This window comes from Sinomicrobium halophytocola (genome assembly GCF_052983395.1).
Window position 1 is genome coordinate 57672 of the sequence record NZ_JBRKIT010000043.1, and the last position, 57671, is coordinate 115342.

Consider the following 57671-nt stretch of genomic DNA (forward strand, 5'->3'; position numbering starts at 1 on the left):
CGCTCGGAATGGATCTTTGAATTTAAAGCTATAGGTTTTGGTAAGAGATGGGATGTTCTTATGTTACTAGGTTCTTGGGTTAAGTAATTCAGGCCACGTGGGATAAACTTACTTTGGAAGCCAAAGCTAAATATTTTAACCGTTTAGAGATCAGTAAAGAAGTTCCTCTCTTAATTCTGATAATACTTGTAGTTCTCTCTCGTAACAATATCAATAGGCATATACTGTTCGCGGGGCAGGGTATGTTGGTGTACCAGGACATCGTACAGTGCCATGACCCCCCTGTACCCCTGTTCCTGAGGTTTCTGACAGATCAGGAAATCGACCGTTCCCTTTTGCAGGTAACGGATATTCTCCCTGAGAAAATCATATCCTATCAGGGTAATATCCTGTCTTCCGGTCTCTTCCAGAAAACGGGCCACGGAAGAAACGCGTGAGTTAGTGACAAAAATAACATCGACAGAATTACCGGAGAGTCTTTGTGTAAGTTCATTTTTAATAGACGAATAATCGGTTTTTCGGATATCTGTTTTAAAAAGTGTAATCCCTTTATCCGTAGCTTGGAAACAAGCTCTTAGCCCTTCCTCCTTACGAAGCAGGTGGTGATGCAGGTCCATTTCTTTTGAAATATTTACTACGAGCACCCTTTGTCCTTCTTTCAGCATATAATGCATTAAATGGCCGGCAAGATAGCCGCTTTGAAAAAGGTCCGGGCCAATATAGCAAAGGTTGTTCTGCCCTTCTATATCGGAGTTAATGAAAACGAAGGGGATTACAGCTTCTTCGCATTGCCGGATGAAAGCAATAGATTCTTCTTCAAACATAGGGGCCAGTATTACCCCCTGATATTCCCCGTTCAGAATTTCCTCTGATTGCCGTACAAAGGAGGTTTTTTCATTCTGATTAAAAAAATAAAGGTCTACCGTAACCCCGAAATCCTTTATTTCACCGGCGGCCTGCTTTACACCGTTTAGGGGGGCATCCCAATATTCTGTTTCTTCGGAAATTTCAGGAATTAATACCGCAAATGCCAATGTTTTCCTCGAGGCCAGCCGGCGTGCCATGATATTGGGTTTATAATCCAGTTCGCGGACTATTTCCAGTATGCGCTCCTTGGTCTTCGCCGAAACACCGGAACGGTTGTTCAGTACCCTGTCTACCGTAGCAGTAGATACATTGGCCCTCCTGGCGATCTCTTTGACACCCACCAGTTGTTTTTCCTTGTCGTTTTCCATAAACAACAAAAATATTAAAAATTATATTGGAGTTCCTTCCCGATATAGTTAATCCTAGACAGAAATACAGGTGGATGTTGTAATGATTGCAAGTGACAGGTAATAAACTTGCTATCTGTAATTTATAATACCCTCCTCACAATTCCTCCAGGGGCTTCCTGCGGCTCTCTCCCAATTGCTTAAAATGCGAAGGGGTAAGCCCTGTAATTTTCTTAAATTGCCTGCTAAGGTGGGCCACACTGGAATAGTGTAACTGGAACGCAATTTCACTCAACGACAACTCGTCATAAACCAGGAGCTCCTTTACCCTCTCGATCTTCTGGGCGATAAAATATTTCTCGATGGTGGTTCCTTCGATCTGGGTAAACAAATTACTCAGGTACGTATAATCATGGTGCAATTCCCGGCTGAGGTAGTCGGACAGGTTTGTTTTCGGATATTCCTTTTCCTGTCCGTGTACCAGTTCTATGATGTGGCTTTTTACTTTTTCTATCAACCTGCTTTTCTTGTCATCGATAAGCGTGAAACCATAGGGCTGTAAAGCTTTTTCCACTTCCTCTTTATCCTTCCCCGAAATTTCCCCGGAAAATTCCACTTCTCCGAGTTCCACCGATAAAGGTTGTAATCCCAGCTTTTCCAGTTCTGCCCGTACAATCATTTTGCACCGGCTGCAGACCATATTTTTAATATGAAGTTTCATGGTTTTATAAGATACCAGATATTAGAAATGAGACGTGAGATTATAGCGATGTATCTCAACCATAAGTAAGTCGTCTCATTTCTAATATCCGGTATCTCAAATCTGTTTTCTAGTTAAGCCTCGCTTTTACCTCTCCGCATTTCAGCATTTTGTCCCCGAAATACGGGTTGCGTATTTCTTCTTCGGAAGACAGCCAGTGTGCTCCTTCAAAATCGAATGCCATGGGACAATATTGTTTATACACCGTACCCGAAGCTATCTGCCCGTCTATCACAGAAGTAAAGGCTTCCGAAAGTCCGTAAAAAGCCTTGCGTTGTTTTTCCACATCGTCCGTACCTTCGATTTCTTTGGCAAAATCAGTTGCCTTTTCGGCATTCTCCACTTCCGAAAGGGCTTTTATCAGCATTCCGGCACCGTTCTTCGCTTCTTTGGCATCAGTATGTACCAAAGCGGTTTTTACATGGATGTAATGGCCATAAGCATTTCCTATTTTATCATTCTTAAAAGTAAGATTTCCAGCCATTTCCTTATGGTGCATATTCTCTTCATGCCCCGAATGATCTTCGTGTTTTTCCTCTACGGTCTTTACGGTTTCCTTTTTTTCCTGTTTGCAGGAATACATCCCTGTTACGGTAGCCAGGGCCAGCATTGCTATTACTAATCTGTTTTTCATTGGTATGTAATTTAACGTTATTCTGTTTTTATTTGATCTCACTTGTTACTTCCCCGCATTTCAGCATTTTATCCCCGAAATACGGATTGCGTATTTCTTTCGACAGACTTAACCAGTCGGCTCCTTTATCCGAATCTGCCATAGGGCAGTGTTGTACGTATAAAGTTACGGAAAACGGCCCGAACATATTCGCCATCCGGATAATGTTGTCGGATAGCGGTTTAAAATACGTCCGCATTCCTTCTATATCCGCCGCTCCGATCATACGTTCCACATATCTGTTCATTTCTTTCTGAAGATCCATCCAGCGTTCGTGTGATGTTCCTTTAAAAAGTGACATATCCACGGAGGCGATCGAGGACCGTACGGATTCTAGGGCCTGTTTTGTCGCTGCCCGGTCTCCACCGACCAGCACGTCTTTGAGCGCCAGGTATGCTTCTGTTACTTTTTCCAAAGCGGCTTTGGCTTCTTCGGAAATCTCTGTTTTTACAGGAGCGTTCCGGGGTTCTGTAGTGCCGGGGACAGCCATTTCGGAATTTCCGTGATGATGTCCGGCACTGTTATTTCCTCCTTCCGGATTCATCATGCTCGGTTTTCCGGCCAGTTGTGCTGCCGCGTCTACGGTAAAAGTACCGTTAACCACGATTTCATCGCTTTCCTGCAATCCCGCTTTTACGGTATAGGCATTTCCAAGGGACGGTCCCAGGGTGACTTCACGCAGTTTAAACCCGGGCTTGTTCCCGGCTCCTTCCCTGGTGTAAACAACGGAACGCTCCCCGGTCCACAAAACCGCGGTCTTCGGTATGGTGATCTCTTCCCCAGATGCCGAACCGGGCATTACCCGTATTTCCCCAGAAGCAAACATTTCGGGTTTCAGTCTCCCGTCCTTATTGGACACCTCCACCCGGGCAGTAGCTACCCTGGTCTGTGCATTGATCAACGGGTCTATAAAAGAAATAACTCCTTCAAATGTCTCTCCGGGTAGAGAGGCTACGGTATAGTTCACTTTACTTCCTTCCTTTATCCACACCATTTCGCTTTCATAAACATCGAAAAGCATCCATACCGCAGAAAGGTCGGCTATTTCATAAAGAGATGTTCCCCGCTCCACATAGTCTCCGAGTTCTACTTTCTTTTCCGTAACAATACCGTTTACATCAGCTCCTATGGGAAAGCGCTGTATCGGGCTTTGGTTACTCAGTACCCTGTCTATCTGTGCCTCCCCTATCTTCCAGTTGCGCAGTTTCTGTTTTGCGGCTTCAAACAGTTCGGGCTGAGCATTCCGAATAGTGTAAGCCTGCAGCAATTCCTCCTGGGCGGTTACCAGGTCCGGCGAATATACAACGGCCAGGGACTGCCCTCTTCTTACACTTTCCCCGGTAAAGTTTACGGTAAGCTGTTCTATCCTTCCGGGTATATGTGTGGTTTGCGCATATACTTTACGCTCGTCCGGCACTACTTTTCCGTTGAGGCGGATTACCTTTTCCGTGGCCTGTCTTCCTACGGTCATCGTACGGATATTGGCCAGTTTCACCGCGTTTTCGCTCATTTCCACGACTGCGGGGTCCCCGCCGGAAGCATTGTCTTCCAATGGCACCAGGTCCATGCCACATATCGGACATTTCCCGGGTTCGTTCTGCCTGATCTGGGGGTGCATGGAACAAGTCCATGTTTCGGCAACACTACTTTCTTTTCCGTGCACATGATTATCCTTCGTTTCCCCGCTTCCGCCAAACACCAGCCAGCCCAGCAGGAAACCGAAAAGAAGGATTCCTGTCATGATCCAGATATTTTTATTTTTTGTTTTCATCTGTTTATTTATTTCTGGGAGGGTCATATCCTCCCGTTTAAGCCGCACAGCCGTGCGGCATTACAGGTTATCTTATTAATAAATAATCTTTTTTTGCCTGTGCTACAAAATGGTCTTTTTCAGCTGTGGTCTTTGCAGTCTGATATAACAATTTTTCCTGCTGCACCCGGAGTATCTCTTCAAAATCGCTTCCTGAATTACTGTAAGCCGATAACAGTAGTTTTATGACCTGACCGGTACTTTCCAGTTGTTTATCGTACAATGTCATACGTTGCTCTGCCTTTTTCAGATCGTATTTTGCCATTTCATACCCGGCCCGTAGCTGGTTTTTCACCGCGACTTTCTGATGTTGTGCAGATTCCGCCAGGAATTCCGCTTCCTTTACCTTTGCCTTATACTTCTTTCTGAAGATAGGCAAACTCACGGAAAGCATGGGCATAATCACATCCTGCCCGTTATTCCGTGGGTTCATTTCCGTCTGTTTGCTGATTATAGAATAATCTACCCCGAGGCCCAGCATGGGTAATCCCTGTTTTACGGCAGCCCTTTTCTGCGCCCCGAACGAAGCGGTACGTTTATCCAGTTGCAGCATTTTCGGATGTGCGGAAAACAGGCTGTCTGCTTCCGCATATTCTTCCGGCATATCATCTTCGCCGGAAGGAAGTGCTTCCGGAAATACCACTTCATTATCGTAACCGACATTCAGCAGGGCGTTAAAACGGTATTTTATGGCTTCCTTTTTATCCTTTAGCAGGGATATTTCTGTTTCTGTTTCGTTTCGTTTCATATCTACACGGACCACGTCTACCATTGCTGCCTTACCATTCCTGAATTTAGACAATGCCAGTTCCCTGAAAGTGTTCAGCACTTCCATATTTTCTTCCTGGAACCGGATCGTCTTTTCCAGTTCATACATTTCGGCATATACTGTTTTCACTTCCAGGAAAAGTTCTTCCCTGACATCCAGGTATTGCTGAAATCCCGCTTCCGCCATCAGGGTTGCCGCATCTTCCTGTGCTTTCAACGTTCCAAACCAAGGGAACATCTGCATCAATGAAAATTTGGCTTCCTGCCTGCCCAGGCGGGTCTCTATCATTTTTCCGAAAGCGCTCATCGTCAGTGTAGGGTCCGGCAGACTACTCACCTGCGGGGCCTTCTGCATGACCGCTTCAAATTCGGCGTAGGAAGCCTTGATCTTCGGATTATTTTCCGCAGCCGTTTGCAGGTAATCTTCAAGGGACTGTGCCGTCACTTTTACGGACAGCAATACACAGCATAATATCAAGATCATCTTTCCCATCTCTATAATGTTTTAGTGTTCGTTTCCGATATTTCTTTTTTCACCACGGTTTCCCTCCAGTATGCCTGTAATACGGGGACCACAAACATGGTCATTATCTGAATGAACATTCCCCCTACGGTAGGTATAGCCATAGGCACCATAATATCCGCCCCTTTCCCCGTAGAGGTCAGTACTGGTAACAAGGCAATAATGGTCACCGCCGTGGTCATCATGGCGGGACGCACCCGTTTCAGTCCGGCTTCGAGCACAGCTGCTCTTACTTCCGGGACAGTTTTCGGTTGTTTTTCTTCAAAGACCTGGTGAATGTAGGTCCCCATAATCACCCCGTCATCGGTAGCGATCCCGAACAAGGCTATAAAACCTACCCAGACCGCTACACTGAGATTTATGGTGTGCATCTGGAACAGGTCGCGCATATTCACCCCGGCTATGGCAAAATCCATAAACCAACCCTGTCCGTAGAGCCACAGCATGATAAATCCTCCTGCAAAGGCCACAAAGACCCCGGAAAAGTGAATGGTAGAAGCAATGACGGTACGGAATTGAAAGTACAGCAGTAAAAAGATGAGCACAAGGCTCAGGGGAATTACGATAGCTAATCTCTTTACGGCTCGTACCTGGTTTTCGTAATTCCCGGAAAACTTGTAGCTAACGCCTTTAGGAACCTGTAATTCCCCGGAAGCTATTTTTTCTTCGATAAACTGCCGGGCATCGTTCACTACATCCACCTCCGCATAGTTCTCTTTCTTATCAAAAAGCACATAACCGGTAAGAAAGGTTTCTTCACTTTTTATCATCTGGGGGCCACGGAGGTATTCCATTTTAGTCAGTTCTCCCAGGGGGATTTGTGCCCCGGAAGGAGTCGGTACCAGTATCTTTTTTATCTTTTCCGGTGTGTCGCGAAGTTCCCTCGGGTACCTTACTCTTACCGGAAAGCGTTCCCTTCCTTCTACTGTAGTAGTAACCTGCATGCCTCCTATGGCAGTCTCTATGACCTGCTGCAGTTGTTCTATACTAAGTCCGTACCGTGCTATGGCGTTACGGTCTATGTGCAATTGTAAATAGGGTTTCCCCACGATGCGATCGGCAAAAACGGCTTCCTGTTTTACAGAAGGTACCTGTTTAAGAAGATTTTCCAGTTGTATACCGAAATCCTGTATGGTTTCCAGGTCCGGTCCGTACACCTTGATCCCCATAGGGGCCCGCATACCGGTTTGCAACATCACCAGGCGGGTTTCTATAGGTTGTAGTTTAGGCGCGGAAGTCACTCCGGGGATCCTGGTAACCTTTACGATCTCATTCCAGATATCATCCGGAGATCTGACCGAGCTTCTCCAGTTCCGGAAAAATGATCCGTCACTGTCTTTTACCAGGTCCTTATCCGAAAAACCTCTTTCCAGCACCTCATCGTTGGTAAGGGTATCTCCCGACTTTAAGATAAACCTCCCTTCGCTATCCGTTTTATAGGCCTGTTGCCTTCCTTTTTCGTTTGTACTGTACTCCGGTTTGTAATTAATTATATTTTCATACATGGAAATTGGCGCAGGGTCAAGGGCGCTCTCTGCCCTCCCCAGCTTTCCTACGGCCATATCCACTTCCGGTATCCGGGCAACGGCCATATCCAATTGCTGCACCACACGCCTGTTCTCTTCTATTCCCGCATGGGGCATGGAAGTGGGCATCAGCAGAAAGCTACCTTCGTCCAGTGACGGCATAAACTCTTTCCCCGTTCCCGGAAAGGTGTGGGCCAGTCCGCTCCATACCGTTGTGGTACGGACATTCCACCCGATATTATCCAGCCCGCGGGCCACAAAACCGAACATCTTCGGAAAGCCTATCCATATCATCAAACCTAAAAATATGGTGAATAAGGGAACCAGGAGGAATTTGCCTTTGTGTACCAGGCACCATTTTAAAACAGGCTCGTAATAACGTACCACTGCCAGTAATACAGTCAGAATTAATGCCAGCAGTACGATAACAAAAAGATAATTGGTGACAAGACTGTTCTGGTGGCCCAGGGGTACCCATTCTTCCGCAAGGAAAAACAGGGTCACTGCCAGTACTATGAAAAGTGTGATCTCCGAAGAATACTTACCTAAAAAGCCGGGACTGCGATGTTCCAGCAGTTTTATAATTCCGATAACTACCAGTGCAAGCGGAAGCCACATCTTAAAGATAAGCGCGAGCAATATTCCTCCCGTTACCAGGGAAATATTCCATATCGTTGTCATTTTCTTTTTCCCCGATCCGGGTGAGAACACAAAATACGACAGGGTTGGCAGCACGATAATTCCCAGGACAAAGGAAGCTGCCAGGGCGAAGGTTTTGGTAAAAGCCAGCGGCCGGAACAATTTACCTTCGGCATGTTCCATAAAAAATACCGGGAGGAAACTCACTACAGTTGTGGCCAATGCCGTAGTTATGGCCGGGGCTACCTCTATGGTTGCTTTATAAATGACCTCCAAAAGCATCTTTCCTCTCGCTCCTTTGTTCTCTTTAAATTCCAGATGCCGGATCATATTCTCCACAAACACGATCCCCACATCCACCATAACACCTATAGCTATGGCAATACCGGAAAGGGCAACTACATTGGCATCAACCCCTGCATAGCGCATCACCACAAAAGTCATCAATACCGCTATCGGAAGCAGGCTTGAAATAAGTACCGAAGCCCTCAGGTTCAGCACCAGTACGATAACTACGATAATACTGATAAGTATTTCATGGGAAAGTGCTCTTTCCAGGGTGCCGATAGTCTCGTGAATAAGCTGCGTACGATCGTAAAAAGGTACAATAGTCAGTTGGCTTTCGGTGCCGTCGGCCAGTGTCTTTTTAGGCAGACCGGAAGCGATTTCGCTAATCCTGTCTTTTACATTATCAATAACTTCCAGCGGATTGGAACCATAACGGGCCACGACAACGCCTCCCACCACTTCGGCCCCTTCTTTATCCAGCAGGCCTCTCCGCGTGGCAGGGCCCAGGGTGACTTTTCCTATGTCCTTAATAAGTATAGGTTTGTTGGCATTGACAGCAACCACAGTCTCTTCCAGGTCCTCGACGGATTTGATATATCCCAGGCCGCGGACAAGGTATTCCACCTGGTTCACTTCTATAGTCTTGGCCCCTGTATCGCGGTTGGAATTCTTCACGGCCATCATGACCTGGCCTATTCCGATATTATAGGCCTTGAGGGCATCGGGATTGACATCTACCTGGTATTCCTGCACATAGCCGCCGATAGAAGCTACCTCGGAAACCCCGGAGACAGCGTTCAGTCCGTATTTTACGTAGAAATCCTGTATGGTTCGCAGTTCATGAAGATCCCATCCCCCGGTAACATTGCCGTCCGGATCACGTCCTTCCAGCGTGTACCAGAATACCTGCCCAAGTCCGGTAGCATCGGGGCCAAGAGTTGGCTGTACATCTTCCGGAAGCAGATTGGCCGGCAGAGAATTCAATTTTTCCAGTATCCTGGAACGCGACCAGTAAAATTCGACATCTTCATCAAAGATGATATATATACTGGAGAACCCAAACATGGAAGTACTCCGTACCGATTTAACTCCCGGAACTCCCAGCAAAGAAGTAGTAAGCGGGTAGGTGATCTGGTCTTCCACATCCTGTGGGGACCTGCCCTGCCAGTTGGTAAAGACAATCTGCTGGTTCTCTCCTATATCCGGAATGGCATCTACCGGAACGGGGTCTTTGGGTAAAAACCCGGTGTCCCAGTCGAAAGGTGCAGTTACCAGTCCCCAACCCGTAAAGAGAAGCAGCAAAAGGACCGTTACCAGCCGGTTATGCAAAAAATAACGAATAATATTATTTAACATCGGATCTTGCTTTTAGTGATATAAAATAATCGGGGCAAAACCAGGATCATGGAGCGAACTAAGCATACCGCTTCCATGCGAGGATTTCGCCAATACGTATTACATCGCTAAAAACTAAATAAGGAAAGTATCGTTCAGGACCTGTATATCTCGTGAGACGAGTGGCGGAGAATAGTCCCGGAAGGGAACTATATTTTCTTCCAGCCCTTCGAAAAGATTGAGGTAAGTATATACAAAAGTTTTCAGGAATACCACCTGCTGGTGTAATTCCTTGTCCACAACTTTCTGAAGAGTGTCCTGTCCCTGGATCAATATGGTCTCGTCGGAACAACAGGAAGTTTTGGTAACCGTACACAGATAGCCATCATCCTGCTTCACTTCCATTCCACAGCTGTCGGCACTGGAAAAAAGTGCTGTATCCACCAGGAAACTGCCACAAAAGTGCTTTTCCACGGTAAAGGAGACTGTGGAAAGCAACACCAGGAAGGCGAGCAAAAAAGATGTTATTTTCAGAAAAAACTTTTTCATCCAGATCACAAAGGTAGAAAATATTTTGTTTTAACAATTTATTTTTGAAATTGTTAACATGCTTAACTGGTTTCGGCCACCCACGCTAACTGTTTTTTAGGTTTCAGACCCAAAGATTTAGGTTTGGGACCTAAAATTTTGAGTATTAATATTAAATATTCAGGTTGGTTAATATCCTGTTTGGATAAAATAATCTCCCTTTGGAACAAAACAAAGATATTTTTAGCAAAAAAAGCTGAAATTTTAACCGGAAAACCTAAAAATTTAGCCTTGGAAGCTAAATTTTCGGGTGTAGGAACCAAAACTTTCATTATTCCTATCAAAAACTTCTATTTTTCAGCTAAAAACATACTTATTTTATTCTAACACATCTTCATTTCACCTAAAAGGAACTACTATACTTTTTTTGAAAAAGTTCTCATATAAATGTCTTTAAAGGTTAGGCAGAAAATCTTCAAATATGAAGTAACTTTGCGGCAAAATCGTATTTCCATGACTTTTGAAGAACTGAGACCACAGGTAGAAACTATTTTACAACGGGACACCGCAATAGATGCCCGGCTTACCGGGGTATGTAAACTCTTAAAGAAAAATATCCCGTATTATGACTGGGTGGGTTTTTATTTTAAGAATGGCGACAAAGATGAATTAAAACTCCGCGCTTTCGCCGGGGAGCCTACGGATCATGTTATTATTCCTTTCGGAAAGGGGATATGCGGCCAGGTAGCGGTTTCTAACCAGAATTTTGTAGTCGCTGATGTAAAGGCTCAGGACAATTACATCGCGTGCAGCATTTATGTAAAGGCCGAGATCGTAATTCCGCTGTTTGTCAACGGTGAAAATATCGGGCAGATCGATATCGATTCACATACGGCCGATCCGTTTACGGAAGAAGATGAACGGTTCCTGGAATTTGTAAACGCCAGGGTTTCGGATATATTGAAGTAAAAGCACCGAAACCAAAATAAAAGCCCCCGAAAAACGAGGGCATTTACCGGGTATATTCCTTCAGTTTCTTATTCCGTATCCCACCACACACGGATATTCCAGGTATTTCCACCCATATTGGAGATGGCAGTACTTAGATTATCCGGGTTTGTCGTACTTTCTGAACTCGGGTAAATTTGCCTTACCGGGATCATTCCGTTAGCAAAATTTCCATTGTAATTTACCGGGGTTAGTTCAGGATACCCGGTTCTCTTCCAGTTGTTCCACGCTTCGGTATAGTTATTCAAGAGTCCGGTTGTAGCCCAGATTTGTTCGTTAATCATTCTCAAGGCATTCTCTTCGCTGCCGGTATCGAGTGGATTATTAGCTGCATAATCGGCCATATCGCCGGAAGAAATTTGTGTTCCTCCAAATTTATTGATAGCTACCATAGCTCCCGTTACCCCGTTTTCATAGTATTCCGCTGCCGTTTGCGCGGTATTATAGCCACCTCGTATGGCCGCCTCGGCCAGTAAAAGCTGGATTTCGGCGTAGGTCAGCACAAATACAGGCGCATCCCTGTCCCTGTATATGGCCGTAGGGCGGGAGTAATTTCCTATAGGGGTAGCATCATCTCCGGAACCTGTTCCCCCGGGGTAATCAGGTTCCGTAGAAATATCGGTACTTCCCCCGTTCAGGTCATAGCCATTGGGCATGCCTAATTGAGAATCCGGGTCGTTGTCTCCCACAACACTACCGTTTTGGTTAGCCGATAAACCTGCTGGCGGTACCTCGGCAACAACAGCCAATCTCGGATCGTCCATAGCCTGCATATAATCTATCAGAACTTCAGACCATCTCACCTGGTATATATCTGCCGCGGTGAGAAGGGCATTGGCATTGCTGTTGGCAAAACCATTGGTATTATCGGAAGGGAGGACAGCTTCGTCGTCAGCAGATTCAAACACGCCTCCTGCTAGGGCCTTGTTGGCATATTCTACAGATAATTCCGGGTTGACGTCCACCATTCTCATCGCCAGTTTGAGCATAAGGGAATAACCGAATTTCCGCCATTGATCCAGGTCTCCTCCGTAAAGCACATCGCTGGTAATCTCATCCCGGGAATCATCCAGTGCCAGAATAGCAGCATCGAGATCTTCCAACATGGCGGGGTACAGATCTTCCTGCCTGTCGTAAACCGGTCTGGTATTTCCTTCTTCTGCCTGTCCAGCTTCGGAATACGGGATATCTCCGTATACATCGGAAACGTATGACAGGCTTAAGACTTTCACAATATCGCCGAGAGCGTACAAATTGGGCATCTCTTTTTCTTCGGCCAGCTTCTGCATTTCAAAAACACGCGATGTCACCTCATAACCGGCATTCCACGCACTTTGTATATAGGTTGTAGTACTTCCGGAGATTGCATATTTATCGCCATTGGTGTAATAATTGGCCCCACCGGTAGAAGTAGAAGCCATGATCTGTATCCACATACTTTGAAAGAGTATGGGCCCCGAGTATCCGGTAGTCATATTCCCGTAATCGTATAACTCTCTCGGAAGTAACAGATTCGGGTCAAACAATTCTTCATCGGCATTATTCGGATCGGTATTCAACTCTGCAAAATCGCTGTCGCAGGCCGTTGAAACCAGGAGAAATGCTGCTGACAGTATGCTTATATATTTCTTCATGATTAATTCAATTTAAAATTAATGTTCACGCCGAATGATCTTGTCGACGGCAAACTTGTTCCTTCAATCCCGCTATAATCGATCGTAGAGCCGAAATTGGCCTCAGGGTCTATATTATCTGCTTTCCGCATCAGGAAAAAGAGGTTTCTCGCTACCAATGAAATATCTACTCCTTTTAAAACCGGCATTTTTTCAAATAATTCATCCGGGAGGGTATATCCTATGGATAACTGCCGGAATTTGATAAAATCTCCATCTACTATACTGGTTCTGGTCACATTCTGCGCCAGCGCCTGATAGTAGTTCTCAGCCGATGCCGTAACGCCATTGGTCGTTATTCCATTCTCCCTTCCTATTAATGTGTTTTTGTGTAACCCCCTGTACTGGGAGTAGTATTCCGTGGCAGATAATACTTTATTTCCGTAGTTAAAGTCAATGAGGAAAGACAGTGTGAAATTCTTATATCGGAATTCGTTATTCCAGCCTCCGTAGAATGTGGGCAGTACGGTACCCCAGGTTTTGAGGTCTCCTCTTACCGGCAAACCGGACTCATTTACCACTATATTTCCGTTATCGTCATAAGCATAATCATAAGCCATGATCTGAGGCCCGGCTTTACCTACTACATAAGCGGTTACCGCATCTCCCAAAGTGGCCCGGTTTTGTCCCAGGTTGATAGGGTTATTATCTTCATCGGTTTGCAACACCTCATTCTTAACTGAGGTGAAATTGAACGAACTCCTCCATGAAAAATTATCGCTCCTGATCGGCGTTCCGGACACGAGGAATTCCAGTCCTCTGTTTTGCGTAGACCCTGTTCCTACCCAACCACTGTTAAAACCTGAGGCAATACTGGTATTCGTAGCTATAATCTCATCCTTTGTCTTCTTGTCGAAATAAGCCACGTCGAATGACAGTCTGTTATTAAAGAAACTGAGTTCCAGTCCGAATTCCACTTCGCTTGTGCTGAAAGGTTTTAAATCGGTATTAGGCAATTCTAAGGGCGACTCTCCGGTGGGTACTCCGCTGTACGTATTTCCGGAAGTGTAATAGAACCGGTTTTGATAAGCCTCGGTGGGCTCACCACTGGTTACTGCATAAGAAGCCCTGAGTTTACCGAAAGTAAGACTTTCCGTATTTAAAAGATCACTAAAAATAAAAGCCCCTGTTACCGATGGGGAAAACAAATTATTATCGGACCCGCCCGGCGAGGATAAAGTAGAATACACATCATAACGCCCCGTGGTAGTTAAGGTAAGAAAGTCTTTATAACCCAGGCCTACAGAGTAGTAAGCAGAGTGTACTTCTCTTTCGTTAAAGATGTATTCCCTATTGTAAGTTCTAAGGTTTGTAGGCGAATATAAAAAGGGTATAACAAACTGCGACCCGTTTAGGATCACGGACTCGTACTTGTTCTTTCTCAAACTGGCACCTGCAAGGGCGTCCAACTCTATATCCTCGGTAAGATCTACCGTAGCGCCAAACATACCGTCTACATTTAATTCCGACCTTTCCGATTGTCCCCTGGCAATTAAAGCACCTTCCAGATCCGGGGTATATGCCAGCCCCGTAGGTTCTACGTTAAAGACTTTATCATTCGACACATCGTTACCTACCCGCAGCATGGCGTAGATTCGGGATGTAAAATTATATTTTGCGCTCAACATGGATATGAGACGCCTCCTGTTTATATCGTTTATTCCCCGCTCTGTTATAAAATAGGGATTAGTCACGTAATTGTCGTCGCTAAATACGGTTTCTGCACCCGTTTCAGGATCATAGCCTGGAGCGAATATCGTTTGATCTACATTAGGCGCGAGAAATATAAAATTATTGGGGTTTCTCGGGCCATCGCTCAAATAAGGAGCATTGTCCGTCCGCTGATCTATATAATTCACCATAGCCGATACATTGAGCTTATCGGTTATATTCTGATCGACGTTGAGTGTAATCGTATTCCTTTTTAAATCGCTGTTAGGGACAATGGCTTTTGAGGTCAGGTTAGACATGGATAAGCGAAAAGTCCCCGATTCTGTTCCTTTGGAGACCGATACACTATTGGTGATATTGGATCCGGTTCTGTAAAAGTCCAGATAGCTGTTTTTGGCCGGAACATAATTGTACTGTTGCCCGTCATAACCGATAACGTCACCACCATCCATACGCTCTCCCCAGGCAAACCTGTTTGTTCCCTGTGCATTAGATGCTGTGGTTGGTCTTACCCCTCCGGTACCCTGACCGTATATGTTCTGAAAATCGGTAAGGTCTACAGCTTCCTCAACCATAGCGTTCATTGTATAATTGAGTGCCCAATCATCTCCTTTTTTTCCTTTTTTAGTGGTGATCAAGATCACACCATTGGAAGCTCTGGAACCGTATAGAGCCGAAGCCGACTGTCCTTTGAGCACGGTCATCTTCTCTATATCGTCCGGGTTTAGGTTCCCTATACCATCTCCCATATCGGCACCTCCCCACTGGCCTGAGGCTCCTCTTTGGGTATTGTCCATGGGAATACCGTCGATTACATACAACGGAGACCCCGTTCCGCTGACGCTGGGCAACCCCCTTAAGGTAATATTAGCCGTTCCGCCCGGACCGCTGTTCGTCCCTTTGACTACCAAACCCGCAACACGACCGCTTAAGGAGTTGGCCACATTGGTCTCTCTGGCTACTGCGAGGTCTTCACTCTCCACTTCTGTAACCGAATAGGCCAGTTTCCGTTTCTCCTTATTAATCCCGAGGGCCGTAACTACTACTTCACCTAGTTTCTCTGCGCTCTCTTCGAGCTTCACATCAATTGTAGTTTGCCCTGCAACAGGTATTTCCTGGCTGGCATATCCCATAACAGAAAACACCAACACGCCGTCTTCCGGCACATTATCCAAGGTATAATTACCGTCAAAATCGGTAGAGGTTCCATTATCCGTTCCCTTCAGAACCACATTGGCTCCCGGCAACGGCAAGCCATCTTGTGCACTGATGACAGTACCCGTTACTGTAATGCCTTGTGCTCTGGCAACCTGCACCGAAAACAAGAACAAAAACAGTACAACTGTTAATAAATTCTTTCTCATACAATAAATATTAAGATTAATTCACATTAGCTAAAGACGCTATTAACATTAGCCTTTATAAAAGTTATATTAAAGTTAATGTTTATCAAAAAAATTCGACCAATAACGATTGTGCATAGCTGAAAAACAAAAGAGCCCTAATAAGTCCAAAACATCTTTTGTTTCAGTTGATTGGCTCCTTTTTCTTCATTTCCTCCGCAGTTCGGAATATAGCCGGCGAGCTCGTTGTATTCTTTACGAGCTTCAGATCTTAAATCCTAGATGGAACAATGGTTATCAGCACCGGGAAATATCCAAAGAAAAAATATGGGGCAGCCTGATATCGGCGCGCATACGGCCGCATCCGTTTACAGAAGAAGATAGACGGTTCCTGGAATTTGTGAATGAAAGGGTTACGAAAATGCCTGGATAAGTACTGTTTCTACTACGCTCAAACGAGCACCGGTAGGGGGCAACTCAGATCCAAACTAACAACTAATCAACTAAAGGACTAAATCACTATTTCAAATCCCCCGTTTTTTCATTTCCTCAACGATATTATAGGCTGCAGGGCAGATAGCCGTGTTATTTAAGGTGAGATTGGTGATCTGGTGGAATTTTTTCCGGTCGGTATGCGGGTATTCACGGCATGCTTTGGGACGTACGTCGTAAATAGAACAATAATTATTATGGCCGAGAAAAGTGCAGGGAACACTTTGTAATACGTAATCGTTGTCTTCATCGATACGAAGATAAGTGTCCGTAAACTGTTGTGGTTTCATTTTCAAATGTTTCGCTATGCGTTCTATATCGGCATTGGTAAACAGCGGGCCGGTGGTTTTACAGCAGTTCGCGCATTTCAGGCAATCGGTCCGTTCAAACTCGGCATTGTGCAGTTCCTGCATTACATAGTCCAGGTCCTTCGGCGGTTTCTTTTTGAGCCTGGCGAAGTATTTCTTGTTCTCCTTATGTTTATCTTTGGCGAGTTGTGGCAGCCGTTTCAGAAAATCGTCCATGATGCAAAATTAATGTTTCATATCGGGTTTTGAAATGTAAATGATTTTTTTGGGAATTGCAATTACGAAGTAAGGGGGCACTCATTGCAAACGAGCGCCAGTGATTTAATAAACATAGATTGTTTAACATCTTATGAAGGAGGAAAAACATAAAGCAGAAGGTCCGGATATTATCGGAACGGCCTTACGGGATTACCAGCAGGGAAATTACACGGAAGATATTATCACCGAGACTTCCATTTCGGAAGAAGACGAGTTACCGCTTCCCTACCTGTTCCGTAATTATGAGGAAATGCCAAAAACAGAACAGAAGGCCCTTCAACTGGCATGCGGAAAAGTCCTGGACGTAGGATGTGGTGCGGGAAGTCATGCTTTATATCTCGAAAAAGAGAAAAAGCTTGATGTCACGGCCATAGACACCTCTCCGGGAGCAGTGGAAGTCTGTAAGTCAAGAGGACTTAATCATGTTTTTGTTCAGGATATCATGCGGTATAACGGAGCAAAATTCGATACTGTACTCTTACTGATGAACGGGTTGGGTATATGCGGAAAACTGGCATACATCGATAACTTTCTATCGCACCTCAAAAGCCTGCTGAACGAGGGTGGGCAGATATTGCTGGATTCCTCCGACATTATTTATATGTTCGACGAGGATGAAGACGGTGGACACTGGATACCCTCTTCCCCTGAATATTACGGTGAAGTTGAATTTCGCATGAAATACAAAGGTATGCAAAGCCCCGGATTCCCCTGGCTTTATGCCGATTATAATACGCTGCAAAATGCTGCCGTTTCCAACGGGCTAAACTGTGAACTCGTATGTCAGGGGGAACATTATGATTATCTGGCGAGGCTTTGTAACGCTTCTTTACTGTAAGCCCGGTTAACATACTTCGCGCTCTTATCGCGGTTAACGATAAATTACAGGGCTGCTTTAATGCTTCTTACTTGAATGAAAAAGTATCTCGCCGGCACTTAATAATTTCTTATCAGAAATAAAATATCCCTGGTGCTCTTTCCCGTTAACTATTATTTTATCGATATATCTTCCTTCTCCGGGATTGTCACTGGTAATGATCAGTTTGTCCTTCGGATAGTAATCGGTATCCAGGTGAATGGTTACTTTGCTAAACCTGGGAGTAACAAAGGTATATTCCGGGTTGGCCGGCGTTACCGGGTATATTCCCATCATGGCATAAATGGCCCAGGCCGACATGGTCCCCGTATCATCGTTGCCGGGAAGACCGTCGGGAGCATTTTTATAATACGTATCCAACAACTCGCGTACCCGTTTCTGCGCCTTCCATTCGCTTCCCTTTACATAGTTGTAAAGAAAAGGATAGGCAATGTCGGGTTCATTGGCCATATCGTAGTGCCCTTCATCAAAAATATAGTCGAGCTGATTTACAAAGTTCTTATTTCCTCCTGTCAGTTTTATCAGTCCCTTTATATCATGTGGAGCCATAAATACATATTGCCAGGCATTACCTTCTATAAAACCTATATTCTTTTCAAAGTTTGCCCCTTGCAGTGGGTCAAAAGGTTCGTACCAGCTTCCGTCCGCTGTCCGGGGACGAAGGACTTTCATCTTTTTGTCGAATAGCTTGCGGTAAGACAAGGACCGTTCATGAAACAATTTATAATCCTCTTTTTTACCCAACGCTCTGGCCAGTTGTGCCAGGGCGTAATCGGAAATATTGTATTCCTGTGTGGTAGAAACGGACCCGTCTACCGGGCTTTCGGTATTTACATAGCCATCGCGGATATAGTCGTCCAGGCCAGGGCGCAGTGGATTATTTTCTGTAGTGGTTGCTCCTTTTTTCATTGCTTCATAGGCTTTTTCCACATTAAAACCGGTAAGTCCCCGCAGATAGGTATCTGCAAGAACTACAGAAGCCGGATCGCCTACCATGGTAAAGGTCTCCGTGGAGTTGAGCTCCCATTTGGGCAGCCAGCCGTTTTCATCATACATATCGAGCATGCTTTTCACCATTTCCAACTGTTGGTCGGGATAAATAAGGCTCATAAACTGGTGATAATTGCGATAGGTATCCCAGAGAGAGAACACCGTAAAACGGCGTTTGTCAGTCTTCCCGATCTTTCCCGTAGCGATCTCCGGGTATTCCCCGTTAATATCATTGAATATGTTCGGGTGGATGAGCGTATGGTACAAGGCCGTGTAAAAAATGGTTTTATCGTCTTCGGTCCCGCCTTCTACTTCTATCCTGGAAAGCTGTTCGTTCCAGGCATTCTTCGTTTTTTCGTAAACCGCGTCAAATGAGAGCCCGCCTGCTTCTTTTTCGAGGTTTTCCCTGGCATTGTCTATGCTCACATAAGACACCCCTATCTGAACTTCTACCTGGGTCGGTTTTTTAAAATCGTACCGGAAATAGGCGCCTATACTGTCTCCCATCACCTCACGGGTAAAGCCTTTCATCATACGGGTTTTACCATTGTAGGTCATCCATTCGGCTTCCACACCTTCGTAAGTAGCCGGCTTTTTCCATATACCAAATTCTTCGGCAGGGATGGAAAACTTCGCCACAAAATATACCGGATATGCATGTTCGGGGCTGTTGTAACAGAAAGACCCCACGGCTCGCATTCCTTCTATTTCGGTAGGAGAAACCACTTTTACCATTGCTCCCTGCTCATTGGTCAACCCCAGGCCAAGATTGAGTAGTATATTGGACTTTCCCGCAGGGAATGAATAGCGGGTTACTCCCGTCCTTGTACTGGCCGTAGCTTCCGCACGAACATTATATTCAGACAAATTCACACTGTAATATCCCGCTTCGGCCACCTCATCGGTGTAGGTTGTTCCGTATTCCAGGTGATCGGTTTCCAGATCTCCCGTGGTAGGCATAGTGATGATGACTCCCAGGTCCGGGCATCCTACACCACTTAGATTGACATGGGTAAACCCCGTGAGAAAAGTATTTTCATGCACATAGGGATTGGAAAGCCATCTGCTGTCTTTCTCCAATACATTCTGCTTTCCGGCCACGTTAAACGGTGATACACTGGCCATTCCCCTAGGAGCAATAGCCCCCGGATTGGTTGCCCCGAAATTGGAGGTGCCTATAAAAGGATTCACGTAATCCACAGGTTTCTCCTGGGCAGTCCCGGTGTAAAGGGACATTAAAAGGCTTACGGATAATATTTTCAGTGTTTTCATGGTGTTGTAATTGCGTTTGTTTTTGGGGTGTCACTCCACTACAATCTCATCGACAAAAAGCCAGGTGTTCCCACCATTCGGGGTCTTTCCCAGGTTGGTTGCCTTTACTTTTACGTAACGTGCGGATTGTGCAGGAAAGGTCACCGGAAAATCCTTTAGATCGGCGTTACCGTTTTTGTCATAATCCCGTTGTATTTCATTTGCTTTTTTAAAATTTTTTCCGTCGTCAGAGAGCAATACCTCTACCCGGATCGGATAGTATATTCCCGCTCCCTGGTTTTCCATAGATCCGACGGTAACTTTTGTAAGTTCTGCAGGTTCTTCCAGGTCTATGACCACTTCCATATCATTACCTATCCAGGCCTGCCATTGCCCATCGTGAAAATCCTTACCACCACGCAACACGTTGACCATATTGTATGTGCCCGATCCGGGATAGTTTTTGTTCCATTCGTTTGCATAGGTCACTTTTTTACCGACTGCCTTATGCCAGGTAAATGTTTTTTCAAAAACCTTACCCACCGGTTTATCATTTTCAAACCGGGGAGCCCTTACCCTTGTTGTTCCGGTAATTTCTATGGGGGTAGTATATTTTCTGGCGGAAGCGAGATTTTCTTCATTAAGCACGTAACGGATATCCGTATCCGGAAATTCGGTTTTCAGGACTACCGTCACTTTCTGGTCTTCGTCCACTCTGGCGTCTGCCATTATGGTATAAGCACTTCTGGCATAATTGATCCCGAGTTCGTCATATCTCTTAAACATATGTTCCAGCCTGGATGTAAAGTCTTTCCAGTTCCGGTCTTCTTTCGGGCTCCACACGGTCTCCGCAAGGGCGGTCAGCCTCGGATAGGTCATATATTCGGAATGTGAAGTTGTGGGAATGTATTCGGACCACAGATTGGCCTGGCCACCCAGTACGTGCCTGGCCTGGTCTACACTCATGGAATCTACCACAGGGTCGAATTCATATACTTTACTCAGGGGAGTGTACGCGTTGAATGCCAGGGGTTCGGAATCCTGTGGGCCCTGGTAATAATCGAAATAGCAGTGAGACACCGGGGTCATCACCACATCGTGTCCCTGTCCGGATGCTTCCCATCCGCCTTGTATACCTCTCCAGCTCATCACGGTAGCCCCGGGTGCGAGTCCGCCTTCAAGTATTTCATCCCAACCGAGCATCACCCTACCTTTAGAACTGACAAATTTCTCGATGCGTTTCATAAAGTAGCTTTGCAGTTCTTCCACACCAGCAAGCCCTTCTTCTTTTATCCGTTTCTGACAATGCGGACAGGTTTTCCAGTTGGTTTTGGTTGCTTCGTCTCCACCTACATGAATATATTTGGAAGGAAATAGCCCCATCACTTCCGTCAGAACATTTTCGAGGAAGTCGAAAGTCGAGTCTTTTCCCGCGCAATAGATATCGGTAATAGGCCACACGCCACCGGGAGGTACCATGATCGGTTCGCCTTTGCAGGACAATTCCGGATAAGCGGCTATGGCGCTCATGACGTGGGCCGGCATTTCTATCTCCGGCACGACTTCTATTCCTTTTTCTCCGGCATAAGCCACAATTTCCTTTATGTCCTCCCGGGTATAGAACCCGCCATACGTAGCTTTTTCAGAAGAATCGGGTGTGGGACGGGCATTCCAGTGCATGTCTTCTTTATCTACACGATAGGCCCCGACTTCGGTAAGCTTCGGGTATTTTTTTATTTCTATCCGCCATCCCTGGTCGTCCACGAGGTGGAAATGCAGTACATTCATTTTGTGGAGCGCCAGTCCGTCTATGACTTTCAGTATATATTCTTTCGGGAAAAAGTGCCTGGAAACGTCGAGCATAAGGCCACGCCACGGAAATCTCGGGCTATCCTGAATGTTCACTGTGGGAACAGCCCAGGTCATGTTACCCTGTAAAGCCGCGCTTTCTATTTCCACTGGCAGCAACTGCCGTAAACTTTCTAGGCCATACAGCAAACCGGAATACCCGGCAGCGGATATGGTTACCGCATTTTTGTTAATATGAAGTGCATAGGCTTCATCTTCCAGGTTTTCATCTTTTCGGAACGCTACATAATTCCCGGAAGGTACGGAATTCACTATTTCCGGTTCCCATCCGGCTGCTTTGCGAAATTTTCCGGTCAATATCTCCGCGATCTTCCGGTATTCTTCTCCGGTTACAAAAACGGTTTCCCTGTCAAACACAAAAGCTCCTTCCCGGAACTTCAGTTCTTTCGGTCGGGGGATTATAGAGATGTCACTTTCCTTAAACGTTATTTTTTCCGGGCGGTCACATCCGGAGAACAGTAAGGCCAAAGCCAGAATATAAGGATATATCGGGTTTACTTTCATTTTTCCTGAATTAGGTCCGGATCATTGAGATTTGAAGAAATACACAGAAGTACGGAACATGTGAAAAATCCGGGTTATTAAAAAATTCCCGCAGAGCCGGTAAAGGCCCCACAGGAAAATCATAGGGGGATTATGAAATCTTATATTCGCCGTCTATCAGGCGATTTCCGTCCTTTTCATCGTAAACGGCATAATTAAATCCGGGACGCAGGCAATAGGCCCCGTATTCGCCTTGTTTATTCAGCGCGATAAAGCCTATTTGCAAATATTCCAGATCGGGACGGTTTTTGTATATTTTATAGATGCGTTCCACGATTTCCTTACACGCCTCCATGGGACTTTTCCCCTGGCGCATGAGTTCCACTACCATAGCGCTTCCGGAGGTCCGCATTACAGCTTCTCCAAGCCCTGTGGCGGCAGCACTTCCCACTTCGTTGTCCAGGAACAATCCGGCCCCGATAATGGGAGAATCCCCTACCCGCCCATGTACTTTCCAGGCTGCTCCACTGGTCGTACAGGCTCCGTAAAGGTCGCCCTTCTCATCTATGGCCAGCATACTTATGGTATCGTGGTTTTCTATGTTAATAACCGGTTTGTATTCGGATTTTTCCAGCCATTCCCTGTATGCTTTCTCGGCATCTTCGGTAAGCAGATTTTCTTCTTTAAAGCCTTCTTCCAGTGCAAACTGCTTTGCTCCTTCCCCTACAAGCATGATATGCGGGGTTTTTTCCATCACTTTTCTCGCTACGGATATCGGGTGTTTTATATCCTGTAAAAAAGCTACAGAACCGCAATTGCTCTGGTGATCCATGATACAGGCATCTAGGGTAACTTTTCCCTCCCTGTCGGGCCATCCGCCATAGCCCACACTGGAAACCTTCGGATCGGCTTCGGCGGTCATTACCCCGGCTTCCACGGCATCCAGACCGGACCCGCCGTTTTTAAGTGTTTTCCAGGCTTCTTCATTGGCCGGTAACCCGTGATTCCAAGTAGATATCAATACAGGTTTCTTAACCGGTTTATCGTCACCGGAAGCAACTCCGGATTTTTTCTGAGGGTCGTGGGGTTTTATACCATTGTCCACGCAGCTGTAGAGTGTTCCCACCGCTACCGTCCCGAGGGCAGTTTTTGTGATAAATTTACGTCTGTCTATCATAGCAGGTATATTTTCTGTTATATCTCCGTCGATGTCACGGGCAACTATTAATACATTCAAAAAACCGGCACTATCGCCCTTCTTTGGTTTCTTTGATCGCTTTCAGCATACCATCGGTAAGCGCGGGGCCGTCAAAGAATGAGACGCCTTTAGCCCCGTTCTCTTTTGCGAGTTTTACGGCTTCTTTTATTTCTTCGGGAGACATTTCGGGAACATAGATCCCGGTGTGGAGTTCGGTTTTTTTGTCTTTCAGGTCCTGTACCCCCTGTTTTGTGGCAAAACCTATCCAATCGGTCTCTTCATTATAGAAATTGTGATAGATCATGGGCAGCACTACGTCAATATTCCATTTATCCCAACGCTGGCGCACCATATGGTCTGCCATTTCCGGATAGGGAAATACTGCGGCTGTGAGTATTTTACCATTCTCATGGGCAATTTCGTAAGCATCATTGACTACTGCCCTTATTTTGTTCAGGCGGAATTGCTTCCATTCCATATCCAGGGCAGGGTCTTTGAATTCCCTGGGGTCCTTATGGTGTATTTTTTCGAATTCGGCCACACAGGCATCACAATAACAAAAATCGAATTCCGGAAGTTCTGTTTTTTGTTCCAGGTCATATTTCGGTAACAGCCCTATAGGAAGGAAGATATCGGGAAAACGGATATAATCGAGGTGTACACTGGCTACTCCTTTTACTTTGGCCAGGCCTTCCACCAACCCCAACACATGGTTCCGGGATTCTTCCCTGGTAGGGCAAAGCCACTGGTAGTAGTCTACATAAGGCCTGTGATCGAAACAGGATTTTCCTTCACGGCTCACGGCATACCAATCCGGATGTTGCAGGGCCACGGAGTCCCCGGGACGGTTCATGGCCATAATCCAGGCATGTACTTCCAGGCCGGCTTCATCGGCAAGGGGAGTTAATCTTCCCAACAGTTCGGGATCCGTGTTGGTATTAATGAGTACTGCATCCAGGCCATTACTCTTATATTTGGCAAATTCTTTCCGGTACGAATCATCTGTCCTTTTAGCATCGGCAGTGATCCACGTCCAGTATTTGAAGGCTTTTTCGGCAGTGTTGCCGGAGATGTCTTTTTCTTCTTTTCCCCCTGTAGCTTTTTCCTGTTTTCCACAGGAAACAAGGCATATGAGGGCACAAAACACAGTGAGTTTTAAGATTTTCATAAGATTATTTGTTAGTCGTTTTACTGGTGAATTTTCCATCTTCCTTCAAAACAAGAAGGTTCCCGGTAAAAGGGCTTACAGCTGTTATATTCCAGCCTTCGCTATGCACTTCGAGGGCTGTTTTTACCGGTTTTCCGTCAACGACAACGGGCTTGTCTACCAATTGTCGTATGGAAGTTATCCATGTACCTTTTTCCTGAAAATACTGTTTCTGTTTACGATACAAGGTATAGAGCTTCCATTTTATTTTTTCGTCTTCCGGAATGCGGAACTCCTCGGCCTCTCCCGGTTTTTTGCCGGAAAAATAAACATAGCCCCACCATTCCGGTTCGTGCATGTTTATTACCCATTGTGGCGACCAAACCCAGTTGTACTCCGGCAGGTATTTTCCGTTTTCGCCTTTTTTGCGTTGATATTTGCCATCCACCAGGTCAAAATCCCAGTTGACCCTGGAAAAATTTATCCTCCAGAACTCATTTTCAGGGGTATTTGGAGATGTACTGCTATGAGCTTCAACCAGTACTTGCCAGGGCATGGCTATTTCTACGCTCCAACCCTTATCGGTATCGCCCGCATCATTTAATGTTCCGTCCACATGAACCGCGGTTTTTATCCCCTGTATATCCCAGCTATCTATGACCGGGGCACTTTCTCTGTACGGCTTTACAAGATATAAATCCCATATGGTATTCAAGGCATTCATCTCAAACTCCATATAGTTGTGCGTATCCCCGTCCGGGTCTATAAAAATCTCGAAATCGTTATTATAGAAAATTACGGTATCACGTTGTTTCAGAGTTGCCCATACATGGGGCTCTTCCATTTCGGCATAGAAATACAGGTATTCTTCATCCCACAGCATCTTCACATTGGTTTTATAGGCAGGGGTTTTGTCTCCTTCAATATCTATAAAATCCTCGCTCCATGCTATTTTTTCCCAGGATTCTTCCTCTCCCTTTCCGTCTACCGTGATGGTTTCGGAGGTTTTATGGGCTACATATTTCCGGGGCGGTGTGATTTCTTCCTGGGCGAATGTGTTCAGGCATAAAAAAAATGTCATTGCCAACGGGGCCATCATTTTTCTCAGATCGTTACAGCAGGTGGAGACACACAGCCGTGTGTCTGTACGGGAGCAGGGTTTTGTAGAAATAGTCCGGTGTATTTTTGCCATTGGTTTTCGTTTAGGTCGGGTTACAGGCTGTTTTCTTTTATAAAACGGACAATTTCGCTTATACGTCCGAATGCCATTGCCGTTACGGTGTCAGCTGCACCATAGTACAGGGCCAGCTTGTCTTCTTTGTGCGAATGTAATGCTGCACACGGGAACACTACATTAGGTACATCGCCTACCATTTCATAAGTCTCGGCCGGTCCCAGGAGGTAAGGTTGTGTTCTGTATTTTACCTTGTCCGGCTCGTTCTTATCCAACAGGGCGGCGCCTACGGAATAGCGGAAACCGTTACAGGTATTAATAACCCCGTGATAGAACAGCAACCAACCTTCGTTGGTAAGGATCGGGATAGGTCCGGCTCCTATTTTGGTACATTGCCATGCACTGTCCACAAAAGGGGTTACCTTCATAACGCAGCGATGCTCTCCCCAGTATTTCATATCGGGACTATAGCTGATATAAATATCCCCGAATGGCGTATGGCCATTATCGCTCGGTCTGCTCAGCATGGCATATTTACCGTTGATCTTCTCCGGAAATAACACGCCGTTACGGTTAAAAGGCAGGAAAGCGTTCTCACACTGGTAAAATTCTTTAAAATCGAAAGTATAACCGATACCGATAGTCGGACCGTGATAGCCGTTACACCAGGTGATCCAGTAACGGTCTTCGATAAACGTCACCCTGGGATCGTATTTGTAATCGGAGTCGATCATTTCGGTATTGCCCGCCATAAACGCTATGGGTTCGTGTTCGATCTCCCAGTTTATGCCGTCCTTACTGAACCCGGCAAAGATATTCATCTGCACGGCCTTGTTATCGCAACGGAAAACACCTGCAAATCCATCTTCAAAAGGTACTACGGCACTGTTAAAAATACTGTTGGATGAGGGAATGGCATACCTGTCTATGATCGGGTTTGCGCTGTAACGCCACATAACGTCTTTACAATCTTCCGGTCGGTCCTGCCAGGGTATAGTGTTCATAGATGTTAGATATTAGATTTTAGATATTTAGACTTTTTTAGTTTAATGCGTGACAAAATTCGATCTGGGTGGATTTACCGATAAATCTGCACAAAACAAATTTTGTCATGTCCTAAACTTTTTAATCTTTATATTTTCTTACTTTATCAAGCCAGGTAAATTTGAGTATTGCCGAAGTTACGGCAAATATGGTAAACCACAACAGGGCCAGGGGGTAGTCCCGGACCATGAAAAAAACGGGCAAAAGAATCATACTGGACTGCCATACGATACCTATGGCGCAATTCAGCATATCCACCCCGAAACCTTTGTTTTCCTGTACGTGACTTCCTTCTTCCTTCAACTGCCGGTATACGGGTTTCCACCAGCCCCAGGGCCTTACATTGGCATAAAATTTCTTTAATGTCTCCCTATCAGTGGCCGGGGTCAAAAGCGTCCCCAGGAGACATCCCAGAAGGGAGAAGATAAATATTACAGGGAACAGGTAAATTGCCGGAATACTGGCTATTTCATACAGAAATGATCCTTCGGTAAAATTGTGTTTGTTATGATCGAGCAAAAACTGTAAGGTAGCAACGATCAGCCCGGCGAGCATTCCCCAGAAATATCCCCACCCGTTAAAACGCCACCACACCCATTTCAAAAAATTTGCGGCTACATATCCTCCGTATAGTGCACTGGTGATCCAAAGGGTTATGGAATTGATGGATTCAGCAAAAAACCCCATGATTACTCCCAGTGTCACCACAAAAAAAGACGCAATGTGACTGGCCTTTATATAATGTTTGTCCGGCGCTTTAGGCTTAAAGTATTTTTTATAAATATCATTTACAATATAGGCAGGGCCTGAATTTACAAACGCTGAAAAGGTTGACATAAATGCCGCAAGAAGTCCGGCAAGAAGTAATCCTTTAATACCTACAGGAACATGATTGTTAATAACCCTGGGAAGGATCATTTCCAAATCGTCGGACGTCACCGACCCGGTCGCTGCCATAGATGGTGCCAAATACACGAGTCCCACGACCACAATACCGGCAATAAGCAGATAGCGAGGTATAAACAACACCAGGTTGGTAAACCCGCTCATATACGCGGCATCTTTTACCGTTCTTGTAGACAATATGCGCTGCATATCGTAGCTCGGTGTCGGCCCTGCCACGCTGGCAAAGAAGCCTTTCAGTAATATCATTCCTACAAATGCCCCGAACATCTTGTAGCCCTGAGTATCAATAAGCTCATTAAACGTAGCTAGTTTACCATCCCAGAAACCTTCCAGTTCATTGCCGAAAAAGATATTTTTCCATTCGGGAGGGATCAGGGCCGCTATTTCCGCATCACTGACAGTAATGAAGGCATACACTGCGATCAATATTCCGGCAAGTACCATAATGAGGTATTGCAGCACTTCTGTGGCCACTACAGAATACATTCCGCCTTTGATGGTATAAATGGTGGTCAGTAATATAATAACGAGGGCGTAGGTCTGTTCCGAAGCCAGCAAAAGTGTATTTCCCATGGTCCAGGACAAATCCCACGGCAATATGATGGTCATAAACTTGCCTACACCTTCAAAAAAATAGGCGATAAAACCTACCGCCGCAACTACGGCAAAAACAGCTACAATGAGGTGTGAAGCCCTTCCGGCACGGTCGTCCCCGAAACGGGTGAGTATCCACTCGGATCCGGTCATAATATTGGACCTGCGTATCCAAGCCGCGAGGAACACCATGACAAATATCTGGTTCCATATGGGCCACATCCACATGAACATAAAACTCTTTACTCCGTAGAGGAACAATATACCGACCATCCAGGCCGTTCCGGAAACGTCAAACATTCCGGAACCGTTGCTCAGCCCCAGGTAATACCATTTAATACTGTTTCCTCCGAGAAAATAACCGTCCAGCCCTTTGGAGGCTTTTCTGGACACCCAGACCCCGATAGAGAGGGTTAAGATGATATACAGGGCAATAATAAGAATATCTATACTATTCATTCACCTGTTTTTCGGTGCTCACACCCCAGTTCTTATTCGGCTCAGGTCCCATTTCGAATTGCAGTTCGCCCCCGGCGGTTATTTCTTTATGGGTGATATATGTCCGGTTGAATTCCTTTCCGTTGAGCGTAGCGGACTGTATATATATATTCTTATCTGATACGTTATTTGCTTTAATGGTAAACGACTTGTCTTCCGATACTTTGATCACCGATTTTTCGAAAATCGGGCTACCTATCTGGTAAGTGCCGGATGAAGGATTATACGGGTAGATCCCCATAGCACTGAACACATACCAGGCGGACATCTGGCCACAGTCTTCATTACCGCTAAGCCCGGCTGGGGTGGTATCGTACTGGGTATTCAGAATCTCCCTTACCCAATACTGCGTCCGCCACGGTTCTCCTGCAAAATTGAACATGTAGGCAATGTGATGGCTCGGTTCATTACCATGTGCATATTGACCTATCAATCCTGAAATATCCGGGGAAGCGTCTCCTCCCGTAATTTCGGAACTTTCCGTAAACAGTTGTTCCAGCATATCGGTAAAGGGTTCTTTCCCTCCGTGCAATGCGATCAGTCCGTCTACATCGTGAAGAACAAACCAGCTGTGTTGCCATGCATTCCCTTCGGTATAATCGGTCCCTTTTCTGTGAATGGACAGTTTGGGGTCGAACGGCTCATGCCACTGCCCCTTATCCGATTTTCCACGCATAAACCCGCTCTTCGGATCATACAGGTGTTTAAAGGCATTGGCCCGGTCCGAGAAATAGTTGTAATCTTCTTCTTTACCCAGTTTTTTGGCAATCTGTGCAACACACCAATCGTTATAGGCGAATTCCAGGGTAATGGTCACCGACTCATCCAGCAGGTTGTAAGGCACATAACCATATTCCTTATAAAACTTTACCCCACGACTTTCTTCATCCTTCATCATGGTCACCTTCATGGCCTCATAGGCTTCATTAACATCGAAACCTTTAATCCCTTTCAGAATAGCTTCGGTGATTACCGGGATAGCATGGTTTCCCGTCATGGTATAGGTTTCATTGCCGTATAATGTCCATACGGGAAGGGTCTTGTTCTCCCCGTAATAGACAAGCATGGAATTGATAATATCGGAAACTTTGTCTGCATTCAACAGGGTCATTAACGGTTGTGCGGCGCGAAACGTATCCCAGAGAGACAGGGTAGAATATGCCGTATAATCTCCGGCCGTAACGATACTGTCGTTCTGCAGGCGGAATTGCCCGTTGGTATCACTGAAAGTAACTGGAGCCAGCCTGGTATGATACAAGGCGGTATAAAAAATGGTTTTCAACGAGTCTACCGGCGTTTCCACTTCTATTTTATCGAGGGTATTGTTCCATACTCTGTCCGCATCTTCCCTTACGGCATCGAAGTCAAACCCATCCCGTTCTTTCATATTCTCCCTGGCATTGTCTATACTTACGGAAGAAAGGCTGAGTTTTACTTCGAGGGTTTTTCCGCTCTTTTCATCAAAGAACAACTGTGCCGATGTTTTGGCCCCGGAAACCTCTTCCGCCCCTTCTGCTCCCCTTGCATCTGCGTAAAGATGATGTGCCGTTATTGGCTTGGAAAACTTAGCGACAAAAAACAATTTCTGGTTCTTAGCCCAGCCTGTACTGTGCCGGTAACCGGTTATTGTGGTTTCGTCTTCTACACTTATCCTGGTATCCAGTGCCTTGTCCCAGTTGATAGCAAACCCGAGATCGATAACTACGGATTGCGGATCGTTTTCTTTAAAAGTATAACGGTGGAACCCGGTGCGTTTTGATGTGGTAAGTTCGGCATTAACGCTATGATCTTCAAGGTATACCTGGTAATATCCGGGAGTTGCCGTTTCGTTTTCGTGCGAATATCCGGATTTATACGGATAATCTTCTCTTGAAGAAACAGGAACAGACAGGTCTACCGTCTTGTTTACCGGCATAAAAAGCAGGTCGGCCAGGTCCCCGATCCCCGTACCGCTAAGGTGCAGGTGACCAAACCCTACTGCAATGGAATCAGTATAATGATATCCGGAGCACCAGTCCCATCCAGCAGTACCGTTATCAGGACTGAGCTGGATCATCCCGTAAGGAACCGTAGCCCCGGGATAAGTATGTCCGTGATCGCCGGTCCCGATAAAAGGATCGGCATATTGAGTCAGTACAGTTTCCTCTCCTTCCGGTTCGTTCTTTTCCTTTTTCTCAACCCCGCCACAGGAGGCCAGGGCACACAACATTCCGAATAATGCGTAGGTAGTACATTTTTTTTTCATACAACAGTTTGTCAAGTCCGTCTTTATTTGTTAATTGCATCCCTCTAATCTACTTATCATTAACCCAATACCTCTTTATTCTACCGGTTTCAGGATGAATCCTTTGTAAATTAAACCCGCGGGGATGTTACCAAATATTTATATTTTTGAGAACTTAAAGAATAAATTTAGACCAACAACATTTTTTAAGAGCCAAACGTCATAAAAGTCGCTTAGAATATAAAGCACATGGGTGTAAGCGGAAATACCGTTAGCAAACCAGGTAAAAACCAGCTTCGGAGATGATTAAAAAATATGTTCGGAAGGCATGTGAAAGATTATGAGCCAAAACAAACAAACAGGTGTTTTTTTTAATTTCAATCCCTCTGCCAGTTACCGGATTGAAATTAAACACCACATTATTTTCTGGTCGGTTTATTTTCTCTTTAACACCATAAGATGGGGGAGTTACTATCACGACTACTGGTATTCACTAAAAGCTAATATGTTAGGATTTCCTATTCATATGACCTTGTGCTATTTCAATATTTATTACCTGATGCCCAGGCTCATCTACAGGAAAAAATTTATATGGTATACGGTTTGTATCATCCTTGCCATCTATGTAATGGTCCTGATCAAGTTTTACCTGACCTATTTCCTGATAAGTACCAATGTATGGCCGGAAGGCCCCGAAGAGACCACTACACTGTCTTTCAACTACGTCATACAAATGATGCTTGGAGAGCTTTACGTCGTCTCTTTCGTTACTGCCATTAAAATCACGGCCGACTGGCTCCGGGAACACAAAAGGGCGGCAGACCTGGAAAAAGTACAACTGGAAACCGAACTGCGGTTCCTCCGCACTCAGGTGTCGCCGCATTTCTTTTTCAATACCCTGAATAATATTTATTCCCTGTCTATTGAACAATCAAAAAAAACCCCGGAAACCATACTAAAACTCTCGGAACTGATGCGGTACCTGCTATACGAGACCAAGCAGCGTAAGCAAAGCCTTTCTAAAGAAATATTATGTCTTCAGAACTATCTGGACCTGGAACGCATACGCTACGGGGATTCCCTGAAAATAAAAATGAATATTTCCGGCGATATAGAAGGAAAAAAGATCCCTCCCATGCTATTATTGTCCTTTATTGAAAATTGTTTTAAACACGGGGCCAATAAAAATATTGACGACGTGCGGATAGATATAGATTTTGATGTGGAAGGAGACTTCCTTTACTTTAAAGTTGCCAATACCATGCCTAAAAAACCCCGCGGGGAACACTCCGGGAACCTATCCGGCGGAATAGGTATTAAAAACGTAAAGAAAAGGCTCTCCCTAGGCTACAAAATACACGACTACGATCTGAATATCTATGAAAAAGACTACAGATTTATAGTAGAATTAAAAATTAAGGTTAGCTGACACAGTTCCGGGTATAAAAGCAACCTGCTTAAAACAAAAAAGTAACACGACATGGTTATACGATGTATTGTAATCGACGATGAACCTCTGGCTATCAACGTATTAAAAAATTATATCGGCCAGACCAAAGGGCTGGAACTGGTCAGTACGTTCAGTAATGCTCTGGACAGTATAGATTTTATGCGCGAAAACGAAGTGGATCTTATATTCCTGGATATTAATATGCCGGTTCTTGACGGTCTTAACTTTCTGAAGAGTGCGCACATCAAACCCATGGTTGTCATTACTACGGCATATGAAGAACATGCCGTGGAAAGTTATGAACTCGAGGTACTGGACTACCTGGTCAAACCCATACCATTCCACAGGTTTGTCATGGCCGTCAATAAGGTCTTCAGGACGCATTCCGTCAGGCAAAAAAATGATTTCGGAGACCCGGGAGAAAGAAAATTTATCTTCATCAAGATCGACAAAAAGAAAATGAAGAAAATATTCCTGGACGAGATTACTGTTGTCGAAAGCCTGAAAGATTACATAAAAATAAACACGTATTCCGGTAAATATATAGTTCACCAGACCCTGAGCAGTTTTACGGACGAACTCCCTGCGGACAAATTCATCCGTATCCACCGTTCTTATACGGTTTCCCTTGACAAAATTGAGGCCCTGGAAGGGAATAGCATTGAAATAGGCGGTCAAAGATATACGATAGGAAGAAGCTATTTTAACGAAGTGCGTAGCAAAATACTGAACAAACCATCTGAGGAAGATGAACTATAAAGAAAGCCGGGATCGCTCCCCCGGCTTCTAATTTGTAATGTACATGTATATTCCAATTTAGCACATGACAAAAATTTTCATAATTAATCGTAATACCCCACCCGGATACTCCCGTTCCTGAAAACAACTTCACCATCTATGGCAATTCCGGAACTTCTTCGGTATGGTGATTCCACATAATATGTATTCCTGTAATACGCCGGATAGCCTCTTCCTTTTTTCATCCGTTTGGCATAATGCTTCTGCATTTTCTTTTCTCTCTTCAGGTAATCCTTATAGGCTTCTTTTTCCCGTTTTCTCTGTTCGCGGTAGTGCTCTTCCCGTTCCTTTCGTATTTCTTTGTGGTACTTTTCCATATCTTTATGATATTGTTTCTCATAAGATTGCGCCATCACCCCCGTAAACGACACCACAGCGATTGTGAATAATAAGATTCCTTTTGTTTTCATCTGTTCTAGTTTTTTAAATCGTAACAGACCAAAACCAACTATTATGCCAAAATAACGAACCAAAACATAACTATCTACATAACAAATATTTAAAACATTAATCGAAAAAATAATTCTGATCCACAAAAGTTCTTCACCTGGATAATTTATTCAAAACCCCAAAGACCCCGCGTATAAAAGTTGCGCTGGTAAGCACTTTTATCAGAGGGTTTATCCTTGTACTTGTGCGTCCCGAAGTTGTTTTTTCTACCTTTTCGCGTTCTTTCTTCGCCTGCTCCTGTGCTTCTTCGGTTTCTGCATGTTCTATTTTCCGGTTCAACATTTCGTAAGCGCTTTCTCTGTCAACGGCTTCATTATATTTTTCAATCAACCTGGAACTGCCTATAATTTCTTTGATTTCCGCATCCGTAAGTATATCCATCCTGCTCATGGGTGCCCGGAGCATGGTCGCTGCCAAAGGTGTTGGCCTTCCCTTTTCATTCAGTACGGTTATCAGGGCTTCTCCGGTCCCCAGAGAAGTGAGTACGGCAGCCGTGTCGTAATATTCACTTATGGGGTAGTTCTCTGCCGTGAGCTTTATAGCCCTCCTGTCTTTGGCAGTAAAGGCCCGGAGCGCGTGCTGGATTTTCAATCCCAGTTGCGACAGAACGGCATCCGGAACATCGGTGGGAAGCTGTGTACAAAAATACAGCCCGACACCTTTGGAACGTATCAGTTTTACAATGCTTTCTATCTGGTCCAGTAGTGCTTTACTGGCCTCATCGAATATCAAATGTGCCTCATCGATAAAGACTACCAGTTCCGGTCTTCCCGTATCGCCCTGTTCGGGCATAGTGTTATACATTTCCGCCAGGAGACTGAGCATAAAAGTGGAAAACAGTTTTGGCCTGTCCTGTATATCCGTCAGCCGGATGATATTAATATACCCTCTGCCCTTATCATCTACCCGCATCAGGTCTTCGATCTCAAACGAACGTTCTCCGAAGAATAATTCAGCTCCCTGTTGCTCCAGTTCTACCAGTTTCCGGAGAATCGCACCGGTAGAAGCCGTGGATATCCTTCCGTATTCCTGTTCTATCTCTTTTTTGCCTTCATCCGTAATATATTGCAATGCTTTTCTCAGATCCTTAAGATCGAGCAAAGGCAACTTATTGTCATCGCAATATTTGAATACGACCGACATCACACCTGCTTGTGTATCGTTAATATCCAGAATCCGGGACAGCAAAACCGGGCCAAATTCGGAAACCGTGGCCCGGAGCCGAATACCATCCTGGTCGGAAATGGTCATTAGCTCTACCGGAGACCCCTGTGCTTCATAAGGCAGGCCTATTTTTTCGTGTCTCTCTCTTATAAAATCCGCTTCTTCTCCGGGCCTGGCAATCCCGCTCAGATCTCCCTTGATATCCATTTGCAATACCGGAATCCCCTGCTGAGAAAGGTGCTCGGACAAAATCTGTAAGGTTTTGGTCTTACCGGTTCCCGTAGCCCCGGCAATGAGTCCGTGACGGTTAAAGGTTTTCAACGGAACTTTTACATAGGCATTGGTTATGGGTTCTCCGTCCAGCATGGCCGCCCCAAGAATAATGGCATCTCCTTTGGTAGCATACCCGTCCTCTATATGTTTGAAAAAGGTTTCTTTCCTGCTCATACTATATAAATTTTTATAAAAATAAACCAATTTTTAGAAATACGGGAGACAAAGTGTTTTACTTCCCGCCTCCGACTTCTGACAGGTAAACGCATTTTAAAATTCAAACAGTTTCTTAGTATTGTGGATTATTAGTTGTTTTTTGTTTTGGAGTTCGGAGTTTTGGAGTTGGTAGGGGAAATAAAAAAGGAACTCCAAATTTCATCTGACCTAAACTTTTTACATATGATGCGTTTGCTCTCCGTACTTCTGACTTCGTACTTCTAATTTTGTATTGTATCTTTGTCCCCATGATAAAAGAAGATGTTTCAGAATTGGTGGCGAAAGGATTGATGCTTCCCTTAATGGAAGAGTTCTACACCATACAGGGAGAAGGCTATCACAAGGGTACTGCCGCATACTTTATACGGGTAGGCGGATGTGATGTAGGGTGCCACTGGTGTGATGTAAAGGAGAGCTGGAACGCAGAAACCCATCCTCCAACAGCAGTAGAACACATCGTGGAAAACGCGGCCAAGTATTCGGACACGATAGTGATTACCGGAGGAGAACCCCTTACGTGGAACATGGAACCCCTAACATCCGGGTTAAAGGCAAAGGGAATTACAATCCATATAGAAACTTCAGGTGCTTATCCCCTTACGGGAACCTGGGACTGGATTTGTCTTTCACCAAAGAAAATAAAACTCCCGATGGGTGATATTTACGAAAGGGCTGACGAACTGAAGGTTATCATATACAACAACCACGATTTTGCATTTGCCAAAGAACAGGCGGCAAAAGTGAATAAAGATTGTATCCTCTACCTGCAACCGGAATGGAGCCGCCGGGAAAAGATGATCCCCGAAATCGTGGATTTCGTTATGAAAAATCCCCGGTGGAAAGTCTCTCTGCAAACGCATAAATACCTGAACATCCCTTAAAATCTTACTATGGGTAGAGAAGAAAATTATGCCCTACTATACTTTCTGCGGTAATCTTGTGGTGTAAGCCCGGTAACCCGTTTAAAAATTTTCCGGAAGGTCTTCAGGTCGTTATACCCGACATCGTATACTACAGAATGAATACTTTCGGCGCTTCGTTCCAGCGCTTTTTTGGCGGCTTCTATTTTTACGCGCTGCAGGTATTCCAGGGGAGTGTTTTGGGTAGCGTTCTTAAACCTGCGGACAAAATTCCTCTTGCTCATATTAGCCTTTTCCGCAATATCCTCTACGGATACCTGGGCATTATAGTTTTCTTCTATGTATTTCTGAATCCTCAGTATCTCCTTGTCCTCGTGCTGATGCTGTCCCTGAAAAACGCTGAAATGGGCCTGGTTCACCCTGTCCATATCTATAGAGAACATCTTGCTGACCTGTATACCTATTTCCCTGCCGCAAAATTTCTCTACCAGGTAAAGTATCAGGTTTAAAGATGAAAATGCTCCCCCACTGGTGTAGATCCCTTCCCGGTCCGTAATCACCATATCAGGCATCAGGTCAATATCCTGGTAACGCATTTTCATACCTGGAATGGCAAGCCAGTGCGATGTGCACGGTTTTCCTGACAATAGTCCGGCTTCCGCGAGAAAATAACTGCCAAAGCAAAGACTGGCAACTTCCGATCCTTTTTCACTCATCTGTCTAATCCACTCTACCAATGCCTTGTTCTTTTCCAATACTTCCGCAGCGTCTCCGTTAAACGCAGGAACAATAATAAGATCGGTATTCTCTGACTCAACCAGGGTTTTCCGGCAAATAAAACTCGCCGGGGCAAACAGGCGGATATCCCCGGCCTTTTCACTCACCAGTTCCAATTCAAAAGGCGCTGTATCCCCCATGCTCTCCATAAACCTGTTCGTCCCTGTAAAGATGTCTACCGCACCGGAAAGTGCAGATAACACGGCATCTTCATATACGAGAAGAGATACTTTTTTCATCTGCTTATTTTCTTATTTGTTAGTTCGACAAGCTTACAATAAATTTTAAGAGGTCGGATGGAAGTCGGAAATCAGCTAAACTGAACTACTGCGTTAGGTTTCACGCCCTCATCCTATATATAACTAACATCATCGTGAGTCATGCCCAAAGAATCATACGAAATAAACATTACCATATACGTCCCGACTTCCGGAAGTCATCTTTCCCCACAGACCGGAAAACACTAAAATTCCGGCACTTAGGTCCGGATTTAATCAAAAATAAACAAATTTTGTCACAAACACCCCCTCAATCTGGCAATTATGCACTTTACAAGCAGGCATTTTCTTTCCGAGATTTGTATTAATCTTAAAACGTATTGCCATGCAAACCGAACTATTAATGCAGTTTGACCTTCACCACAGGCTTTTTAACAATGTCCTGAAAGACCTTACGGACGGGGAGACCAACACAAGGGTAAACGGCAATACCAAAATGAACCATATTAAGTATATCGCCGGTCACCTGATGAGTACCCAATACGGTTTTGCCTACCTGGCAGGGCTGCATCCGGAAGAAAAATGGCACGCGCTTTTCTCTCCGGCAAGTGGGTCCCGGGCCATGGATAATAGTACCTATCCGGACATCAGTGAAATCGTTTATGAATGGAACCGTCTCTATAAAGACATCCGGAAGGGACTGGAACAAATACCTAAAGATATTCTTCACCATCTTCCCCCGCCTCCTATGGATGGGATTATCGGTGATACTACGCTGAGTACAATTTTTGAAAATACCATAGCCGGGTTATGGGCTTTCTTTAACCATCATCAGGCGTACCACATCGGCCAGATTGGTGTTCTCCGGAGGGGCCTGGGAAAAAATGCCATGCGCTATGACGAACCAAAGGTTTACAACACTGAAAACAAATAATTTATCTATAAAATTTTTAATCATGAAAGCAGTAAATATCTATCTGAACTTTGAAGGCAAGACAGAAGCAGCCTTTAACTTCTACAAATCCGTATTCGGCGGTGAATTTATGGGAGGAATTATGCGCTATAAAGATTTTCCGCCATCGGAAGATTTTCCGTCCCTTTCCGAAGCAGAGAAAAACATGGTAGGCCATGTTTCCCTTCCGTTGGGCGAAAACTCCATACTCATGGGAACAGATGTGGTAGAATCCCTGTGCAACGGCCATAAAACAGTGATGGGGAACAATATGCATATCACCCTGGAGACTGACAGTGCCGAAGAAGCCGGGACCCTTTTCAGTAAATTATCCGAGGAAGGCCTTGTGGTAATGCCTCTGGAAGAAACGTTTTGGGCGGAAAAATATGGTGCCTGCACTGATAAGTTCGGCGTACACTGGCAACTGAATTATACCGGAAACAAGATGCAGTAAGTGGGTTGAGTTACAGGTTACTGATTTGATTTGTAACCTGTAACTTGGTTTCTTGTTTGCCTGTCTCCGGGTTGAGTGGCAACCTCAACATACATATTCAAATTTATTACTAACTTATAAAGGTTTTTAATCATGGAAAAATTTCAGATCGCTATCAATGCATCCCGGGAAAAAGTGTGGGATATTCTTTGGGACGAGGAGACCTACCCGGTATGGACTGCTCCTTTCAGTGAAAGTTCGCAGGTGAAAACAGATCAGTGGGAAGAGGGAAGTAAAGTACTTTTTATTGACGGGGATTCCGGGGAAGGCATGATTTCAACCATAGCAAAAAATATCCCGGGAGAGTTTATGTCATTCCACCATATAGGTATCTACAAGAACGGTGTGGAGGATACAGAAAGTGCACAGGCCAAAGAATGGAGCGGAGTGGAGAACTACGCCCTGAAAACTGTTAACGGGAAAACCGAACTGGTCGTGGAGATGGATATCGACGATCAGCATAAAAGCATGTTTGCAAACCTGTGGCCCAAGGCACTTCGGAAAGTAAAGGAACTAGCCGAAGAAAAGTAAACTACCCGGGGCATACCGATAATTATCGGGACAAGGGGTATGAGACGGAAACCATAGATTAAGCGTCGGAGCATTTAAATCTCACTCAGGAGGGAGTATCCCAGACACAGACTCCTTAAACCTTAAATACAAAAAAATAATGGACTCCATCGAGGAACAAAACAACGAGCCCGAAGAAAACCTTTCCGGGTCTTCAATCTTCAAAGCGCTCAAAAGTGCCATTGTGGGCACCGAGGCCGATTATACGAAGGTAAGCCTTAAAAAGGCCATCTTCCTCCTGGCAGTTCCCATGATACTGGAGCTGGTCATGGAATCCACCTTTGCTGTAGTAGATATTTATTTTGTCGGTAAACTCGGGCCTTCTGCTGTTGCTACCGTAGGTCTTACGGAAACTTACCTGTTCCTGCTCTACTCCATAGCTATGGGCCTTTCTATGGCCATTACCGCCATTATTGCAAGGAGGATCGGTGAAAAGAAGAAGGAAGACGCAGGTACTTCGGCAATACAGGCTATTTTTATGGGGCTTCTGGCTTCCCTTCCATTCGCTGTAGGTGGTATATTCTTTTCAAAAGAACTGCTCACACTCATGGGTGCTGATCCGTGGAGTCTGGAACACGGGTACAGGTACACACAATGGATGCTTGGCGGTAATGCCGTGATTATGCTGTTATTTGTCATAAATGCCATTTTCCGAGGTGCAGGCGATGCGGCCATTGCCATGCGTATCCTCTGGATATCCAACGGGATCAATATAATACTGGACCCTTTACTGATCTTCGGCTGGGGCCCTGTATCTGCAATGGGGATAGAGGGAGCGGCCATTGCCACCAATATAGGTCGGGGCGTGGGTGTTATCACTCAATTATGGTTACTTTTTAAGGGCGGAAAACATATTCGTGCCAAACTTTCCCAACTCTACTGGGATACCGGAATGATACGAAATATACTCCGCACTTCACTGGGTGGTATCGGGCAGATGATCGTAGCCATGACCTCCTGGATATTCCTCATGCGTATTCTCGCCGATGTGGGTAGTGAGGCCGTTGCAGGATCTACTATAGCACTTCGCATCATGATGTTCACCCTAATGCCGGCCTGGGGACTTTCCAATGCCGCAGCAACACTTGTAGGGCAAAACCTGGGTGCCGGAAACCCGGAACGCGCGGAATCTGCCGTATGGAAGATAGGTTTTTACAATATGATCTTTCTCATCGGGGTTTCTATTGTTTATTTTTTCTTTAACCAACCGCTGATGAGTTTGTTTACAGAAGATCCCCAGGTTATTGCTATCGGGGGCGAATGGCTCCGTATTCTGTCCTATTCCTATTTTGTATACGGATGGTGGATGGTGTCTGTACAAGCTTTTAACGGGGCCGGGGACACCAGGACCCCAACCAGGATAAACCTTGTGTTTTTCTGGCTAATCCAGATCCCCTTATCCTATTTACTGGCCATTACCCTGGGCTGGGAACACGCCGGGGTATTCTGGGCAGTATTTATCTCTGAGACCGCCGTAGGGCTGTACACTTTATGGCTCTTTAAAAAAGGACGTTGGAAAACAGTACAGGTCTAGCTAGAGAAATGACAGGAAATATTTCCTAATGTTTAATCCGAAAAACAGAATCCGTGACCGAAAAAGAAAAATTCCTCCGAAAGTTCAACCAGGCCTTTGTCGAAAGCGACACCGGTTACCTCGTGGATAATATTACCGAAAACATAATCTGGAATATTCCCGGCGACCGTTATGTCCGGGGCAAAGAAGCCTTCATCGCAACCCTTAAGGAAATGAAACACCAAGGAAAAACCGAAGTGGAGATCGAACATATTATCACACATGGCAGGACTGCCGCCGTAAACGGGATAATACAGTCCGAAAACGGTCCTTCTCACGCCTTTTGTGATGTGTATATGTTCAGTGGATTTAAAAACCCTAAGATTAAAGAGATCACTTCATATGTGATCCGGATAAACAATCGTTCCGAATAAAACCTTTGGTATGGAAAATACCAGAATCGAAGAACGTCCTTTTTAAAAGGCTAATCGGACAATGGGAAGAGGACAGCTACAATATCAACTGGGAAAAATTAAAACAAAGACAAATGGAAACACCTAAGAAATTATCAAAAAAAATGTTCTGGGCAGGGAAGATCATCAGTACTTTACTAACCTTGTTCCTGCTGCTGGACGCTATTATGAAGATAGTCAGGGCCACACCTTCTGTAGAAGGGACCATAGCATTGGGTTATCCGGAAAGTTCGGTAATGCCCATGGGAATTGTTTTACTGATCTGTACTATACTCTACATCGTTCCCCGAACTTCCGTACTAGGGGCCATTTTACTTACAGCTTATCTGGGCGGGGCGACGGCAACACATTTTCGTGTGGAGCAACCGGTTTATTTCGCTGTCATTTTCGGCATACTGGTATGGCTTGGCGTATATCTTTGCGACGAACGTCTACGTACCCTCATCCCTTTCCGGAAAAAGGATATTACAGGTGCAAACCGGATCCAAAACCAGCAAGACCATTAATTCCCGGAATTTAAGATTCCATTGCTTTATTTTATTCATACCAAAAAACTAAAATCAGGAACCATGAGAAAAGTAAGTATCCTTATTGCGGCCTTTGCCATACTGACCGCTTTCAGTACAAAGGACACCATCCGCACGAATAATCGGGCAAACCCAACGGTAATTGCCAAAGATGACAAACAAGTTCTGCTGGACTATTTCAAAGAGACTAACAAAAACCTGTTGCAGAACGTAAAAGGGCTAAGCAGCGAACAATTGAAGTTCAAGGCCGCCCCGGATAAATGGTCAGTAGCCCAGTGCCTGGAACACATTATACTCACTGAAGGGTATATTTTCGATATGGTGAACACACTGATGAAGGAGCCTGCCAATCCGGAACGAAGAGAGGAAATAAATATAACCGATGAAGACCTCATCAAAGGGATGACCGACCGCAGCCAGAAAGCCCAGGCTCCGGAAGAAATACAGCCTTCCGACAAATACACCAATGCCAGACAGGCCCTCCAGGCTTTAGAAAAACAAAGGGCAAAGATGAAAAAGTACATTAAGAGCACCTCTGTGGAAGATATGCGTAATCACGTTACCGATTCTCCCTTCGGTGCTATCGATGCCTATCAGTTTACCCTGTTTATCGCGGCACATAGTGCCAGGCATACTCTACAAATAGAAGAAGTAAAAAAAGATCCCGGCTTTCCGGCTGAATAACATCATTATACCGTAATGGCCCTGCTCAGATAATTGCGAAACGGGAGTAATTCCCTGTAAACGGAGATCACTTCTTCCTTAAAACCGGGAGAAGTGATCTCTGTTTCCTTAAAGTCATGCGTCACAACATAACTCTTATTCCGCAAAAGATCTATATGCGGATGTTCCTTGTCATATCCCTTAGGAGTAGTTTTCAGACGATCATCGTATAACCCGTCCGGGAATAGTTTCCGGAAAGAAGGTTTGTTCAGGATTTTTTGCAACTCTTCCCCGTCGTAATCTATAGCATCCCGGATACTGGTAAGTATTCCTTTGTCCGGACGGTAAAAACCTCCTGCAATAAAACTTTCCGAAATACCGAGATGAATATAAAATTCGCTCTTATACGGCGATTTGTCCAGTACCGCTCCGAAATTGTCCTTATATACGGGCCTGTTCGGATGGTACAACAGGTTGTTGTTTATCCTGTTTAATGCTTTTCCCGGCGGGGTATGTTCATAATCCGTATCTGTTGTTGAAAGCTCGTTATCAAGGGCTTCCAGCCATTTTTTATAAGAATCCCTGACAGCATGGTATTCTTTCCGGTTGGCATCCATCCATTCTTTGTGGTTGTTTTTGTTCAGGTCCCGTAGAAACCGGAACAACCGCTTAAAGTCCATAGTATAAAATTTGAGGGTTAGTATATGACAAAAATTGAGTTCCCGCGTAATTCCTCGATTTGCACCCCCAACCCTAAAGAGAGCATCCCGATAAATATCGGGACGAGGGAAATCAGGCTCCCTTTAGTCCCGATATTATCGGGAGGAGATAAACTGATTTTTCGGTCAAATTATGCAAAAATGATTTTTATCACGTATTAAAAATTTAAAGTTAAAAAAGCTATAGACCGGTAGTCGTGCTTTTCCCTCGGAAGATAATAAAAAAAATAAACGTATCAGAATTTGTACTTCAGGGCAAGCGAAAAATAGGGGGCAGCAGAAAAACGGGGATTACGGTTATCATCATCACTTTTAAATATGGACTTCAAATTTCTTTCCTGGTAATACGCTTCTCTTCCGGCGGAAATACCTGCGGTAACAGGGATAGAAAATGATTTGCCGAGAATGAACTCGGGTTGAAGACCGACCACGAAGTACTGATGTGTAAACATCATCTTTTTGCCGTCAATTTTTTCCAATGCCAGTGTTCCGTTGAGTTCTGCTATTAGTTTTAACTTGAAATTTTCGTGTAGTTGCATCCCTGCCGAAACGGCAAGCCCGTCCACCGCGGAAGCCTTGAGTTCATAACGCCCGTTTAATTCCCAATTGAAGTAAAATCCGGGAAAGACCATGGGGTATCCGACTATATTATTTATGACAGGACCCAACCCTATATCCAGGTTATCCCTTAAATGCCATATAAATATCACACCACCATTGCCCAGGACATTATTTAATTGCACATCCGACACTTCAGTATGACTGGTATAAACCCCTGCGCCCAGCATAACGAGGATAGACCATTTTTCGCCAATTGGCCTCATATGGAACAGGCCTACCTGTGCATTCACTATTTTATCCGGGCCAAGTGCTCTATCCATATTTTCGTTATTAAAGGATGTATAGCTTCCTCCTACGCCCAAGCCCCATACTGTAGGTTTGTTGTTTTCCTTCATTTTTACGGAAAACGGGATTCTGGCATTCACCGAAAATATTTTCGCGTCCCCCTTGCCGCCCGTTTTGTTGTTATCCGCATCCCTAAAACCAGAAGAACCTATATACTCTGTTTTCAGCTCCACCTGGGCATTTAATCCGGCGGACAGCAGGGTTAATAAAATTATGCAAAACAGTCTCATAATTGTTATCATAGTCATTGTTTTTAACAGTTAAAATCATCTCCATATGGATTTGACCCTGCAAATATTAGCGGCAACGTCCCCTTGTTAAAATACATTTGACGAATGGCAATACTCCTTTGACGAATAGTAACGGTCCAATGGTATTATCTGTTAATTTTGCAACAGTAACGTCCTTAGCAGACATTCAACAGGCAAAGGCCAATATCTCCCGACATTTACTGGGACAACATAAACAATTACATATCAATGGATTACAATTTTTATATAAATGGAAAATTATTTTTTCAGAAGCTATAAACGCCTCATTATCCTGATCTGGACGATCATCGTTTTCCTGGTTTGGGTACAGTTTCAAAATCGTCACCCACTTCTGCCCGCCCTTTTATTGACTGCATGTATTTTTACACCAACAATACCAATAACCAATTTTTTGAGCAACCGCCTGTTACCAAAGGCGATGTACACTAAAAAAATGAATGTTTTTGTCGGTTGGTTCCTGGGGTTGTCCATAATTCTTTCATTTATATATGCATTATTCGATCAAGGATTTATGCTGCTGCAAGAAAATGGTTTTTTCACCTCTTCACCATCGGTGGATACAGATTCCCTGCTTTTACAATTTATGAGCGCAGTACCAACATCTCTTCTGGTCAATCTCGGTTTTTGCGGGCTCCGGTTCTATTACGAACATACCACACTGCAAGAAACACACTTAAGGAGCCAGCTTCAAATTCTTCAGGAACAGATCAACCCGCATTTTATGTTCAATGTGTTGAACCACATTCATATTCTGATGCAAAAAGATGTGGAACTGGCCTCTGCCCTGCTGGTCAAATATTCCGATATACTCCGTTACCAGCTTTATAACGGCAAAAAGGAATCGGTATCTTTAAACCAGGAAGTACAGTTTCTCAAAGATGTCATTGAGGTGGAAAAAATGAGATGGGGAGATGCGTTAAAGGTGCATTGTACCTGGAAGATCAAAGACGGAGAAAAAGAAATACAACCTTTGTTATTTATAACTTTTATCGAAAATGCCTTTAAACATGTTTCCCGCTCCCTGTCGGAAAAAGGATATATTAATGTATTTGCAGAACAAAAAAGGAATTCCTTTTATCTCGAAGTCGAAAATTCAAAATCGACACGGCAGCTACAAAAAAAGAATGCTTCGGCCTCGGGATTGGGGTTGAAGAATATCAAAGAACGCCTGGAAATCCTCTACCCCGGAAATCATAAGTTGCATATCCGTGAAACAGCGCTTTCCTATACTATTCAGTTAAACATCACATTGTAGATCATGGAAGAACAGCCTGCAAAACCTACAGACCATACCGTTTTGAAATGCCTGGTGACGGATGATGAACCCATTGCCAGGGAAGGGATCATTTCGTATATAGACAAACTGGGTTTCCTCGAAGTTGCCGGGGTGTGTTCTTCTGCATTGGAAGCCGCCGAATACACCAAAAAATCTACCGTAGATCTGATGTTCCTAGATATTCAAATGCCACATCTCTCGGGAATGGAATTCCTGGAATCCCTGGATACTCCTCCCCTGACCATTTTAACTACGGCCCATTCGGAGTATGCCCTGGAAGGCTACAGGCTACAGGTAGTAGACTACCTGTTGAAACCCATTACATTTAAGCGTTTTTTCCAGGCGGTATTAAAAGCCCGGGAAACATTTAATCTCCGGAATAAAGGTGAAGACCCCGACTCCCCGATGTACATCCGCCAGGGAGATTCTTTTATGAAGATCGTATGGATGGACATACTCTATGTGGAAAGCATGCAAAATTACCTGAAATTACACTTCAGGGATAAAGTTCTCGTCATACATCAAACTATGACTTTCATGGAGAATATTCTCCCGAAAGATTCTTTTTTCAGAATACATAAATCCTATTTGGTACACCTCTCGCATATCGATCTGATAAAGGGAAATCGGGTTTACATTAACCATACGGCACTTCCTGTTTCCCGACAGAGAAAAGATGAATTTTTAAATACTGTGGTCTATAAGAACCTTGTGAGCAAATAATAGTATCCGCCGTCAACACAAAAGTCGGAAAATCCGAATTATAAATTTGAGCTTTTCCTTAATTCCATTCCTTAAATTATCACTATTTTGCATACAAGTACCGGGAAACCCGGGTATAAGCATGCTGTACAAAAGTGGTATTTTATACTATAAAAGTGGTTGTCTGTATATCGTATATAGACCTTCGTACTTATTTCATTCTGATCCTGAAGCTTAATTTGTAATCTTGTATAAGCAAAGAACATATGCTCTCTTTCGAAAAAGAATATAAAGGCTGGCCACCGGAGCGGATTGCCAGGCACATCATTTACTGGAGTTGCTGGCTGACTTTCTATTGCGTGATCAACGCTTCCTATTACGAGACAGACTACCTGCAATGGTTTCTGCTGGAACTCATCTTCATGACCGTAAAAGTGCCCTACGCCTATTTCGTAGCTTATTACCTGTTCCCAAAATTTCTCTCTCAAAAAAAGTACGGCACCCTTTTTTTCCTGATGTTGTTCTTCGCTTTTCTGGGGGTGGGCTTCCTCGTGATCCTCCTGTCCAATTTTCCCCAGATCGCCTGGGGGCAACCTACCGAATTCTGGTCGGTCAAAACCTTTTTCAGGGCTATTGACCTGGTATACGTAGCCTCCCTGGTTGTGGTTATTAAAATGATACAGCGGTATCTCCGGCAGGAACGAATGAATGCACAGTTAAAGGAAGATAAAATGGATGCCGAACTCCAGATTCTGAAAAACCAGTTACAACCCCATTTCCTTTTCAATACGCTAAACAATATATACAGCATAGTGCTTTCGGGCGATAAAAACGGGGCCGGGGCCATTTTAAAATTATCCGATATGCTGAGCTATATGTTGTATGAGTGTAATGTAGACCTGGTGGCATTGAAAAAGGAAGTAGCACTTATCCGGAATTATATCGAACTGGAAAAAATACGGTATGGCGACAGGGTCGATCTGTCTTTTGAGGTAGACAGTGATATCAAGGGAAAAGCCATTGCCCCGCTACTGCTGGTTCCCTTTGTGGAAAATGCCTTTAAGCACGGAGTATTTAAAAATGAGAAAAACTCATGGATACGCATCCATTTACAAACAGATGATGATCAGCTGACCTTTATCGTGGAAAACAGTCTGCCCGAAAACAACAACGGGAATTCGGGAGTGAAAAGCGGAATAGGGCTGAACAATGTAAAAAAGCGATTGCAACTGCTTTACCCGGAAAAACACCACCTCAGCACAACCAAAAACGAGACTTTTTTGATAAACTTAAAGATAAGCTTATGAAGTGTATGATCGTAGAAGACGAACAGCCAGCGGTAAAAGTGCTGGAAAGCTATATCGGGCATTTCAGTGACCTGGAGATCACGGGTGTTCACAATAATGCTATGGATGCCTTTACCAGTCTGCAGAAAAACCCGGTAGACATTTTGTTCCTGGATATACAGCTGCCAAAAATATCAGGTATCCAGTTCCTTCATTCGCTTCACGACCACCCGGCCGTCATTCTCACTACTGCTCACCGGGAATTTGCTCTGGACGGATATGAGCTGGAAATTACCGACTACCTGTTAAAACCCATTTCGTTCGGGAGGTTTACCAAAGCCATTGCCAAGGTGTACAAACAGCATCAAAAACCACTGAACATCCCCCGGGAAACTCCTGCTGACGATCGTGTGCTGCTATCGGAACCTTTTATTTATATTAAGTCGGACCGGGAGTTCGTCAAGATATATTTAAAGCATATCCTTTATATTGAAAGTATTAAAAACCATGTAAAACTGGTTACCTCCTGCGGCACCTATCTCACATTGATGAGCCTCTCCCAGGCCGAAGAAAAGCTTCCGGGACAGCATTTTATGCGTATTCATCGCTCTTATATCATTTCCCTTGAGCACATTTCTAAATTTACGCCTGCGGGTATACAAGTCGACCATAAATACATTCCCGTGGGTCGACACTACAAAAAACAGTTCCTATACTGGGTAGAAAAGAATACCGTGTAAAATTCCTTTCTTTTGGCAAATCTGCACATATCAGGAGGAAGAAATACCATCTTAAAAAAGTTGATTTCGCAAAAAAGACTTTCTGTTTTCACGAATGGAACAGGTTTTTAAACATGATATCAAAGGCAACGTAATGCGCATCCTTAGAGAAGTCGTTGCCGAGAAGGTTGTTCATATAACCGAAATTTAAAGTTAGGTTATGCCTTGGTATGTTCAAAGAATAATAGATAGAAAACCTGCTTTCGCCGTATTCCCATGTATCCCAGTGCTCCTTTCTATCGGAGGCGTAAAGAACTTCCGCGGCAGTTATCAGTCTTTGGGTTTTATCCGGATTGAGGTTTATGGTCATTTTGCTACTAAACCTGGTACGAAACTGTGCTTTTTTCTTATAGGGTTCGAAACCGGAAGTATAGAACAACCTCAATTCCGGACGAAAGGTAAACGAAAAGCTGACGAATGCTGCCGGGTGCAGATAAGAATAACGGCCGTAAATCCTTATTTCCTGCCGGCCGTCATAAGGAGGTTCTTCGTCAAACTGGTTTTGCCACCGGTAACTCAATGCCCCGGAATACTTCCAGTGTTTGGTAAACTGGTGTTCAATCTCCTGGTTGATTACGTAAATAGTTCCCCTTTCAAAAGGACTGTCATTTTCCGGACTATTGGTACTTCCTATCCCTATAAAGGTGGTGGATGTAAGGTGCTTTTCTGTATTCAGGTCTTCCTTTACCCCTACCGCAAACCATCCGGAACTGTTTACTTCTCCCAGGCCGGGAGGTGTTATCTGGGCAAATACGGGCATATATAATAACCCGAGAAACAGCATACTCAGCGATAATCTCATAGTCATTTTTATTAGATGATAAAGCAAAGTAAAAGCCGGAATTAGGAAAGAATCTGGAATTTTAGCCGGTTTCGGGAAGTAATCTGGAGAAAGGCTACGGTTATAACGTAACACATTGAAATACAAATAAAAAAATTAAATAATTCCCCGTCCTATGAGGAATTGCAAAAAAGCTGCTCCGGTGGGGACAAGGATAAGCGACAATCCCGTTGAAAACAAAATGAGCAATGCCGCCTCTTCTTCCCAGGAATTCAGAAAAGAGGCAAAAACCGCGAGATTAACGGCTATCGGAAAAAGTGAGATCAGGGCCATTACCTGTCTTTCTTCACTTTGCAGCTCGTCCACCAGCCAGAATTCCAGCGATAGCAAAAGTATAACAATAAGAATAGCGGCCAGGACACGAATGCCCAATATTCTGGCATAGTAACCCCAGGAAATCATTCCGAATTTTATATTGGTCAGGCTCATCCCTATAATTGTCATCCCCGCAACCGAAACAATGACTCCCAAAATACTACTGACAGAACCCATCACTTCCGGTAATTCTACGTTAAAAATCTTCAGGATAACGGCCACGGAAATGGCATAGATAAAAGGCACTCTGAACACTTCCTTAATAGCTTTTCTTGTAGTGTATCTCGATTTGGCTACCTGGATATATCCGAAGATATTACCGTATAGTGCAGAACCTATATAAATACAGATCAGAACAGTTATGCCTTCTTCCCCGAAAAGGGCGGTCACTACCGGAATCCCGAAGAAGGCGACATTAAAATAGGCATAACTGCTTTTCAGTATGTTAATATTCAGGGAAGATTCCAGTTTACGCTTTACCAGGATGGCGGGGATCAGCATCAGGAAGGACAGTAAAAAAGAAATAACAGCAAGAATAGCAATATTAGACACACTGGCTTCCAGCACTTTGTCAATAACCAGAACAGGCAACAATACGAAAAGCAGGGGCTTGCTGATGTAGGCCTTGGGGATCATATTCTTTTTGCTCAGAATAAAGCCGATAGGAATAAAACACAGATAAGGCAGTAAAGTGAAGTAAAGTGACTTAAATGCGCCCATCGCCGGTGATTTTGAAAATGAGCTCTCCGGCCAGCCTTGCTGTGGTTTTTACGTTAAACCACACGGCATTCACATCCATTAACATGCCGTTTACCAAATGGCCAACTCCGTAAATATGTTCTCCGCCCTTTTCCGAAACGCACTGCATAGTATGCGGATTGATCACAGCTCCGCCCAGCGGATGCGGTTGAAGATATTTTTTATGTAAAAGATTCTCCAGTAAAATATTATCCATTTTTTCCAGTTTACCCGCACTCCCGGTGGCATTCACCAACCGGTCCGTATAGTGTATCCCGTTTTTTGATGTACTTATCCGGAATTGCTTTTTTTTCTCGTCAAATGCTACCTTCTTATTTTCGGCTATGACTTCCAGTTTTCCTTGCCGTATCAATTTCGCTATCCGTTTAGCATTGTACAAAGGTATGGCATGCCGGTTTATCGTCCAGTATCTTCCGAGCCATGTATTAAACATCAGTTGTTGTTCCATATCCATCCAGCTCCATATAGCAGAAGTGTCATAGCGAAGGGCGTATGCCATATTCAAAACGGAATCTCCCCCCTTTTCCGCAATTCTGATATCCTGCTCCAGCAGTGGCAAGGGATCTTTGCCATAGCGATTCATTGCACTCCAGTCCGGCTTTTTCCCTTCCGCAGCTTCCACATCCTTTATAAAAAGCCGGAACAATTCCTTAACCGTAGGCTGGTGTCCGTACTGTCGTTGTAATTTGTGCAGGTTTTCCAGGGTAAGATAACTTCTGTCGAGTTCTTTATTCTCATCGGGCTGTACCCTGGGCAGCATACCGTCCGGTGAAAACATGGTGATCATTCCGGTATGCCCGTTATCTATCAGGGTCAGAACGGTATCTATGGCACTGAGGCTGGTTCCCAGTATACCTACATGATCTGCTTGCCCCGTCCCTTCCAGAAGCCGTTCCGAAGGCCACGGAAAATCTATATATTGCTTGTATTCCCGCAATTCCTTAAAAGAATTGGGCTTGGGAGTCCCGGGAGCCAGAAGGACCTCATCGGCTACTACACAGGAGCCATTTGTCAATGCTACGGAAAGTTGTTCATTTTCCAGGCGGTCTATCGTAATAGCCTCACTATGGATAATTGCTACAGATATTCCGTGTTGCTGTGCTTTTTCGATCGTTTTTTCCAGTTCTTGCGACACATAATGCCCATACAATATTCTGCTGGTATAGGCATTTTCCTCATTGCTGTCTCCTTTAACATCATTTCTCCTCTGCCCTCCGTGTTCCCGGAGCCATGCTGCAAAATGACCGGGTTCGTGGGCATATATCCCCATAAGATCGGCCTGTGTATTTAATAAATGTGATTTTTGTTCGGTTCCGAAAGCCAGCCCGTATCCAACCCGATCACTGCGTTCTATGAGTGTAAAGCTGATCTGCTTTTCAAATTTTTTAGCGATACTCTGGATAAGGAGTTCTATAAGTGCAGCCGAGCCACAGGCCCCACCACCGATAATCACGACGTTTTTCATTGTTATCTGTCCGCTTTGCCCGTAATTTAAAGAGATAAAAGGAAACATTAAAGAAAATTTGATTATTTACCGTTTTTATTTCCGGTCACTAAACTACTCCCGGACTTTAATCCTATAGGTTTAGAGCAGTCCGTAAGCCTGTTTTGCCACGGATACCCCCACCATACCTGGGGTTTTGGACCCGGAATTGAGACCAATAAAAATACTTTCATAATGACAGGACTTGCCAGGCAGGAGAATCCGTATCGGATGAATATCATATCTTTACAAAAAGCCCGTAGGGGCATAAAGAATCACAATATCAGTACGGCTATGACATTATTCGGAAAACCGGGAGAGACTCTTAAAAAAGGGGATGTAATTCCCTCATTTACGCTGAAGGACCAGGATGGAAAACCGGTAAATCTTCCTCAAGATCTGGGAGAAAAAGGAGCCGTAATCTATTTTTATCCGAAAGATGACAGCCCTGTTTGTACTAAAGAAGCCTGTGCTTTCCGGGATCATTTTGAAGAATTTACAAGCGCCGGCATTCGTGTTATCGGCATCAATTCCGGGAGTGTAGAAAGCCATAAAAAGTTCGGGCAGAAGCACCATTTACCTTTTACACTCCTAAGTGATCCGGACAATAAGATTCTGAAACAGTTCGGGATCAAAAATATGCTGTTCCTTACGGGAAGAGAGACTTTTGTGGTTGACAAACAAGGGATGATAATACATAAATTTCGCGATTTTATCCGTGCAGACAATCATATAAAAGAAGCTTTGCAGGCATTGGAATTGCTCCGATAGAAAACACTTTTCAAACTCTTAAGCCGCTGACAGGCATCCGGAAATCGCCCCCCTGCTTTCTTAAAGGGTATCTATCCCTTATCTCAGGGAACTCTCAAAATGTTTGAATTTCGTAAGGTCTGGTTTCTTTATAGTTAGTCTTCCGTTATCCTCCTTTTTACTTTTGTTTTGTCTTAAAAAACAACAAAATGAAAAGGTTAAATATCCCTCTGATCACTATAGTTATTCTCCTTCTGTCCTGTGCTTCATCGGCAGAAAAGAAGGATCCCCCGGAAAATTCCGCGAACAGGGAACTTATATACCATGTATTTAAACAATGGCGGCAAGGAACGGGAAATTTCTTTGACCTTCTCGACGATAACACAGTATGGACCGTAACCGGAAGCGGTATGTTTTCGGGTACTTATAAAGATAAACAGGATTTTATGGATAATGCCGTAATTCCTATAAATAAACAATTGAACGGTAAGATAATCCCGGAACTTATAAGTATCACTGCGGAAGGAAGAACCGTGTGGCTGCACTGGAAAGGCACGGCACAGACCAAAAACGGGGCAGTTTATACAAACGAATACGCCTGGAAGCTACAATTGGAAAACGGAAAAATCATAAAGGTCACTGCTTTTCTGGATAACGAGGCATTAAATCAACTTTTCACTAAAAATAAAGAGGATATGAAAACAACTATGGAAGAATCTCAAGAATATATCGGTATGTGGGTAACCAGTGATGGATACATCCGTCACGAACTACTACCGGGTAATCGCTATGATGAGGCACGCGGAAACCGGAAAAGTGCGTACCGGGGAAGTTATGAGGTAACGGGAAATCACATCGACTATAAAGACGATACCGGTTTTACCGCTGATGGTGAATTTGAAGACGGTATTTTATATCATGCCGGAATGATCCTGTATAAGGAATAGGACAAACCGCAAGAAAGATAGTTAAAACAATCCGGGCAGAACAGGGACATCGCTGTTCTGCCCGGATGATCTTTCTTCAGGTGTTAAAATATGCTATGGCCTGGCGGTCAGTGTATATGTCTTTCCCGCATCCGTTTCCAGATCATACACATAATACCCGGGAAGATTGAGTTCTGTCAACTCCGCTTTTGCGGATACCAGCGGCGTTTTAATTTCCGGATTCTGATAAAACCTGTTGGGGTTTTCCCCTGTAGCTTTTTCCGGTTCTTTTCCATTCCCATCAAATAAAGGGACCTCGCTCCTGATCCTGCAAACACCTCCCAAACCTGAAAACAACCCTACCGTCTGCAGTTGGTTGTTTTCCCATCGGAGGGATACTTCGAAACCTCCCCTGGCTTTTAGGCCTTTTATTTCTCCTTTCTTCCATGCGTCCGGTAAGGCAGGTAAGACATGCAGGGCTTCATCATGGGACTGTAACAGCATCTCCGAGATCCCGGCAGTGCATCCGAAATTTCCATCGATCTGGAACGGCGGGTGGGCATCGAAAAGGTTAGGATAAGTTCCTCCTTCTTCCGTACCGTCTTTTACCAGAGTAAGCTGGGTTTTTATAAGATCATAGGCCCGGTTTCCGTTGAGCAGGCGTGCCCAGAAATTCACTTTCCATCCCATGGACCAGCCGGTGGATTTATCCCCCCGGTAAGTAAGCGTGTTTTGTGCCGCCCGGAATAATTCCGGGTGTCTGAAAGGGGATATCTGTGCCGAAGGATGCAGGCCGTATAAATGCGAAATGTGCCGGTGTTTATCATCCTTTCGGTCCCAATCCTTTATCCATTCCTGTAACTGGGAGTATTGCCCTATCTGCATAGGGGGCAAAAGTCCTCTTTTCTTTTTTAGTTCTTTTCGCAAGGCTTTGTCCGTATTCAGAATTTCCGAAGCCTTGATGGCATTGGTAAACACATCAAATACCAATTGATTGTCCATCGTGGTACCGTAGGTTAAACTCACCCCGTTTTGATAGGAATTTTCCGGAGACATGGAAGGGGATACGACGAGCCATTTGTTTTCCGGTTCTTCCTGTAATATATCCGAATAAAACCTGGCCGCGGACCTTAATACCGGATAATATTTTTTTAAAAACTCTTCATCTCCCGTAAACAGGTAGTGCTGCCACAGATGCTGGGTAAGCCAGGCGCCTCCCATGGGCCACACTCCGTAATATCCGCCGTCAATTACCCCGGTTACTCTCCAGATGTCCGTATTATGGTGCATATTCCATCCCCTGGCGTGGTACATCTCACGCGCACTTTCCTTTCCGGTTTCCGAAAGCTCTTCCAGCATTTTAAAAAGTGGCTGGTGCAATTCGGAAAGATTGGTAACCTCAGCCGGCCAGTAATTCATTTCGGTATTAATATTTACCGTGTACTTACTATCCCAGGGAGGCGAAAGAAGGGGATTCCATATACCCTGTAAATTGGCGGGCTGTCCTCCGGGGCGTGAGCTTGAAATCAACAGGTAACGTCCGTATTGAAAGTACAGGGCTACCAGAGAGAGGTCCTGATCTCCCGTAAACTTTTCCAGACGTTCGTCCGTGGGCAATCCGGAAATCTCGGTATCCTGTTGCCCGAAATTCAATGACACTCGGTGATACAATTCCTGATAATCTTTTATATGTGCAGACTTTATCTGCGACAACGACTTTGTTTTAACCGCCTCCAGGTGGTCTATAGCCTTTTGTCCGGCATTATCCGCCAGTTCCTTATAACTTTTAAAATTGGTGCCTATACTGAGAATGACGGTCGCTTCATCCGCATTTTCAATTTTGAGTTCCTTTTCCCTAATTATAACTTTCCCCGATTTTACCTGCGGAAGGGCATACGCCTCAAAATCTACTCTTCCTTTTTTATTGGCTTCGTCACCACTTGTCCCTCTCAGGACCAGCATACCGTCTTCTACCGAAACTTCATGCTTTTTCTGTACACTCCCGAAATGAAGTTTACAGGAAATTTTTCCCGGCTGATCAGCCTTCAGGTGAACAACCATTACCTGGTCCGGATAGGAAACAAAATACTCGCGTTCGTAGGTCACGCCGTCCAGGGTATAACTTGTTGTGGCCACGCCTTCTTCAATATCCAAAGTTCTCTTATACTCCTGTACGTCATCATGACCGAAATCAATCCGAAGGTCTCCTACGGTTTGATAAGGCATTCCGTAATTGCTGTTTCCTGGCGCATGTCTGGGAAATACTTCATTGGCGAGCTCCTGGGCCTCTTTATACTCTCCGGAAAAAAGCAATTTCCGGATATCCTCTACCCGGGGATATACATCCATAGGTATATTATTTCCCGGTTCTCCAGCCCATACGGTTTCTTCGTTAAGTTGTATTTTATCGTCCGTCGTTCCAAAGATCATTCCTCCGATCCGACCATTACCCATAGGCAATGCTTCGTTCCAGTTTGCAGCAGGTTCATCGTACCATAGCACATGCTCTCCCTCCTGCGCATATAAATTACAGGTCTGTAAAGAGACAAGGACGACAAACATACAAATGCCCCAGGCTCTTATCTGTGTCTTGATTATCTCTCCTTCCGAATATTTCATATCAATAAATGTTTCTTTGTATAATTCTTTATCTACGGAACTGTCTTTTCGTAAAGATACTAATAGTTACAACGACTATATTAATAAAAAAGAAAATAGGTCTAAATCAAATCCCGCTATGTTTATACAACGGATCATTACCAAAATAAATTAACACTTTGCTAAAACCATGGCTGCAAGGCAAGGCGTGATTACTGAACAACCAAATTGAAAATATGTTCCGGAATCTGTAGAAATTCAGGATCCTGTAAATCGCAATTTCACAAACCTTATCTTTTCCCTGTTATATGTATAGGTAACATAGACCGTACCCTCGGCAGATTGTATGATAGCGGGATAGCTGTATTCACCTTTATCCTGATTTTTCAGGATATAGATGTCTTTCCAGTTTTCGCCGTCGGCAGAAAATGCCAGGTTCAATCTGTTTCTCCCTTCCCACCAATCTTTACCGCTTACCATAGGGTTATATACCAAAAGATGATTCCCGTTATCCAGGGTTACGGCGTCTATCCCGGAATTGGGATTGGCCACACCGGTCTTTTTTAATGAAGTCCAGGTTTTTCCCCCGTCCGAACTTTCACTCGCCAGGATAACATTCTGATCACTCCGTATAAGCGCTTTAATCGTTCCGTTCGCAAGCCTGATAAGGGTCGGCTGGATAGCTTTATAATCCGAATCCGGATCAACCGCTACTTTTTCCCAGGTATATCCCCCGTCTTCGGAAAGTTCCATGTGTACCTTCCATATACCCCCGTCTTCAGTGCTGGAGGGACTGATTATTTTTCCGTCGGCCAGCATAAGGGGTTTGTTTTTTATGGGACCTAATATGGTCTCCGGAAATTGTTTCCCGTCCGACCAGGTTTTGCCGTTATCTTCCGATGTTTTGTACATTCCCCACCACTCACTTGGGGAAGGCCCGGCTTTATAATATAAAAACAGGGTCCCGCCTTTGTTTTTAAATAATACCGGATTCCACGCAGGATACCGCACAGAGTCACGGACAATCCCGTCTGCTATTCTTTCGGGTACCGACCAGGTCTTACCATCATATACCGCCGAATAGATACAAACATCCGGATTGCGTTCGTGCGTACCTCCAAACCACGCGGCCATTATATCGCCATTGTCCAATGATACCAATGTAGAGGAATGGCATTGCGGAAAAGGTGCTTCTTCGTAAATAAAGCCTTGTTCCAGTATTTCTATTCCGGGGATATTACCGGTCTGTTGAGAATTTCCGTTTTGTAAACCGGCAATAAGCAGTGCCACAATCCATATCTTTTTCATGCGGTCAATATAGTTCATTCCGGAAAAATGTCGGATATCCTTTTTCATTTCTAACAGAATATGTGTAAATAATGAAATTAATTCCTGCCGTTATATTAATTTATGCAAAACGGGTTTGTATTAAAAACTACTTACGAAAAAAATCAGTTCAGGCCTCTGTTATACCATAACTTTTCTTTCCCCTTGCTTTTCAGCATATTTTGTAACGTGTATTTTTTGACGTCCTGTTTACGGAGCTGATGGCTCCAGGAAACCCTGCCGGATACTTCTGCTCCCTCACCT

Annotated in this window: 47 protein-coding genes and 1 pseudogene (1 of these 48 only partly in view); 18 read left to right on the forward strand and 30 right to left on the reverse strand. The window is 44.5% G+C overall.

Annotation, left to right across the window (positions count from 1 at the left end):
• Nucleotides 1–170: 170 nt before the first annotated feature.
• The 8 genes from ACVBDY_RS20310 to ACVBDY_RS20345 form a co-directional block, all read right to left on the reverse strand.
• On the reverse strand, nucleotides 171–1235 hold the full coding sequence (locus ACVBDY_RS20310; RefSeq protein WP_447177304.1) for a LacI family DNA-binding transcriptional regulator: 1065 nt from the start codon (nucleotides 1233–1235) through the stop codon (nucleotides 171–173).
• A 136-nt stretch (nucleotides 1236–1371) separates the two neighbouring features.
• Nucleotides 1372–1935 carry an AraC family transcriptional regulator gene (locus tag ACVBDY_RS20315; RefSeq protein ID WP_447177305.1) on the reverse strand — a complete coding sequence of 188 codons (564 nt, stop codon included), beginning with the start codon at nucleotides 1933–1935 and terminating at the stop codon, nucleotides 1372–1374.
• A 109-nt stretch (nucleotides 1936–2044) separates the two neighbouring features.
• On the reverse strand, nucleotides 2045–2608 hold the full coding sequence (locus tag ACVBDY_RS20320) for a DUF3347 domain-containing protein (RefSeq protein ID WP_447177306.1): 564 nt from the start codon (nucleotides 2606–2608) through the stop codon (nucleotides 2045–2047).
• 28 nt (nucleotides 2609–2636) lie between these two features.
• Nucleotides 2637–4418 carry an efflux RND transporter periplasmic adaptor subunit gene (locus ACVBDY_RS20325; RefSeq protein ID WP_447177307.1) on the reverse strand — a complete coding sequence of 594 codons (1782 nt, stop codon included), beginning with the start codon at nucleotides 4416–4418 and terminating at the stop codon, nucleotides 2637–2639.
• Nucleotides 4419–4485: 67 nt separating this feature from the next.
• Nucleotides 4486–5718, reverse strand: coding sequence for a TolC family protein (locus ACVBDY_RS20330; protein ID WP_447177308.1), 1233 nt, complete (start codon nucleotides 5716–5718; stop codon nucleotides 4486–4488).
• 2 nt (nucleotides 5719–5720) lie between these two features.
• The gene (locus tag ACVBDY_RS20335) at nucleotides 5721–9557 is read right to left on the reverse strand and encodes an efflux RND transporter permease subunit (RefSeq protein WP_447177309.1); all 3837 of its coding nucleotides are present in this window, start codon (nucleotides 9555–9557) and stop codon (nucleotides 5721–5723) included.
• A gap of 114 nt (nucleotides 9558–9671) precedes the next feature.
• The gene (locus ACVBDY_RS20340) at nucleotides 9672–10085 is read right to left on the reverse strand and encodes an HYC_CC_PP family protein (protein WP_447177310.1); all 414 of its coding nucleotides are present in this window, start codon (nucleotides 10083–10085) and stop codon (nucleotides 9672–9674) included.
• A 62-nt stretch (nucleotides 10086–10147) separates the two neighbouring features.
• Nucleotides 10148–10408, reverse strand: coding sequence for a hypothetical protein (locus tag ACVBDY_RS20345; protein WP_447177311.1), 261 nt, complete (start codon nucleotides 10406–10408; stop codon nucleotides 10148–10150).
• 169 nt (nucleotides 10409–10577) lie between these two features.
• On the opposite strand from ACVBDY_RS20345, the gene ACVBDY_RS20350 reads away from it, so the two are divergent.
• Nucleotides 10578–11033, forward strand: coding sequence for an XrtF-associated fRMsr-like GAF protein (locus tag ACVBDY_RS20350; protein WP_447177312.1), 456 nt, complete (start codon nucleotides 10578–10580; stop codon nucleotides 11031–11033).
• Nucleotides 11034–11101: 68 nt separating this feature from the next.
• Here the strand turns inward: ACVBDY_RS20350 and ACVBDY_RS20355 are convergent, their stop codons facing one another.
• The 3 genes from ACVBDY_RS20355 to ACVBDY_RS20365 all read right to left on the reverse strand — a co-directional run bounded on the left by ACVBDY_RS20355 (nucleotide 11102) and on the right by ACVBDY_RS20365 (nucleotide 16775).
• Nucleotides 11102–12706 carry a SusD/RagB family nutrient-binding outer membrane lipoprotein gene (locus ACVBDY_RS20355; protein ID WP_447177313.1) on the reverse strand — a complete coding sequence of 535 codons (1605 nt, stop codon included), beginning with the start codon at nucleotides 12704–12706 and terminating at the stop codon, nucleotides 11102–11104.
• Nucleotides 12707–12708: 2 nt separating this feature from the next.
• Entirely contained in the window at nucleotides 12709–15780 is a 3072-nt protein-coding gene (locus ACVBDY_RS20360) for a SusC/RagA family TonB-linked outer membrane protein (RefSeq protein ID WP_447177314.1), read from the reverse strand.
• Between the two features lie 503 nt (nucleotides 15781–16283).
• Nucleotides 16284–16775, reverse strand: a complete 492-nt coding sequence (locus tag ACVBDY_RS20365; protein ID WP_447177315.1) for a YkgJ family cysteine cluster protein — start codon at nucleotides 16773–16775, stop codon at nucleotides 16284–16286.
• A 133-nt stretch (nucleotides 16776–16908) separates the two neighbouring features.
• Here ACVBDY_RS20365 and ACVBDY_RS20370 point away from each other — a divergent pair, with 133 nt between their 5' ends.
• On the forward strand, nucleotides 16909–17655 hold the full coding sequence (locus ACVBDY_RS20370; RefSeq protein ID WP_447177316.1) for a class I SAM-dependent methyltransferase: 747 nt from the start codon (nucleotides 16909–16911) through the stop codon (nucleotides 17653–17655).
• 57 nt (nucleotides 17656–17712) lie between these two features.
• Here the strand turns inward: ACVBDY_RS20370 and ACVBDY_RS20375 are convergent.
• From ACVBDY_RS20375 to ACVBDY_RS20410, 8 genes and pseudogenes are all read right to left on the reverse strand, one after another.
• A pseudogene (locus ACVBDY_RS20375) lies at nucleotides 17713–19962 on the reverse strand (GH92 family glycosyl hydrolase); the annotation flags it as partial.
• 24 nt (nucleotides 19963–19986) lie between these two features.
• Nucleotides 19987–22308, reverse strand: coding sequence for a glycoside hydrolase family 20 protein (locus tag ACVBDY_RS20380; protein WP_447177317.1), 2322 nt, complete (start codon nucleotides 22306–22308; stop codon nucleotides 19987–19989).
• A gap of 130 nt (nucleotides 22309–22438) precedes the next feature.
• Nucleotides 22439–23464 (reverse strand): glycosylasparaginase, encoded by a 1026-nt coding sequence (locus tag ACVBDY_RS20385; RefSeq protein ID WP_447177318.1) that lies wholly within the window; start codon nucleotides 23462–23464, stop codon nucleotides 22439–22441.
• A gap of 70 nt (nucleotides 23465–23534) precedes the next feature.
• On the reverse strand, nucleotides 23535–24653 hold the full coding sequence (locus tag ACVBDY_RS20390; RefSeq protein WP_447177319.1) for a putative glycoside hydrolase: 1119 nt from the start codon (nucleotides 24651–24653) through the stop codon (nucleotides 23535–23537).
• Between the two features lie 4 nt (nucleotides 24654–24657).
• Nucleotides 24658–25824 carry a carbohydrate-binding family 9-like protein gene (locus ACVBDY_RS20395; RefSeq protein ID WP_447177320.1) on the reverse strand — a complete coding sequence of 389 codons (1167 nt, stop codon included), beginning with the start codon at nucleotides 25822–25824 and terminating at the stop codon, nucleotides 24658–24660.
• 20 nt (nucleotides 25825–25844) lie between these two features.
• Nucleotides 25845–26810 carry a glycoside hydrolase family 130 protein gene (locus ACVBDY_RS20400; RefSeq protein WP_447177321.1) on the reverse strand — a complete coding sequence of 322 codons (966 nt, stop codon included), beginning with the start codon at nucleotides 26808–26810 and terminating at the stop codon, nucleotides 25845–25847.
• Between the two features lie 121 nt (nucleotides 26811–26931).
• Nucleotides 26932–28809: a sodium:solute symporter family protein gene (locus ACVBDY_RS20405; RefSeq protein ID WP_447177322.1), complete on the reverse strand. Its 1878-nt coding sequence runs from the start codon at nucleotides 28807–28809 to the stop codon at nucleotides 26932–26934.
• Entirely contained in the window at nucleotides 28802–31093 is a 2292-nt protein-coding gene (locus ACVBDY_RS20410; RefSeq protein ID WP_447177323.1) for a GH92 family glycosyl hydrolase, read from the reverse strand. Before ACVBDY_RS20410 ends, ACVBDY_RS20405 begins: the two co-directional genes overlap by 8 nt.
• 319 nt (nucleotides 31094–31412) lie before the next feature.
• Between ACVBDY_RS20410 and ACVBDY_RS20415 the strand changes: the two genes are divergently transcribed.
• Nucleotides 31413–32501, forward strand: coding sequence for a sensor histidine kinase (locus ACVBDY_RS20415; RefSeq protein WP_447177324.1), 1089 nt, complete (start codon nucleotides 31413–31415; stop codon nucleotides 32499–32501).
• 51 nt (nucleotides 32502–32552) lie between these two features.
• Entirely contained in the window at nucleotides 32553–33281 is a 729-nt protein-coding gene (locus ACVBDY_RS20420) for a LytR/AlgR family response regulator transcription factor (RefSeq protein WP_447177325.1), read from the forward strand.
• Between the two features lie 83 nt (nucleotides 33282–33364).
• On the opposite strand, the gene ACVBDY_RS20425 is transcribed toward ACVBDY_RS20420, so the two are convergent.
• Both ACVBDY_RS20425 and ACVBDY_RS20430 read right to left on the reverse strand, forming a co-directional pair.
• Nucleotides 33365–33730 carry a hypothetical protein gene (locus ACVBDY_RS20425; protein ID WP_447177326.1) on the reverse strand — a complete coding sequence of 122 codons (366 nt, stop codon included), beginning with the start codon at nucleotides 33728–33730 and terminating at the stop codon, nucleotides 33365–33367.
• A gap of 133 nt (nucleotides 33731–33863) precedes the next feature.
• Entirely contained in the window at nucleotides 33864–35381 is a 1518-nt protein-coding gene (locus tag ACVBDY_RS20430; protein ID WP_447177327.1) for a helicase HerA-like domain-containing protein, read from the reverse strand.
• A 290-nt stretch (nucleotides 35382–35671) separates the two neighbouring features.
• Between ACVBDY_RS20430 and ACVBDY_RS20435 the strand changes: the two genes are divergently transcribed.
• The gene (locus ACVBDY_RS20435; RefSeq protein ID WP_447177328.1) at nucleotides 35672–36304 is read left to right on the forward strand and encodes a 7-carboxy-7-deazaguanine synthase QueE; all 633 of its coding nucleotides are present in this window, start codon (nucleotides 35672–35674) and stop codon (nucleotides 36302–36304) included.
• A gap of 26 nt (nucleotides 36305–36330) precedes the next feature.
• Here ACVBDY_RS20435 and ACVBDY_RS20440 read toward each other — a convergent pair whose 3' ends face one another.
• Complete coding sequence (locus ACVBDY_RS20440; RefSeq protein WP_447177329.1) at nucleotides 36331–37299, reverse strand: GlxA family transcriptional regulator; 969 nt, start codon at nucleotides 37297–37299, stop codon at nucleotides 36331–36333.
• A 364-nt stretch (nucleotides 37300–37663) separates the two neighbouring features.
• On the opposite strand from ACVBDY_RS20440, the gene ACVBDY_RS20445 reads away from it, so the two are divergent.
• The 7 genes from ACVBDY_RS20445 (at nucleotide 37664) to ACVBDY_RS20475 (ending at nucleotide 42490) form a co-directional block, all read left to right on the forward strand.
• Nucleotides 37664–38212 carry a DinB family protein gene (locus ACVBDY_RS20445; protein WP_447177330.1) on the forward strand — a complete coding sequence of 183 codons (549 nt, stop codon included), beginning with the start codon at nucleotides 37664–37666 and terminating at the stop codon, nucleotides 38210–38212.
• A 22-nt stretch (nucleotides 38213–38234) separates the two neighbouring features.
• Nucleotides 38235–38684: a VOC family protein gene (locus ACVBDY_RS20450; protein ID WP_447177331.1), complete on the forward strand. Its 450-nt coding sequence runs from the start codon at nucleotides 38235–38237 to the stop codon at nucleotides 38682–38684.
• A gap of 132 nt (nucleotides 38685–38816) precedes the next feature.
• The gene (locus tag ACVBDY_RS20455) at nucleotides 38817–39254 is read left to right on the forward strand and encodes an SRPBCC family protein (protein ID WP_447177332.1); all 438 of its coding nucleotides are present in this window, start codon (nucleotides 38817–38819) and stop codon (nucleotides 39252–39254) included.
• Nucleotides 39255–39393: 139 nt separating this feature from the next.
• Complete coding sequence (locus ACVBDY_RS20460; RefSeq protein ID WP_447177333.1) at nucleotides 39394–40827, forward strand: MATE family efflux transporter; 1434 nt, start codon at nucleotides 39394–39396, stop codon at nucleotides 40825–40827.
• 53 nt (nucleotides 40828–40880) lie between these two features.
• A complete protein-coding gene (locus tag ACVBDY_RS20465) occupies nucleotides 40881–41240 on the forward strand; it encodes a nuclear transport factor 2 family protein (RefSeq protein ID WP_447177334.1) in 360 nt (119 codons plus the stop codon).
• Between the two features lie 113 nt (nucleotides 41241–41353).
• Nucleotides 41354–41785, forward strand: coding sequence for a DoxX family protein (locus tag ACVBDY_RS20470; RefSeq protein WP_447177335.1), 432 nt, complete (start codon nucleotides 41354–41356; stop codon nucleotides 41783–41785).
• Nucleotides 41786–41848: 63 nt separating this feature from the next.
• A complete protein-coding gene (locus ACVBDY_RS20475; RefSeq protein WP_447177336.1) occupies nucleotides 41849–42490 on the forward strand; it encodes a DinB family protein in 642 nt (213 codons plus the stop codon).
• 5 nt (nucleotides 42491–42495) lie between these two features.
• Here ACVBDY_RS20475 and ACVBDY_RS20480 read toward each other — a convergent pair whose 3' ends face one another.
• Both ACVBDY_RS20480 and ACVBDY_RS20485 read right to left on the reverse strand, forming a co-directional pair.
• Nucleotides 42496–43149 (reverse strand): DUF2461 domain-containing protein, encoded by a 654-nt coding sequence (locus ACVBDY_RS20480; RefSeq protein ID WP_447177337.1) that lies wholly within the window; start codon nucleotides 43147–43149, stop codon nucleotides 42496–42498.
• Between the two features lie 275 nt (nucleotides 43150–43424).
• Nucleotides 43425–44336 carry a DUF6268 family outer membrane beta-barrel protein gene (locus ACVBDY_RS20485; protein ID WP_447177338.1) on the reverse strand — a complete coding sequence of 304 codons (912 nt, stop codon included), beginning with the start codon at nucleotides 44334–44336 and terminating at the stop codon, nucleotides 43425–43427.
• A 259-nt stretch (nucleotides 44337–44595) separates the two neighbouring features.
• Between ACVBDY_RS20485 and ACVBDY_RS20490 the strand changes: the two genes are divergently transcribed.
• The 4 genes from ACVBDY_RS20490 (at nucleotide 44596) to ACVBDY_RS20505 (ending at nucleotide 48370) form a co-directional block, all read left to right on the forward strand.
• Complete coding sequence (locus ACVBDY_RS20490) at nucleotides 44596–45621, forward strand: sensor histidine kinase (protein WP_447177339.1); 1026 nt, start codon at nucleotides 44596–44598, stop codon at nucleotides 45619–45621.
• A 3-nt stretch (nucleotides 45622–45624) separates the two neighbouring features.
• Nucleotides 45625–46365 (forward strand): LytR/AlgR family response regulator transcription factor, encoded by a 741-nt coding sequence (locus ACVBDY_RS20495; protein ID WP_447177340.1) that lies wholly within the window; start codon nucleotides 45625–45627, stop codon nucleotides 46363–46365.
• Nucleotides 46366–46610: 245 nt separating this feature from the next.
• Nucleotides 46611–47651, forward strand: coding sequence for a sensor histidine kinase (locus ACVBDY_RS20500; protein ID WP_447177341.1), 1041 nt, complete (start codon nucleotides 46611–46613; stop codon nucleotides 47649–47651).
• Complete coding sequence (locus ACVBDY_RS20505) at nucleotides 47648–48370, forward strand: LytR/AlgR family response regulator transcription factor (RefSeq protein ID WP_447177342.1); 723 nt, start codon at nucleotides 47648–47650, stop codon at nucleotides 48368–48370. Before ACVBDY_RS20500 ends, ACVBDY_RS20505 begins: the two co-directional genes overlap by 4 nt.
• 88 nt (nucleotides 48371–48458) lie before the next feature.
• On the opposite strand, the gene ACVBDY_RS20510 is transcribed toward ACVBDY_RS20505, so the two are convergent.
• From ACVBDY_RS20510 to ACVBDY_RS20520, 3 genes are all read right to left on the reverse strand, one after another.
• Nucleotides 48459–49211, reverse strand: a complete 753-nt coding sequence (locus ACVBDY_RS20510; RefSeq protein ID WP_447177343.1) for a DUF2490 domain-containing protein — start codon at nucleotides 49209–49211, stop codon at nucleotides 48459–48461.
• Between the two features lie 135 nt (nucleotides 49212–49346).
• Entirely contained in the window at nucleotides 49347–50285 is a 939-nt protein-coding gene (locus ACVBDY_RS20515) for an AEC family transporter (RefSeq protein ID WP_447177344.1), read from the reverse strand.
• Nucleotides 50272–51789, reverse strand: coding sequence for an FAD/NAD(P)-binding protein (locus tag ACVBDY_RS20520; protein ID WP_447177345.1), 1518 nt, complete (start codon nucleotides 51787–51789; stop codon nucleotides 50272–50274). The genes ACVBDY_RS20515 and ACVBDY_RS20520 overlap by 14 nt, the downstream gene beginning before the upstream one ends.
• Before the next feature lie 213 nt (nucleotides 51790–52002).
• Here ACVBDY_RS20520 and ACVBDY_RS20525 point away from each other — a divergent pair, with 213 nt between their 5' ends.
• Together ACVBDY_RS20525 and ACVBDY_RS20530 are read left to right on the forward strand one after the other, a co-directional pair.
• Entirely contained in the window at nucleotides 52003–52578 is a 576-nt protein-coding gene (locus ACVBDY_RS20525; RefSeq protein ID WP_447177346.1) for a peroxiredoxin, read from the forward strand.
• A gap of 188 nt (nucleotides 52579–52766) precedes the next feature.
• On the forward strand, nucleotides 52767–53504 hold the full coding sequence (locus ACVBDY_RS20530; protein WP_447177347.1) for an Atu4866 domain-containing protein: 738 nt from the start codon (nucleotides 52767–52769) through the stop codon (nucleotides 53502–53504).
• Nucleotides 53505–53597: 93 nt separating this feature from the next.
• Here the strand turns inward: ACVBDY_RS20530 and ACVBDY_RS20535 are convergent, their stop codons facing one another.
• The 3 genes from ACVBDY_RS20535 to ACVBDY_RS20545 all read right to left on the reverse strand — a co-directional run.
• The gene (locus ACVBDY_RS20535; RefSeq protein WP_447177348.1) at nucleotides 53598–56102 is read right to left on the reverse strand and encodes a glycoside hydrolase family 95 protein; all 2505 of its coding nucleotides are present in this window, start codon (nucleotides 56100–56102) and stop codon (nucleotides 53598–53600) included.
• A gap of 237 nt (nucleotides 56103–56339) precedes the next feature.
• Entirely contained in the window at nucleotides 56340–57437 is a 1098-nt protein-coding gene (locus ACVBDY_RS20540) for a sialidase family protein (protein WP_447177349.1), read from the reverse strand.
• Nucleotides 57438–57532: 95 nt separating this feature from the next.
• Nucleotides 57533–57671, reverse strand: partial view of a pectinesterase family protein gene (locus tag ACVBDY_RS20545; protein WP_447177350.1) — the 3' portion only. The gene runs 866 nt beyond the window's last position; 139 of the gene's 1005 nt are visible here — the last part of the coding sequence; the start codon falls outside the window, past its right edge; the stop codon is at nucleotides 57533–57535.

What these genes read in the sequence shown, in the direction of transcription:
- ACVBDY_RS20310 (WP_447177304.1), bottom strand. Translation starts at nt 1,235, where the DNA reads ATGGAAAACGACAAGGAAAAACAACTGGTGGGTGTCAAAGAGATCGCC.
- ACVBDY_RS20315 (WP_447177305.1), bottom strand. Translation starts at nt 1,935, where the DNA reads ATGAAACTTCATATTAAAAATATGGTCTGCAGCCGGTGCAAAATGATT.
- ACVBDY_RS20320 (WP_447177306.1), bottom strand. Translation starts at nt 2,608, where the DNA reads ATGAAAAACAGATTAGTAATAGCAATGCTGGCCCTGGCTACCGTAACA.
- ACVBDY_RS20325 (WP_447177307.1), bottom strand. Translation starts at nt 4,418, where the DNA reads ATGAAAACAAAAAATAAAAATATCTGGATCATGACAGGAATCCTTCTT.
- ACVBDY_RS20330 (WP_447177308.1), bottom strand. Translation starts at nt 5,718, where the DNA reads ATGGGAAAGATGATCTTGATATTATGCTGTGTATTGCTGTCCGTAAAA.
- ACVBDY_RS20335 (WP_447177309.1), bottom strand. Translation starts at nt 9,557, where the DNA reads ATGTTAAATAATATTATTCGTTATTTTTTGCATAACCGGCTGGTAACG.
- ACVBDY_RS20340 (WP_447177310.1), bottom strand. Translation starts at nt 10,085, where the DNA reads ATGAAAAAGTTTTTTCTGAAAATAACATCTTTTTTGCTCGCCTTCCTG.
- ACVBDY_RS20350 (WP_447177312.1), top strand. Translation starts at nt 10,578, where the DNA reads ATGACTTTTGAAGAACTGAGACCACAGGTAGAAACTATTTTACAACGG.
- ACVBDY_RS20355 (WP_447177313.1), bottom strand. Translation starts at nt 12,706, where the DNA reads ATGAAGAAATATATAAGCATACTGTCAGCAGCATTTCTCCTGGTTTCA.
- ACVBDY_RS20360 (WP_447177314.1), bottom strand. Translation starts at nt 15,780, where the DNA reads ATGAGAAAGAATTTATTAACAGTTGTACTGTTTTTGTTCTTGTTTTCG.
- ACVBDY_RS20365 (WP_447177315.1), bottom strand. Translation starts at nt 16,775, where the DNA reads ATGGACGATTTTCTGAAACGGCTGCCACAACTCGCCAAAGATAAACAT.
- ACVBDY_RS20370 (WP_447177316.1), top strand. Translation starts at nt 16,909, where the DNA reads ATGAAGGAGGAAAAACATAAAGCAGAAGGTCCGGATATTATCGGAACG.
- ACVBDY_RS20380 (WP_447177317.1), bottom strand. Translation starts at nt 22,308, where the DNA reads ATGAAAGTAAACCCGATATATCCTTATATTCTGGCTTTGGCCTTACTG.
- ACVBDY_RS20385 (WP_447177318.1), bottom strand. Translation starts at nt 23,464, where the DNA reads ATGATAGACAGACGTAAATTTATCACAAAAACTGCCCTCGGGACGGTA.
- ACVBDY_RS20390 (WP_447177319.1), bottom strand. Translation starts at nt 24,653, where the DNA reads ATGAAAATCTTAAAACTCACTGTGTTTTGTGCCCTCATATGCCTTGTT.
- ACVBDY_RS20395 (WP_447177320.1), bottom strand. Translation starts at nt 25,824, where the DNA reads ATGGCAAAAATACACCGGACTATTTCTACAAAACCCTGCTCCCGTACA.
- ACVBDY_RS20400 (WP_447177321.1), bottom strand. Translation starts at nt 26,810, where the DNA reads ATGAACACTATACCCTGGCAGGACCGACCGGAAGATTGTAAAGACGTT.
- ACVBDY_RS20405 (WP_447177322.1), bottom strand. Translation starts at nt 28,809, where the DNA reads ATGAATAGTATAGATATTCTTATTATTGCCCTGTATATCATCTTAACC.
- ACVBDY_RS20410 (WP_447177323.1), bottom strand. Translation starts at nt 31,093, where the DNA reads ATGAAAAAAAAATGTACTACCTACGCATTATTCGGAATGTTGTGTGCC.
- ACVBDY_RS20415 (WP_447177324.1), top strand. Translation starts at nt 31,413, where the DNA reads ATGAGCCAAAACAAACAAACAGGTGTTTTTTTTAATTTCAATCCCTCT.
- ACVBDY_RS20420 (WP_447177325.1), top strand. Translation starts at nt 32,553, where the DNA reads ATGGTTATACGATGTATTGTAATCGACGATGAACCTCTGGCTATCAAC.
- ACVBDY_RS20425 (WP_447177326.1), bottom strand. Translation starts at nt 33,730, where the DNA reads ATGAAAACAAAAGGAATCTTATTATTCACAATCGCTGTGGTGTCGTTT.
- ACVBDY_RS20430 (WP_447177327.1), bottom strand. Translation starts at nt 35,381, where the DNA reads ATGAGCAGGAAAGAAACCTTTTTCAAACATATAGAGGACGGGTATGCT.
- ACVBDY_RS20435 (WP_447177328.1), top strand. Translation starts at nt 35,672, where the DNA reads ATGATAAAAGAAGATGTTTCAGAATTGGTGGCGAAAGGATTGATGCTT.
- ACVBDY_RS20440 (WP_447177329.1), bottom strand. Translation starts at nt 37,299, where the DNA reads ATGAAAAAAGTATCTCTTCTCGTATATGAAGATGCCGTGTTATCTGCA.
- ACVBDY_RS20445 (WP_447177330.1), top strand. Translation starts at nt 37,664, where the DNA reads ATGCAAACCGAACTATTAATGCAGTTTGACCTTCACCACAGGCTTTTT.
- ACVBDY_RS20450 (WP_447177331.1), top strand. Translation starts at nt 38,235, where the DNA reads ATGAAAGCAGTAAATATCTATCTGAACTTTGAAGGCAAGACAGAAGCA.
- ACVBDY_RS20455 (WP_447177332.1), top strand. Translation starts at nt 38,817, where the DNA reads ATGGAAAAATTTCAGATCGCTATCAATGCATCCCGGGAAAAAGTGTGG.
- ACVBDY_RS20460 (WP_447177333.1), top strand. Translation starts at nt 39,394, where the DNA reads ATGGACTCCATCGAGGAACAAAACAACGAGCCCGAAGAAAACCTTTCC.
- ACVBDY_RS20470 (WP_447177335.1), top strand. Translation starts at nt 41,354, where the DNA reads ATGGAAACACCTAAGAAATTATCAAAAAAAATGTTCTGGGCAGGGAAG.
- ACVBDY_RS20475 (WP_447177336.1), top strand. Translation starts at nt 41,849, where the DNA reads ATGAGAAAAGTAAGTATCCTTATTGCGGCCTTTGCCATACTGACCGCT.
- ACVBDY_RS20480 (WP_447177337.1), bottom strand. Translation starts at nt 43,149, where the DNA reads ATGGACTTTAAGCGGTTGTTCCGGTTTCTACGGGACCTGAACAAAAAC.
- ACVBDY_RS20485 (WP_447177338.1), bottom strand. Translation starts at nt 44,336, where the DNA reads ATGATAACAATTATGAGACTGTTTTGCATAATTTTATTAACCCTGCTG.
- ACVBDY_RS20490 (WP_447177339.1), top strand. Translation starts at nt 44,596, where the DNA reads ATGGAAAATTATTTTTTCAGAAGCTATAAACGCCTCATTATCCTGATC.
- ACVBDY_RS20495 (WP_447177340.1), top strand. Translation starts at nt 45,625, where the DNA reads ATGGAAGAACAGCCTGCAAAACCTACAGACCATACCGTTTTGAAATGC.
- ACVBDY_RS20500 (WP_447177341.1), top strand. Translation starts at nt 46,611, where the DNA reads ATGCTCTCTTTCGAAAAAGAATATAAAGGCTGGCCACCGGAGCGGATT.
- ACVBDY_RS20505 (WP_447177342.1), top strand. Translation starts at nt 47,648, where the DNA reads ATGAAGTGTATGATCGTAGAAGACGAACAGCCAGCGGTAAAAGTGCTG.
- ACVBDY_RS20510 (WP_447177343.1), bottom strand. Translation starts at nt 49,211, where the DNA reads ATGAGATTATCGCTGAGTATGCTGTTTCTCGGGTTATTATATATGCCC.
- ACVBDY_RS20515 (WP_447177344.1), bottom strand. Translation starts at nt 50,285, where the DNA reads ATGGGCGCATTTAAGTCACTTTACTTCACTTTACTGCCTTATCTGTGT.
- ACVBDY_RS20520 (WP_447177345.1), bottom strand. Translation starts at nt 51,789, where the DNA reads ATGAAAAACGTCGTGATTATCGGTGGTGGGGCCTGTGGCTCGGCTGCA.
- ACVBDY_RS20525 (WP_447177346.1), top strand. Translation starts at nt 52,003, where the DNA reads ATGACAGGACTTGCCAGGCAGGAGAATCCGTATCGGATGAATATCATA.
- ACVBDY_RS20530 (WP_447177347.1), top strand. Translation starts at nt 52,767, where the DNA reads ATGAAAAGGTTAAATATCCCTCTGATCACTATAGTTATTCTCCTTCTG.
- ACVBDY_RS20535 (WP_447177348.1), bottom strand. Translation starts at nt 56,102, where the DNA reads ATGAAATATTCGGAAGGAGAGATAATCAAGACACAGATAAGAGCCTGG.
- ACVBDY_RS20540 (WP_447177349.1), bottom strand. Translation starts at nt 57,437, where the DNA reads ATGAAAAAGGATATCCGACATTTTTCCGGAATGAACTATATTGACCGC.